A 48,403-nucleotide genomic window follows, 5' to 3' on the forward strand; every position below is an offset into this window, starting at 1 on the left:
CACTTTATTTCGGTTAATAAGCAATTGGAAGAGCGTTCTGCAACGAAAACAGGAAAGGCGAATCCGAACCTGTCATCTGATTTGTTTCATCCGAATCATAGTGGGTATCAAAAAATGGCAGAAGCTTTATACGAACAAATGGTGACATCGATACAAAAAGGAAATATAGAGTAGAGAAGGTGACGGCTGTTGGGGTCAAAAGATAAGCAAACAAACTATTGGAAATGGGCGTTTCTGGCGTTTGTCGGGATATTAGTGCTGAGTGTGGCTTGGCTTTATATGTCGATTTTCTGGTTTTCGCCGCATGTGCCGGAAGATGCTGGACGTAAGGTGAGCACGAAAGATATGGTTGAATTTCCAACATCGACGAATAAGGCTGATTTGAATGCATTGATTGCGCATTATTTACAAGATTTTCAGAAAGATAATGATGCGGATATAAAATATGATGTGTATTTAGCGGACGATGTTGTTTTTACTGCAGAGGCACATTTTTTAGGGCAGCCTGTTGATCTTGGACTTAATTTTACGCCTACTTTGCGCAAGGATGGTGTGATTGTTTTGCAGCAAGTTGATTTGAGAATTGGGGCGCTACCATTACCGGTTTCTGTCGCGATGAAATATGTGCAGAGCCAGGTGGAATTGCCTGATTGGGTGACGGTTTCTCCAAAACGTAAGAAAATTTATCTTGATATGAATAAACTGAAATTAAAAGGTGACATGAAAGTACGTGTGGATGCGCTTGATTTGAAGAAAGACGATATTTCATTCACGCTGTTAGTACCAACAAGTTAAGAAATAGTGAGCAAGCGCCTTATTTGAAAAGCAATGTCAAGTGTATTACAATTTAATGGCAACAGAAAAATACTTGGGGAGGCTATAAGATGAGCGAAAAAGCAATTTTTGCAGGTGGCTGTTTTTGGTGTATGATTAAACCGTTTGATACGCAACCTGGTATCGAAAGTGTGGTTGCTGGTTATACGGGCGGACACACGGTTAATCCTACGTATAAAGAGGTTTGTAGTGAGACGACTGGACATACGGAAGCTGTCGAGATTACATTTGATCCTGAGATTTTTCCATATGAGAAGTTAGTGGAGGTTTATTGGCAACAGACGGACCCTACGGATGCGGGTGGCCAGTTTGTAGACCGTGGTTCATCGTATCGACCTGTTATTTTTTATACGTCAGAGGAGCAGCGCGTGAAAGCGGAGAAATCGAAGGCGGATTTGGAAGCGAGTGGCCGATTTAAGCGACCGATCGTGACCCAAATCGAGAAGGCTGGGCCGTTTTATGTGGCGGAAGACTACCATCAAGATTTTTATAAGAAGGACCCGAATCATTATAAGAATTACCGCAGCCATTCAGGACGCGATCCATTTATCGACGCTAATTGGAAAGGGTGACCGACTATGAATCCAGAGGAAAAAGCGAAACGTTTAAAAGAATTGGATGATTTACAATATAAAGTAACGCAAGAACAAGGAACGGAAAGTCCGTTTAAAAATGAATTTTGGGATAATAACCAGCCTGGGATTTATGTGGATATCGTTTCTGGAAAGCCCTTGTTCTCGTCGCTTGATCAATACGATGCGGGATGTGGTTGGCCGAGTTTTACAAAGCCGATTGACGCGCTGGAAGTGTTGGAAAAACGAGACATTTCTCACGGGATGATTCGGACAGAGGTGCGCTCGGTCGAGGCTGATTCGCATTTAGGTCATATTTTTCCGGATGGGCCACGTGAATCGGGCGGTATGCGTTATTGCATCAACTCGGCGGCGCTACGTTTTGTGCCGAAAGATGCGCTCGAAGAAGAAGGATACGGCGAATATTTACCGTTTTTTGTGAAATAATTTATGTTTTTACTGAAGTTTGGACAAAGCAGGAATTAATCGAAGACTGCCGGACCTATTAATATTGGGTAGGACGTAGACTTGACTTTACACAAATCGAGCGAAAGCGAACGGTTATCGCCGGTTTAACCAGTTGATCCCAACTTCATTATTGAATACCCCTACTAATCTATGATAGAATTGGTAGGGGTATTAGTTTGTATTTTTTCGAGGAGGAATGAGGATGCAAAAAATTGCTGTGCTTGGTTTAGGTGGCATTGCGCAGAAGGCCTATTTACCGGTGTTTGCGCATTTAGATAATGTGGAAGTCCATTTGTTTACGCGAGATTCTCAGAAGTTAAAGGCGATTAGTGAGAAATATCGTTTTCATAATACGCATCATTCGGTGGATTCGATGATTCGTGCGCAGGTGGATGCGGCGTTTGTACATACGTCGACGGCAAGTCATCCAGAGATTGTTCGTGCGTTTTTGGAAGCTGGGATCCCGGTTTATGTGGATAAGCCAGTGGCGGATGATTATGAAACGACGAAGGAACTGATTGAGCTAGCCGAGGCGAAAAATACGTTGTTGATGGTTGGGTTTAATCGTCGTTTTGCGCCTAGATATGCGGCTTTAGCTGAGAAAACGGATACGAACATGATCTTGATGCAAAAGCACCGGAAAGCGCAGGCAAGTGAGCCTCGGGTATTTATCTTTGATGACTTTATTCATGTTGTGGATACGGTCTTGCATTTGTTGGACGCGCCTGTTGAGAAGATGACGGTTTTTCCAACGATGAATGGGGACTTATTATCGGCGATTACAGTGCAGTTTGTGGCAAATGGTCGGACGGCGACAGCGATTATGAATCGGGAAAGTGGTACGAGCGAGGAACGTTTGACGATTTTCACGCCAGATGCAAAATGGGAAGTGGAGCATGTGACGGAATTGCATGTGTATGAAGGAACGGGTCATTCGGTTGTACGATTTGGTGATTGGGAAACGACGCTTTATAAACGTGGATTCGAGTCGATCATTATGGCCTTTTTGGATGCGGTGCGTGAAGGGAAAACGGAACCTGTTTCGAAAAAATCTGCGCTTGAAACGCATCGGATTTGTGAAGAAATTTTGCAACATGTGGAGCGTTAACAAAAGAGAGGAATGGACAGCTTGGGACGATCGTTTTATCACTATTTAATGACTTACCGCGATACGATCAAACGTGATGCGGCGACGAAATTTGCGAATGATGCTTTTAAGGATCATAGTTTTCCGAAGCAGTCTACTGATTATTATGAGTTGTGTGAGTACTTGGAGCTGAACGCTTCCTATATTCCGAGCATGACGTTATTTGATGATTTATGGGGTAATTATATTTTGGATGAAGAAAAAAATGGGAGGCGTTAAGATTGAGTATTCATATTGAGGCGAAACAAGGCGAGATAGCAGAAACGATTCTTTTACCGGGAGATCCGTTGCGTGCGAAATACATTGCGGAGACTTTTTTGGAGGATGTTATTTGCTTTAATGAGGTTCGTAATATGTTTGGATACACGGGGACATATAAAGGTAAGCGGGTATCGGTGATGGGAACTGGTATGGGGATTCCGTCGATTTCGATTTATGTGAATGAGCTGATTCAAAGTTATGATGTGAAGAATTTGATTCGTGTTGGTACGATGGGCGCGATTCAAAAAGATGTGAAGGTTCGCGACGTGGTTATTGCGCAAGCGGCTTCGACGGATTCGCAAATTAATCGCAATACGTTTGCGGGCGTTGATTTTGCACCAGTAGCTGATTTTGATTTGTTGAAAAATGCGTATGATGCAGGTGTTGAAAAAGGCTTAGCGATGCGTGTGGGGAATGTTTTTTCGGCGGATCGTTTTTATAATGAGCAGTTGGATAAGCAACAATTAGCGGATCATGGTGTGCTTGGAATCGAGATGGAAGCGGCAGCGCTTTACACGATTGCTCAAAAATTTGGGCGCAAAGCACTGGCGATTTTGACGGTGAGTGATCATATTTTTACTGGGGAAGAAACGACGGCAGAAGAGCGCCAAACGACTTTTAACGATATGATTGTGGTTGCGTTAGAATCTACGTTGAAGTAGGGAGAATCTAACGAAGGAAGGTTACAAAACAAGATGATGCATTTTATTTCATTCATGATAGCACTGAGTTTAGCTGGTTTTCATACGTCAGCTGATTATTTGGCGGGAGATCTGGATAAACCAGCCACAGAAACGGCGACAACTGACAAAGGATCAGGGGCGAAAACGGGAAGTAAGGATTATCAAAATGATCCGCTTTATCCGTATATTGCCCAACAGAATAAATTAATAGAAAAAGATGGCGTTCAATATATTACGAATCCCGAAAATATATTGGTGCTTGCGAATAAGGAATATTCTTTGCAATCGTCTTACTCGCCGCCTGATTTAGTTCGTCCGAATGTGACGTTCTCGTTTGGCGATGAGCAGGTGGAAAAAGCCAAGATGCGTAAGGAAGCGGGCTCGCAGTTAGAAGCGATGTTTGCTGCGGCAAAGCAAGATAACTTAACGCTTTATGCTGTTTCTGGCTATCGTTCGTATCAACGTCAACAGGAAGTTTTCGGTGCAGAAGTTGCTGCGAAGGGCGAGGCTAAGGCGAAAGAGGCGGTCGCGGTTCCTGGAACGAGTGAACATCAAACGGGCCTTGCGATGGATATTTCGTCGCGTGATCAAGGTTTCAATTTGACGGAGGCTTTTGGTGAAACGCCTGAGGGGCAATGGTTACAGAAGAACGCGCATAATTACGGTTTTATTTTGCGGTATATGAAAGGCAAAGAAGCTGTGACGCAATATCAATATGAATCTTGGCATTATCGCTATGTTGGCAAGGATGCAGCGACGATTATTTATGAAAATGATTGGACGCTCGAGGAATTTTTCCAGCATGTGCAGGCTTTGCAAAAGAAAATTGATGGCGGAACGGCAAAATAAGATTGGGGAATCCTCGCGTGATGTGGGGGTTCTTTTTTTGTGCTTATAAACAAGTAGGTTGACTTATATACCCCCTATAGGTATAATAATGATATAAAGTTGAGTGAGGGAGTGTTGAGGATGACGCATGATAAACCGATTGTACCGCGTTCTGATGAGGATACGAAACAGGTGTTGAATCGTTTGCGACGTGTGGAAGGGCAGGTTCGTGGGATACAGCAGATGGTGGAGGAGAATCGTTACTGTGTGGATATTTTAGTACAGATTTCGGCGGCTAATTCGGCGCTTAAGAAGGTTGGGTTACAGGTATTGGAGCATCACGCGAAGCATTGTGTGGTCGATGCGGCGCAAAATGGTGAGTCGGATGAAGTGATGGACGAGTTGTTAAAAGTGATACGCCAATTTTCGAAAACGTAAATAAGTGAGGGGGTATTTTTAAAATGGAAGCGAAGAGGCAGGATTTGAATGTGTTTGGTATGACGTGTGCGGCTTGTTCGACGCGTGTGGAGAAATCGCTCAATAAGGCGGTTGGAGTGGAACGGGCGAATGTGAATTTGGTGACGGAGAGCGCGGCAGTTTATTATGATCCTGAACAAATAGCGCCGGAGCAGTTGATTGCTATTGTGAAACACGCGGGGTATGATGCGGCGGAGAAAATGTCGAAAGAAGAGAAAGATGCGGTATTGGAAAAGCAGTTTAAGCGTGAGGTCCGTCGGTTTGTATTGTCTGCGATTTTAGCATTGCCGTTGTTGCTTACGATGGTGACGCATATTCCGTATTTGCATCATACGGCGTTTGCGATGGGTGTGGATACGATTATTAGCCCTACGATTCAGCTGATTCTTGCGACGGTGATTCAGTTTTATATTGGTTGGCGGTTTTATGATGGGGCGTATAAGTCACTTCGTGGTAAGAGTGCGAACATGGATGTGCTTGTGGCGTTGGGGACTTCGGCGGCTTACTTTTATAGTTTGGCGGAGTATGTGAGGCAGCTGGTTAACCCGAATATTGAGGCGCATTATTATTTTGAGACGAGTGCGATTTTGATCACGTTGATTTTACTTGGGAAATTGTTGGAGAGTTATGCGACGTCGAAAACAACGCAGTCTATTGCTGGTTTGCTCAAACTTCAATCGAAGGAAGCGGTTGTTTTGCGGGAGAATCAGGAGTGGAAGGTGCCGGTGGACGAGCTCGCAATTGGCGATGTGATTTTAGTGCGACCTGGTGAAAAAGTGCCGATTGATGCGGTCGTGTTGACTGGTGAGACGAGCATTGATGAGTCGATGATTTCTGGGGAACCGGTGCCTATGGAGAAAAAGGCGGGCGACGCGGTAATTGGTTCGACGGTGAATTTCGATGGGGCATTCCAGGCGAGAGTGACGAAACGGATGGACGAGACGGTGCTTTCGACGATTATTCAGTTAGTGGAAGAGGCGCAGGGCGTGAAGGCGCCGATTCAGCGTTTGGCGGATCGGATTTCAGGGATTTTTGTACCGATTGTGTTGGTGATTGCGGTCGTGACATTCGTGATTTGGATGATTGTGACGGGTGGTGTGTTGGATCAGTCGCTGCAGGTGGCGATTGCGGTGCTCGTGATTGCGTGTCCTTGTGCGCTTGGCTTAGCGACACCGACCGCGATTATGTCGGGAACGGGAAAGGGTGCGGAAAGTGGTATTCTTTTTAAAGGTGGCGAGCATTTAGAACGGACGGCAAAAGTGGATACGGTGATTTTTGATAAGACGGGGACGCTTACGGAAGGGAAGTTACGCGTGACGAATATGCTGGAAAATCATGCGGACTTCAAGCAATTTGCTGGCGCGATGGAAGCGCAGTCGGAACATCCGATTGCTAAGGCTGTGTTGATGCATTTGGAAGGTGTGGATACAGATGAGGTGCGTGCAGAGAAAATTCGAGCTAAAGCGGGACATGGCATGGTTGGTGTGTTGAATGGTGCGAAGGTATCCCTCGGGTCGTACCGGTTTATCGCGCAATCTGTTGACATCGAGAAAGAGGCGGACGACACGATGCAACAATGGATGGAGGCTGGGCAAACGATTGTGGCGATGAGTATCGACGGTATTTTTGCAGGGGCGTTTGGCTTGCTGGATACACCGCGGAAAGAGGCGAAGGAAGCTATTTTGCGACTTCGGGAGCTTGGTGTTAAAACTACGATTGCGTCAGGAGATCAGCGCGTCGTTGTGGAAAACATTGCGGCGGAGCTGGGTATTGATGACGTTTATGCGGAACAATTGCCGAATGACAAGAGTGATTTAGTCGCTGAATTGCAAAAACAAGGACATATAGTGGCGTTCGTTGGTGATGGGATTAATGATGCGCCAGCGCTTGCGACGGCGGATACGGGAATTAGTATTGGGACAGGGACGGATATCGCGATTGAAACGGGTGACGTGACGCTTGTCGGCCATCAGTTGACGCTCGTTCCGCAAACGATTCAATTAAGCCGAGCGACGATGCGAAATATCCGACAAAACTTTTTCTGGGCATTGGCTTATAACTGTGCGGGGATTCCGATTGCGGCGATTGGTTTGTTAGCACCTTGGGTAGCAGGGCTTGCGATGGCGGGTAGTTCGGTTTCGGTTGTGGCGAATGCATTACGATTAAAACGTGTGAAGTTAAAATAATAGGAAAAATGCTTAGAAATCTATTTCCAGATCTCTAAGCATTTTTTTTTGAATCAAACGGATGTTGCGTTATTTTGCAATAGTTCCCAATCATACCCATCAACAACACTCCTTACGTTATATGAATGATTATAGCATGCTGTAACTTGTAAAGCGATGTCGGATATTTTGAGAGGTTTTTTGTTTGCTATTGACTTTTATATGATAAATGTTTAATATAATAAACAAATAGAAATTAGGAGCGATGAAAATGCAACGGTATACATATTTAAAACTAGCTTTAAAAGAAAACGGGTTGACATTGCAACAAGCGGCGGATCGGATTGGTGTTACGAAAGGATACCTCAGCCAGTTGATAAACAACAAAATCAAGGAACCCAGCGCCCAAAAACTGCAGGCGTTGCATGAGGTGCTCCATCTAGAATACCCTCCGCGCGAAAAAAACATTGGTGTTGTGTTCGGGAAATTTTATCCGTTGCATACGGGACATATTTATTTAATTCAGCGAGCGGCGAGTCAAGTCGATGAACTGCATGTGATTCTTTGCCATGATGATGTGCGTGATTTTGAGCTTTTTCAAAAGAGTTCGATGACGAAACAGCCTACCGTGGAGGATCGCTGGCGGTGGTTGTTGCAGACGTTTAAATATCAGGACAATATTAAGATTCATGATTTGTCGGAAGATGGGATTCCGCCGTATCCGGATGGTTGGGATGAATGGGCGATTCGGGCGAAGAAATTGCTTGCGGATAATCATATTCAGGCAAATGCGATTTATTCGAGTGAACCAAAGGATGCGATTCGGTATCAGGAGTTACTAGATGTGAATACGGTGGTTATCGATGCACAGCGGTCGTTTATGAATATTAGTGCGACGCAAATTCGGCAGGAGCCGTTTCATTATTGGGACTACATTCCGACTGAGGTAAAGCCGTTTTTCGTGCGGAAAGTGGCGATTTTAGGCGGTGAGTCGAGTGGGAAATCGACGCTGGTTAATAAGCTTGCGAATACGTTTAACACGACGAGCGCTTGGGAATACGGACGGGATTACGTTTTTTCGCATCTTGGTGGGAATGAGAAGGCGCTACAATTTTCCGATTATGATAAAATTTCGTTGGGGCAGGCGCAATATATTGATTTCGCGGTGAAATATGCGAATAAGGTTGCGTTTATTGATACGGATTATGTGACGACGCAAGCGTTTTGCATGACGTATGAAGGGCGGGAGCATCCGTTTGTACAGGCGATGATTGATACGCAGCGCTTTGATTTGGTTATTTTGTTAGAGAATAATACGCCGTGGGTGAATGATGGGTTGCGCCACCTTGGTAGTAAAGCGAAACGCAAGGAATTTCAGGATTTGTTGGAGCATTTATTGACGGAAAATGATATTCCATATGTGGCGATTACGTCGGGAAATTACGAGGAGCGGTACTTGGAGAGTATTCAACTTGTGGAACAATTACTGAACGATAAAAAGGAGAATTCAGATGAAATCAGTCGTTATGAAGATAGGTCGGAATAAACTCTACCCTTATATCAGTGTTTTGCTTGTTACCATTGCTTTTTTAGCGACAAATCCGCTGGTCAACTTTGAATGGCGGTATCTATTATCTTATGTGGGCGCGATTTGTGGATTAATTTGCGTGATTTTATTGGCAAAAGGGAAGAATAGCGGCAATGTATTTGGGATGTTGGCGGCGTTTGGTGAGATGAGTGGGAATTTCTTAGGACGGAATGTCGGAGCGGCATTGCCAAGTCTGTATTATTTTGTAACGCATATTTTTGGACTGGCGACTTGGAAGAAACATATGGATGCCCAGGCGACATTGGAGCCGCGTAAGTTGACGGAACGCCATTTTGGGATTGCGATTTTGTTTATTATTGGTGCTTCTTTTGTGAATATGTATTTGACGGGGATTCTTGGTGTGGTGAATGATCCATACCAATTGATGCTGAATAATTTCATTTTCGCGCTCGGTGTGACGGCTCAATTTTTAATGATTGCGCGTTTTAGTTTTAACTGGTATTTGTGGATTATCATGAATATTTTGGTGATTTCGCTTAATATTTATACGAAAAATCCGATTATCGCGACGCAATATGCGATTTACCTTTTTAATGCGATTTATGGGTTGTTGGAATGGCATGAATCAGAGGCGAAAAAAGAGCAGGCGTCTACGGTGCAATAATTACCTGGGTGGGGTATAATAGAGTAGAGAAGATAACAAAGGAGTGGCGAGAAATGGCTAAATTGGTAGTAGAGGTTGAAGGTATGAGCTGTGAGCATTGCGAGAAACGAGTTCGCGAAGCCATTGAGTCTGTCGAGGGCGTTGAAAAAGCGGTGATTTCACTTGAAGCGGGCACAGCAGAAGTGACGTATGACGATGGGAAGGATATCCAAGATGCCATCGCGGAAGCCGTTGATGAAGCGGGTTACGAAGTCGTTGCATAAAGGACGAGAGGACGAGTTGAACTGGGAAGGCCGCAAAGCTGAATCCGGTGGGCTCGTCTTTTTTTACAGGTATAGCAACAAAAGCTACCCAATCGGAGCAAAAGCTGATAGAATAAAGGAAAGTTGAAAATATCATACTAGGGTGTTTAGTGAGAAAGTGGTGAACGTAGGAATGGAAGAAGGACCGACAAATCCAAATGAGCCGAAAAAAGAAGAGAAGCAAGAGGTTACATCACGAAAAGGCTTTGTAAAAATGAAGATATTCCCATTTGTTATGCTGTTATTCGGTTGTGTTTTTGCAACAGCTTTAGTGACGGCGCTCGTGATGTCTGTGGGCGGGGATAAACATGTGAAAGTGGCGATTCCTGAACGTAAGGAATTCACGAAGCTTTATGATGTGTATGATGAGATTCAGAATAAATATTTTAAAGATGTGAATACAGATAAGATGATGGAAGGCGCAATCAATGGAATGGTGGCATCTCTCGGTGACCCGTATTCCTCCTTTATGACGTCGAAGGAAGCAGAGGAATTTGATAATACGATTTCTTCAAGTTTTTCGGGTATTGGCGTAGAAATTCAGGAGAAAGATGGCTACATAACTGTTGTATCGCCAATTAAGAATTCTCCGGCAGAAGCGGCGGGTTTACGCCCGAATGATAAAATTATCGAGGTGGATGGCAAGTCGATTAAAGGCATTTCTTCCACAGAAGCAACGACAAAAATTCGCGGTAAAAAAGGAACGAGTGTCACGCTGACGATTTCACGTCCTGGTACGGATAAACCGTTTGATGTGAAAATTGTTCGCGACGAGATTCCAATTGAAACGGTCTATGCAGAAATGGGCGCAGATAAGGTTGCTACGATTCAAATTACAACTTTCTCAGAAAATACGTACAGCGAATTAGAAAAAGCTTTGAAAGATATGGAATCAAAAGGAATGAAAGGCTTAGTCATTGATTTGCGCGGAAATCCAGGTGGTTTACTTGACCAAGCGGTTGATATTGCTAGCTTGTTCCTACCAGACGGTAAAGTTATCGTTCAAGAACAAGTGAAAGATGGCTCGAAACAAACGATCAAGGCGGATAGTAGTGCGCACGATGGTTATAAAGTAAAAGTTCCTGTTACGATGCTGATTGATGAAGGTAGCGCGAGTGCTTCTGAAATTTTGGCGGCAGCAGCGCGTGAATCAGGTGATATCAAGCTAGTTGGCGCGAAATCATTCGGTAAAGGAACAGTACAAACGGCGTTACCACTTAGTGATGGCTCGCTATTGAAATTGACGATTGCCAAGTGGTTAACACCAGACGGCGAATGGATTCATGAAAAAGGCATTAAACCAGATGTTGCGGTGGCACTGCCAGCTTATGCGACGATGGCAATTCCAGACGCATCAAAAACATATAAAGAAGGCAGTTTTGGCGATGATGTGAAAACGATTGAAACCATGCTTGCCGCGCTTAAATATAACGTTGGAAAAGTGGACGGTTTATTTGATGCAGATACAACAGATGGCGTGAAGGCGTTCCAAGAAGCGAGCAAGTTAAAAGTGGACGGTATCGTTACTGGGGCAACAACAGACGCTTTAATTACGGCTATCCAGAAAGAATTAAAAGCCAACGATCCACAACAGAAAAAAGCGGTTGACTTAGTAAAAGAACAATGGAAGTAAGGAGGGCTTTACATGGATAATTTTCTTGAAATCGAAACATCTGTGAAGCGAGTTTTTAATAGTTTTCGCCATGAAGTAGATGGCATTTTAGATCGAAAATTGACTGGCGGTGAGTTCCGTGTACTCAGTCTAATCTCAAGCGGGGTAAATCGTACGACGGATTTATCGAAGAAATTAGACGTCTCAGCAAGCCACATTACAGCAATTACAGATTCCCTTGTTGCGAATAACTTCATCACACGACATCGCTCCGAAGTGGATCGCCGCATTGTGGTGCTAGAACTCACAGAAGAAGCGAAAGAATTTGTAGCTTCGATTGAACAGAAGAAAAAAGAAATGATCGTCCGCCGCTTCTCCGTTTTTACAGAAGAAGAACGCGAGCAGTTTCAGGAATTGCTGAAGAAGCTAGCTGAAAACTGAAAAGCTGAACGGGCTCGTCAGCTCCGAAAATTTCGAGGAGCTAGCCCGTGAAGCTATATCTGGAGTTGCAAAGCGTGACGGCGGAGAGCAACGAACAAATACTTCCCTGCCTTCGTACTCATATTGAGGCTCTAATTCAGCAGAAAACGCTCCATAAGAGCCACAACAAAATACATTCCCAAGATGAAAACCTCCCTTTCTAACGAAAGCTTGGTTCTCATCTTTTTTTTACATTCAATTTTCTAAATAAATCGCCAATAAATCTCCTTTACAAAACCAAAAATATAGGCTATACTGATCATAAAGTTGCGCTAAGGAAACATTTTTAGTTCTAACTAAAATAATCTAATAGAAACAAGGTGATACCAATGCTAGTCGAAAATCTATCCATATCATACGGTCAAAAACGTGTCGTGGAGAACATCTCCCTTCAAATATCGCCAGGAAAGATGACAGGAATCATCGGACCAAACGGCGCAGGAAAATCAACATTTCTAAAAGGCTTAATCGGTCTAATCCCCCGCGAATCCGGTCTGGTAACGTGGGAAGGGAACTCCATCGAGGCTATACGTGGCAAAATCGCTTACGTTCCCCAAAGAAATACAGTAGACTTAACGTTCCCAATCACTGTGCAGGATACCGTTCTCCTCGGCACCTATCCAAAGCTTGGCCTCATCAAACTCCCGAGGAAAAAAGAACGCGAAATTGCGCGAACAGCATTGGAACAAGTTGAAATGCTAGATTTTGCAAAACGCCAAATTGGCGAACTTTCAGGCGGTCAATTACAGCGAGTTTTCATTGCGCGGGCGCTCGCACAACAGGCGGATATTTTTTTACTAGATGAACCATTTGTCGGCATTGATATGACAAGTGAAGCATTGATTATCGAAGTATTGAAAAAATTGCGAGATACAGGTAAAACAATCATTGTCGTCCACCACGATTTTCATAAGGTGGCGCGATACTTTGACGATGTTATTCTGTTAAACCAGCAATTAATGGCATATGGTGAGACCGAAGCAACATTTACTGAAGCGAACATTTTAAAAACGTACGGACAAGAATTTGGATGGGGAGGTGCTCAGTGATGTTATTTTTAGAAGGTTTGATGCAGTATGAATTTTTGCAAAAGGCGTTGTTAACTTCGGTCGTTGTTGGCATTGTCTCTGGTGTGATTGGGAGCTTTATCATTTTACGGGGAATGTCGTTAATGGGGGACGCGATTTCTCATGCGGTTTTACCTGGGGTCGCGATTTCATATATGTTGGGGCTCAATTTTTTTCTCGGAGCGACGGCTTTTGGGGTTATTGCAGCGCTTGGCATCGGTTTTGTGAATCAAAATAGTCGGATTAAAAATGATACGGCGATTGGCATTGTGTTTAGTTCGTTTTTTGCACTTGGGATTATTATGATTTCGTTGGCGCAGAGTTCGACGGATTTATACCATATTTTGTTTGGGAATGTGCTGGCGGTTCGGAGTAGTGACATGTGGATAACGTTTGGAATCGGTGCGCTCGTTATTCTGCTGGTCGGGTTGTTTTATAAGGAATTGTTGGTTAGTTCATTTGATCCGACGATGGCAGAAAGTTATGGCTTAAAAGTGCGGATGTTGCATTATTTTCTAATGACGTTGTTGACGCTGGTGACGGTTGCGTCGCTGCAAACCGTGGGGATAATTCTTGTTGTCGCGATGTTGATTACACCTGCAGCGACGGCGTACTTATTGACGAACCGGCTTTCTATCATGCTGTTTCTGGCGGCGGGATTCGGAGCAGTAAGCGCGATTATTGGCCTGTATTTTAGCTATATGTACAACTTGGCATCGGGAGCATCGATTGTGCTCGCAGCAACAGCGTTATTTATTATCGTGTTTTTATTTTCACCGAAACAAGGCATTATTTTTGGAAGAAGGAGCGTGAAACAATGAAGAAAACCATGTTAGCGTGTGTGATTGGTCTGTGTATCTGTTTGCTTGTGGCTTGTGGTGGGAACGATAAGAAGGCGAATTCGGACAAGTTGCAAGTGGTGACGACGTATTCGATTTTGTATGATATTGTGAAACAGGTCGGTGGCGATAAAGTTGATTTATATAGCATCGTGCCAACCGGGACGGACCCGCATGAGTACGATCCATTGCCAAAAGACGTGCAAAAAATGGCGGACGCGGATTTAGTTTTTAATAATGGGCTCAATCTGGAGACTGGAAATGGCTGGTTTGATCGATTGATGATTTCCTCTGGTCAAAAAGAGGCCATAGCGCTGAGTGAAGGCGTGGCACCGAAGTTTTTGACGGCAAAGGGGAAGGAAAGCGAGACGGATCCGCATGCTTGGTTGGATCTGCAAAATGGTATCAAGTATACGGAAAATGCGCGAGATGCGTTGGTAAAAAAAAATCCGGATAATGCGGATTATTATAAGGATCGCGCTGAGAAGTATATCGCGAGGTTGAGTGCACTCGACAAGGAAGCGAAGACAAAATTTGCGGATTTGGATCATAAGACGCTTGTAACGAGTGAAGGCGCATTTAAGTATTTTGGCGCGGCGTATGGACTAGATGCAGCGTATATTTGGGAAATAAATACGGAAAACCAAGGGACACCAGATCAGATGAAACAGATTATTGAGACGATTCGAGCGAAGAAAGTGCCGGTTCTATTCGTTGAGACAAGTGTTGATCCGAGAAGTATGGAAAGCGTTTCAAGCGAGACGGATGTGCCGATTTCGGCCAAACTATTCACAGATTCTACTGCAAAAACTGGCAAGGTGGGAGATTCGTATTTGGAAATGATGCGTTGGAATTTGGATAAGATTTATGATGGGTTAAAAAACTAAGAAAAGCCGTTCTTTTGGAGCGCAACAAAAAAAGGCGTATCAAAACTCTCTAGCAGATTTTTGATACGCCTTTTTCGATTACTATTTTTTCCGTCGTTCTGGGCTAACCCATACACCAGTGCCGAAACCAAGGATAGTTTTTACTGCTGGGATAAAGGTCATCAAAATGGTTATGGCATTCATCATCCAATAGAAAAGCAAGTAGAGTGGCGCGAACAGGAAGTATTTCATTTTCTTGCCCTTATCATCTATTGCTAATGCTGCGAGTAGTTGGAGAGCCCCGGCGAGCATTTCAAAGCAGACGAACACAAAAGCGACAGCAACCATAAATAAAATCTGGTGTTTATCCCCTAAATAAATGTGGTACGAAAGCTTGAGAATAAAGAATAGACTAGAAATCCAGAAAAAGAATGTCCAAAAGATACTTAATGTTTGATCGACACATAGAGATGTCCGGCCGATATTTTTGAAGGGATGTGCGACGACTCGGCGGAAGTTAGTCAGCCATACTTCGGTACCGCCTTTTGCCCAACGTTTTCGCTGTTTATAAAGCATGTTCATCGTTTCGGGCACTTCCAAAAAGAAAATGATATCGGCCGCAAAAATCGAGAGCCAACCTTCAAATTGATGGTCCCAAGCGATACTAATATCCTCGGTCGCGCGATCTTGACGGAACAGACCAACATCCATTAAAGCGTCTTTTCGATACATCGTGTTGGCGCCACTGTATGCATAAATAATACCGAATGCGCTAGCTTGCGTACGTTTAATGATGCCAACAATACTGGAAAATTCGACGGTTTGGGATTTCCCGACAAGTGTGGAACGATTCTGCACGTCCATATTTGATGTGACAGCAGCTATATTTCTCGATTCAGGATTGATAAAATAATTCACATATTTCCACAAGGCATCTGGCTCTGGAACCGTGTCTGCATCATTACTAAGAATCAACTCGCCTTTCGCAAAATGTACGCCGATATTAAATGCATGAGCCTTTCCTTTGTTTTTTTCGATGCGAACAACGCGCAGATTATCGTATTTTTCCATGAGCCTCGCTAGAATTTCAGGTGTGCTATCGGTGGAGCCGTCATCTGTAACAAGGATTTCGTAATTCGTATAGTTCAACTTATTCATTAAATATTCAATGGTGTCCTCAATAACAATCTCTTCGTTATGTGCAGGAATCATTATAGTGATAAATGGCTCTATTTCAGTTGGAATATCCGTCCATCCTTTCTGTCTATATTTGAAAAGAAAAGTATAGCAGAAAGCGCCGACAAACCAAGCAAAGCCGCCTAAAATTGGATAAGTAAGGAGGATGACAAATAAGAATGTGATAATGGTGTTTAAAAAGGGGATGCCCGTATCGATAATTGTCATTTCAAATCAACCCCACTATCTTTATACAAATCTCTGATGCACGTGTCGCTCAGATTTTTTTCTTCGGGTATAGAAACGAATTTTTGAGATTGGCGAAATGCTTTATCTCCAAATCGCTCGGTCATAAAGGCTTCCACAACCTCTTTTCTGACTTCTAAAGTTTTCTCATCATACGTTATTTCTTTTTGTAACACCTTTTTGTAGCGCCGGTTGTTTTTGAATGTTAGGAGAATCAAGTAAATGAGAATAAGTGGCAATGCAATGAATAAGAAGTCGTCCATGATTTTGAAAATCCGAATAGCCAAATTAAAAACATCAAAAATAATGGCCCAATTATGCCAAAATAAAATGGGGAATAGAACGAGTAAGAATGGTAAGAAGAAGCCAAGCCATGCTAATATCGTAATCAGAACTTGTCGTATTTTCAAACCAACATTACCTTTTTCAAAAAATTCATCTTCAATAAACTGTTCACTTACCTCGTCTCGAACTGCTTTTTGTACCATCATGAACCTGCCTTTCCTATGCAAAAAAGCATACTAAGATTAGTATACTTTTTCCCTAAAAAGGTGGGTGTAAACGTTATTTAAGTTGTCTTAGTAAACGTTTTTCTGTTATTCGAACGCGAATGGATAGGATGAAGGCGGCGATGAAGAGGCCAGCGCTAAGTCCAATCCAGAATCCAAATGGTCCGAGTTGGGTGTATGATAATGCGAGTCCAAGCGGTAAACCGATGACCCAGTAAGAGATAAAGGCGACGATGGATGTGACTGTAACGTCCTTGTAGCCACGCAAAGTGCCGAGTACTGGAGATAATAGGGCGTCTGCAAACTGGAATAAAATAGCGTAAATTAAGAAATGTGTAATCAAATCCGCAAGTTTTGGATCGGAGGTATATAACAATGCGATTTGATCGCGGAAAAGGAACAATAATATACCATTCAATATGCCGATGGAAATCGCTGAAATCATACCAATATGGCGATACTTTCTAGCATCTGCCACGCGTTTCGCTCCTGTCTCAAATCCAACTAATATCGTCAATGCCGCCGCGATACTTAACGGAAATGCATAAAGCAAAGTCGGCACGCTAATAGCAGATTGATGCGCGGCGATTGTGTCTGTCCCAAAACGCCCCATAAAAACTGTTACCGCCGAGAAAATACTCACTTCAAAAAGAATCGTCAAACCATTCGGTACGCCAAGCTTGATAATCTCCTTTATTTTTCCCCAATCTACTTTAGCGAATCCAGCAAAGATATGATAGTCGCGCAATCGTTTTTGACTTTGAATGAGAATAATCGTTACAAGGAGCACGATCCAATACGTAATTCCCGTCGCATAGCCACTTCCGGCACCACCCATCTCAGGAAATCCCCAATTTCCGAAAATCAATAAGTAGTTCAAGAAAATATTCACCGGTACTGTAATTAGTGTAATCATCATGGTGACCCGCGTCAGGCCAAGCGAATCAATGAAAGCACGCAAAACGGAATAAAAGAAAAAGGCCGGGATACCAAAACAAATCCCATTTAAAAAATGTTTCGCAATATCTGCAACGGCAGGATCGAGTCCCATTGCGCTCAAAATCGAAGGCACGAATAGAAAGTTAAGCGCCAGCAGTAGAGCGGCCAAACCGACTGCTATATACAACCCGTTACTCACGGTTCTTTTAATATCATGACTTTCTCCGCGTCCAATCAATTGCGAAATAATCGGCGTCACAGCCATCAGTAAGCCAGATAAGCTCGCGTTAAAAGGGCCCCATAAGGAATTCCCGATGGCAGTCCCGGCGAGCGCTTCGTTCGAATAGTGCCCAGACATCATGGTGTCAATTAGAGCCATCGAGAACAGCATCAATTGCGAAATCACAACAGGTGTGAATATAACGAAGAATTGGCGCCATTTCTCACTCGGCGTAAATGTTTGTTCCAAAATGGTGAACCTCCTTTTAATTATGCATACTTCGACACCCGATTATAGCACAGGAAATAGGGCATCGTCACGGAAAATTAGTGTTTTTTTCTAGACTAGAAAGTAAAGCTCTATGCGAATCCGCTTGCGTCTGTTATAATAAGGGTTCGTGGTAGGGGCGAGACTCTACGGGTTGGGAGAGGGATAATTGAATAAAGAGGAATTATGATGCAAAAATTCTTGGACAAAATCTTTCAGTTGAAAGCGCATCGGACATCGGTTCGAACGGAAGCTTTAGCTGGAATGATAGGTTTCTTCACCGTTGTCTACATTATTGTTGTCAATAGTTCGATTTTGGCAGAAGCGGGTGTACCGTATCAAGGCGCCATTCTTGCAACGATTTTTATATCGGTTGTAGGTTGTTTGGTGATGGGTTTTTGGGCAAATGCACCGCTTATTTTGATGCCAGGAATGGGAATCAACGCGTTGTTTGCGTATAATTTCGTGCAAACGCTTGGATTGTCATGGCAACAAGCACTAGCAGTCGTTGTAGTCAGTGGTTTCTTATTCATGATCTTAGCATTTACGCCACTCGCTAGAAAGTTGAACGACACAATTCCGCTGATTTTAAAACAGGGAATCACGGTCGGTTTAGGGCTATTTTTGGTATTGCTAGGCCTTGAAAAAGGACAAATCGTGTCGCGCGGAGAACATTCGATTTTAGCGTTTGGCGATATGCATGATCCATTTGTTTTGGCCACGCTGATTACGCTTTTGCTAACAATGATTTTGCTTGTGCGCAAAGTACCAGGTGCTTTTTTGTGGAGTATACTGATTGGAACGCTTGTTAGTGTTCTGTTCGGCGTACATGGCGAAGTTTCGAAGGATGCGATGAGTTTGGCGCCGTGGAAAGATGTGCTGTTTCAGGCTGATTTCTCAGGTGTAGGACAAGTGGCGTTTTGGACGAGCGTGTTTTCACTAACGATGGTACTCGTGTTCGAGACGGTCGGTTTGACGTTTGGTCAGACGAAGCAACTTGGTCAAACGGAGAAATTACCACGCGTACTACAGGCGAGTAGTTTTACAGCCTTCTTATCAGGTTTATTTGGGACAAGCCCAACGATTTCGGCATTAGAAAGTGGTTCGATGTCAGCGAGTGGTGCAAAAACAGGTCTGGCCTCTGTAACGGTCGCTATCTTTTTCTTAGGTTCGCTCGTATTGATGCCGTATATCTCGTTTATTCCGAACAGCGCGATTGCACCGATTCTAATTGTTATCGGTATTTCGATGTTGCAGGAAATCAAAGAGATGGACTTTGGCAACGCAGCTGACACATTTGCAGCACTCTTAATCGTTATTATTATCCCATTCTCGTACAGTATCGCCGACGGAATTGCAGTCGGATTTATCGCGTACCCGATTTTGAGATTATTTTCAAAAAATCGCACGCGTACACCGATACTCATGTATATCATTGCCGCGCTATTTTTGATACAATTTATCGTGCAGTGATACAGTGTAATCTGGGTCTAGAAAAAATTCTGGGCCCAGATTATCTACATAAAACAAGGAAAAGAGGAATTCATGTGATTTATTATTACTTAATAGCACTTGTAATTATTGTAATTGACCAGTTCACAAAATGGCTAATCGTGCAAAATTTAGACCTAAGGGAAGTTGTGGAAATCATTCCGGGTTTCTTAAATATCACATCGCATCGTAATTCTGGTGCTGCTTGGGGTGTTTTGGAAGGAAGAATGTGGTTTTTCTATCTGATTACGCTCGTTGTTATCGGCGTACTTATTTACTTCATGCAGCGTTACGCGAAAAATAGTAAACTTTTAGGTGTAAGTTTAGCGCTTGTTTTAGGCGGCGCGATTGGGAATTTTATCGATCGTCTGCTCCATCAAGAAGTGGTCGACTTTGTACAAACAATTTGGGGAAATTATTACTTCCCAATTTTTAATGTCGCGGATGCAAGTCTGACGATAGGCGTGATTTTACTCATTGTCTACGTGTTCTTGGATGATCGCAAATCGAAAGGAACGAAAAAATGACGCAAAATACCGTAATTATTCCGGAGAAACTAAATCACGAACGCTTGGACAAAGGTCTCGCAGAATTGCTTGGGATGACCCGTTCTGGCATACAAACCTTGCTAAAAGACGAGGCTATCCTAGTTAACGGCGAGAAAACGAAAGCCAATTACAAATGTAAAACGGGCGATGAAATAACTTATATCGTTCGCGAACCAGAGGAACTAGATATTGTTGCAGAAGATATTCCGCTTGACATCTATTATGAAGATGCAGACGTGCTTGTCGTGAACAAACCACAAGGCATGGTGGTCCATCCATCTGCTGGCCACACATCTGGAACGCTTGTGAACGCCTTGTTATTTCATTGTGACGATCTTTCAGGCATTAACGGCAAAATTCGTCCGGGTATCGTGCATCGTATTGATAAGGATACGTCCGGTTTATTAATGGTTGCTAAAAATGATAAAGCACATGAATCGTTGGCAGAGCAACTCTACGATAAAACGAGTGACAGAGAATACATCGCATTAGTGCATGGCGTGATTAAGCATCAAAAAGGAACCATTGACGCACCGATTGGCCGTTCTAAAGAAGATCGCCAAAAAATGGGTATCGTGAATGATGGGAAAGAGTCACGGACGCATTTTGAAGTATTGGAACGATTTAAAGGATATACGCTGATTAAGTGTCGTTTGGAAACTGGGCGTACGCACCAAATTCGTGTACATTTGAAATATATTGGGCATCCACTTGCGGGAGATCCAAAATATGGTTTGAAGAATACAATTAAAGGTGAGGGGCAATTTTTGCACGCGGCTGAGCTTGGATTTACGCATCCTACTACGCAAGAGAGAATGAAGTTTGAAGCACCTTTGCCTGCTATCTTTCAGGAAGCGTTAGAAAGTTTGAGAGAATGAAGTTGTTGAGGTATTCATTTTTTGAGAAATGCGGTATAGTAAAGAAAATAAAAAGAAGAGGTTGAGACAAAACTCGAGATAAAGCAAAAGCGCCCTCCTATTTCTTAAGGTAGGACGAAAAAATTTGCTTTACACAAATCGAGCGAAAGCGTTTGTATTCAGGGGATTTGGTGGAAGCCGGAAGCGGAGCATACTGGTGTATGTGAGAGCCGGAAGTCCGCCAAATCCCCTGAATGCGAGCGCTTGTCGCCGATTTATCTGAGTTATGTCCCGGACTCTACGGAATCCGCTTTAAGGCGGACAACGTTTCATGATGAGAAATAATCCACTAAGTTCGTAGGCCTAGGGGGATTATTTTTTTTGCCCAAATAAATGCAAGAAAAATGTCTGATTGAAAAGTGGAACACGCCCGTTAGGCTCGAAAGAAATTGTTAGGGGGCGCAGTGAAAACCTTCCTTTGGTTTTTGCGGAGGTCACGAAATTTTCGAGAGTCTGGCGTGTGGAGCTGGATCAATAGTGCGAGTAGAAAAAGTCCACCCGTGAAAAGCAAAGCAAGAAGTGCCAATGTTTCCGATACTGTCATACGACAACGCCTAAGCAGAACAGTCTTGTTCGAGATTAAGAGAAATAGTTTGCTAAGAATGAACGAATGCTCTCTTTGCTCGCACTCATATTGAGGCTCTAAGGAAATACAATACATTTCCTAAGACCCACAACAACGTTTATCCGGCCTAAAGACTTCCGTGCGCCTATTATAGCATAGGAATTAATAGAAAAGGGGCTTATTTCCAAAGTCGTATTTTAATTAATTTTACAGTGTTTCAACCCCTGATATGAACTTTTTACGGTGTTCGATAAAACTAGTTGACAAAGCTCTAATACTACGATAAACTGAACCTAGTTAAATAACAGTCCTTTAACATAGTCCAGAGAGGCTAAGAAGGTAACGTGAGTTGGGTGTTTCTATACCCAATTGGATTCTGTACGTATACCCTTTGCCACTCTCTTGGCAGAGGGTTTTTATTTTGTCTAATTGATGCTTGGAGGGGAAGAGAATGCCGGAAGAAGTGGTTGTGATGGATGAGGCGGCGATAAAACGGGCGCTTACGAGGGTGAGCTATGAGATCATCGAGCGTAATAAGGGAACGAAGGATTTGGCGCTTGTCGGTATCAAAACACGAGGTATTTTCCTAGCAAATCGTTTGCAGGCTCGTATCAAGGAGATTGAAGATGTAACGATTCCGGTCGGTGATATTGATATCACGCTTTATAGAGACGACTTAACTTTTAAAAATGAGTCTTCTGAGCCGTCGCTAAATGGTACGAATGTTCCTTTTGATATCAATGGGAAAAAGGTTGTGTTGGTCGATGATGTGCTGTATACAGGCCGAACGGTGCGTGCCGCAATGGACGCGCTGATGGATGTAGGACGCCCGGCTGGGATTCAGCTAGCGGTTTTGGCGGATCGGGGACACCGGGAACTACCAATTCGAGCGGATTTTGTTGGTAAAAACATTCCGACTTCGAGTGAGGAACGAGTAGAGGTACATTTGGCGGACGTCGATCATGCGGCGGATGCTGTTACAATAATTAAATAGGATAATCCAGAATGTTGAAAAACCAGTTTTCGTAGACTATTCGCCGAACAACGGCGCGCAGACTTTAACGACGGAGCTGAGTGTTTGTCGATACGCTGGAAGAACGCTTTTTTAAAACAGTCCAGAGAGGCTGATAAAGGGTGATGAACGGGAAATAGGTCTAGCCTATAATCCGGTACATAGCTGCTCTTTGTCGCAATTTGGCAAGGGGTATTTTTTATGACTTAGAGTCGGAAAGAGGGAGAATAATGACAGAAGAAACGACACCTGAAAATTACGTAAAACCGGTACTAGACATTCACGAGAAGCCGGCTTGGAATAAATGGATTGTGCTTAGCATTCAGCATCTGTTCACGATGTTTGGCTCGACGATCTTTGTGCCAACTGTGACGCATTTGAATCCAAGTGTGGCGCTGATATCGAGTGGGCTGGGGACGCTTGCTTACTTGATTATTACGCGAGGCAAAATTCCGGCTTACTTAGGTTCATCGTTTGCGTTTATAGCGCCTATAACGATGTTGCTTGCGGCAAAGTCTGGCGGGGGGCCTGGAGCGGTTATGGTCGGGACATTCTCGGTCGGGGTTGTGTACGCGATTGTGGCGCTGATTGTTTATTACGTAGGAATTGAATGGATTCAACGCGTGTTACCGCCGATCGTGGTTGGGCCGGTGATTATGGTTATTGGTTTGTCACTTGCACCGAGCGCTGCGGCGATGGCGATGGGGACAAATAATGGTGGCGAGTATGATTACAAAATTTTGCTGGTAGCGCTGATCACCTTAGTTGTGACGATTATCGCGATGATGTTTTTCAAAGGATTCTTCGGACTTATTCCGATACTATGCGGCTTCGTCATTGGCTATTTAGTGAGTATGGCGTTTGGGCTGGTTGATTATACATTGATTCAAAATGCGAGTTTGTTCCAAGTACCGGATTTCACGATTCCGTTTGTGAACATGGATCCGGTCGTGACGCTGACGGTTGTGCTTTCGATGGCGCCGCTTGCTTTTGTAACGATGGCGGAGCATATGGGGCATCAGTTGCTTTTGAATAGAATTACGAATCGTAACTTTTTTAAAGATCCGGGTTTGCATCGTTCGCTTGCGGCGGATGGGACGGCGTCGATCATTGCTTCGCTCATTGGTGGACCGCCTGTGACGACTTACGGTGAGAACATCGGGGTGCTGGCGATTACGAAAGTGTATAGTGTGTTCGTTATCGGTGGTGCGGCGGTGTTTGCCATCGCGTTCGGCTTCATCGGATACGTGAATGCGGTGATTACATCGGTACCAACAGCAGTGCTTGGCGGGATTTCCTTACTCTTGTTCGGAGTTATCGCAACGAGTGGTTTGCGGATGATGATTGAGAGTCGGGTTGACCTTAGCGTGAATCGCAATATGATTATCGCGTCGGTTGTCCTGGTTGTCGGAATCGGTGGTTTGATGATAAACATCGGTGCGTTCCAACTTTCAGGAATGGCGATGGCGGCGTTAATTGGGATTATTTTAAACCTTGTTATACCTGAAAAACATACTGCAAAATAATAACATCTACGAAAACCTCTAAAAGCGCAATTTTGGAGGTTTTCCTATAAATAGTATCTAATTTTTAGAAAAGGTGGCGGTTCGAATGAAGGATTTAGTGTCGATGGAAGAGCTTTCTGTAGCAGAAATTGGTGAGTTATTAGACCAAGCTGGGCGTTTCAAACAAGGAGAAATTTGGACTCCGAAAAAGCAAATGTATGCGGTGAATATGTTTTTTGAGGCAAGCACGCGAACGCATAATAGTTTTGAAATGGCGGAGAAGAAGCTTGGCATCGATGTTCTTTCGTTTGATCCTTCTAAATCGAGTGTGACAAAAGGGGAAACGTTATACGATACGGCGCTTACCATGCAGGCAATTGGCGTGGATGTGGCGGTTATCCGGCATTCGGATGAGGAGTATTATGAGCCACTTCGCAAATTAGGGATTGCGGTTGTGAATGGTGGAGATGGCTGTGGGCAACATCCGAGTCAGTCACTTTTGGACTTGTTCACAATCAAGGAAGAGTTTGGCGGTTTTAAGGGCTTGAAGGTCGCGATTGTTGGGGATATCGTGCATAGTCGGGTGGCGAATTCGAACATGCAGGCGCTGAAACGTCTTGGTGCGGAGGTGTTTTTCGCAGGGCCGCCGGAGTGGATGCGTGAGAGTTGTTCGGAGCTTGGGACGTATATGCCGATGGATGATTTGGTGGAGCAGATGGACGTGATTATGCTTTTGCGTGTGCAGGAGGAGCGTCATGATGGGTTGCTTAGTTTTACGAAATCGGATTATCACGAGAAGTATGGTTTGACGGAAGAGCGGGCGGCACTGATGAAGGAACGCGCGATTATCATGCATCCGAGTCCTGTGAATCGGGATGTGGAGATTGCGGATAGTTTGGTGGAATGCGAGAAATCGCGAATTGTGGAACAGATGACGAATGGTGTATATATTCGGATGGCTATTTTAGAGGCAGTTTGCCAAGATAAAGAAACGAGGGTGACGACATGTACGTATTGAAAAATGGAAAAGTGTTGACGGAAACTGGGGATTTGGTTATGAAGGACGTGGCGATTGAGGACGGTCGCGTGACGGCGATTGGTGACGGGATTGAAAACGAGAACGCAAAAGTGATTGATGTGGCTGGAAAATTGATAGCACCGGGACTTGTGGATGTGCACGTGCATTTACGGGAACCAGGTGGGGAACATAAGGAGACGATTGCGACTGGGACGGCTGCTGCGGCTCGTGGTGGGTACACGACGGTTTGTGCGATGCCGAATACGAAGCCGGTGCCGGATACGGCGGAAGTGATGACGCAGGTTGTGGATCGGATTAAGGAAACAGCGGCGGTTCGCGTGTTGCCATACGCTTCGATTACGTCGAGTTTGAAGGGTGACGAGTTGGTGGACTTTGCGGCTCTGAAAACGGCTGGCGCGTTCGCGTTCACGGATGATGGTGTGGGTGTGCAGACGGCGGGCATGATGTATGAGGCGATGAAGGAAGCGGCGGCGCTAGACATGGCGATTGTGGCGCATTGTGAGGATAATTCGCTTGTATATGGCGGGGTCGTGCATGATGGGATTTTTGCGGCGGAGCAAGGCTTGGCAGGGATTCCAAATATTGCGGAGTCGGTTCAAATTGCACGCGATGTGTTGCTTGCTGAGGCGGCGAACTGTCATTATCACGTTTGCCACATTTCGACGAAGGAATCGGTTCGTGCGGTTCGTGATGCGAAACTGGCTGGGATTCGTGTGACAGCGGAGGTTTCACCGCATCATTTGATTCTAAATGAGACGGATATTCCGGGTAATGATGGGAACTGGAAAATGAACCCGCCATTGCGTGCGAAAGAGGATCATGCGGCGCTACTAGAAGGTTTGCTTGACGGGACGATTGATTTTATCGCGACGGATCATGCGCCACATTCGGCGGAGGAAAAGAACGTGCCAATGGAAAAAGCGATGTTTGGAATCGTTGGTTTGGAGACGGCCTTCCCGCTACTTTACACGCATTTTGTGAAAACAGGTGAGTGGACGCTGAAACAATTGATCGATTGGATGACGGTGAAACCAGCGGCATGCTTTAATCTTCCGTACGGTGTGCTTGAAATTGGCGGTATCGCGGACGTGACGGTCATTGATTTGGAAAAAGAAGCCGAGATTAATCCAGAAAATTTTGCATCAAAAGGTAGAAATACGCCGTTTACTGGTTGGAACTGTGTTGGTTGGCCTGTGGCGACGTTTGCGGCAGGAACGCTTGTTTTTGAAGAAGGGGTGGAATAACGCATGGCGAAACGGATTTTGATGTTGGAAGATGGAAACTTTTTTATCGGTGAGGCAATTGGCAGTGACCGCGAAACGATTGGGGAAGTTGTTTTTAATACAGGCATGACGGGGTATCAGGAAACAATTACGGATCCGAGTTATTACGGGCAAATCATCACGTTTACATATCCGCTCGTTGGGAATTATGGCGTGAATCGTGACGACTTTGAATCGATTCACCCAGCTGTAAAAGGTGTGGTGGTGCGTGAAGCGGCAGAATTTGCTTCGAACTGGCGCAACCAATTGACGCTGGATCAGTTTTTGAAGGAAAAAGATATTCCTGGGATTGCGGGAATTGATACGCGGAAATTGACGAAGATTATTCGCAAGGAAGGGACGCTAAAAGGAATTTTGGCTCCGGAAAAGGCGAATCGGGAAGATTTATTGCATCATCTGCGTTCGGTGCGCTTACCGGTGGATCAAGTACGCGAAGTTTCTTGTTCGAAAGCATTTACGAATCCGGGGGAAGGCAAGCGAGTTGTGTTGGTAGATTATGGCGTGAAAAGTAGCATTATGCGCGAGTTGAATAGACGTGATTGCGATATTACAGTCGTGCCTTATAATACGACGGCCGAGGAGATTCTAGCGATGCATCCAGATGGCGTGATGCTTTCGAATGGACCTGGGGACCCGAAAGACGTGCCGGAAGCGATCACGATGATTCGCGGTTTGCAAGGGAAGGTGCCGCTGTTCGGGATTTGCCTAGGACATCAGCTTTTCGCTTTAGCAAATGGGGCGGATACGTTTAAACTGAAATTTGGACATCGCGGGGCGAACCATCCTGTGAAGGAGCTGGCGACGGGGCGTGTTGATTTTACGGCGCAAAACCATGGCTATGCGGTGGATGCGGATTCGCTAACTGGGAAAGACATCGTGGTGACGCATGTTGAATTGAACGATGGAACGGTAGAAGGTTTGGCGCACAAGGAGTTTCCGGCGTATACGGTGCAGTACCATCCAGAAGCGAATCCTGGTCCGAGTGACGTGAATTATTTGTTTGACCAATTTATAGCAATGATGGAGAAGGAGGGAGCGGAACAAAATGCCTAAACGTGAGGATATTCAAACTATTTTAGTAATTGGTTCTGGCCCTATTGTCATCGGACAAGCAGCGGAGTTTGACTATGCGGGGACGCAAGCGTGTCTGAGTTTGAAAGAGGAAGGGTACCGGGTTGTGCTTGTGAACTCGAACCCGGCGACGATTATGACGGATGTGGAGATGGCGGATAAGGTTTATATTGAGCCGATTACGCTTGATTTTGTATCGCGGATTATTCGGAAGGAACGCCCGGATGCAATTTTGCCAACGCTTGGTGGTCAGACTGGTCTGAACATGGCGATGGAGCTTGCCGAAGCTGGCATTTTGGAAGAGTGCGGTGTGGAAGTTCTGGGCACGGATTTGGTGGCGATTAAGAAGGCGGAGGATCGCGAGGCGTTTCGTGATTTGATGCATGAGCTGAATGAGCCGGTTCCTGAAAGTGACATTATTCATAGCTTGGATGAGGCGAAGAATTTCGTTGCAAAAATTGGCTACCCGGTGATTGTGCGCCCAGCTTATACGCTCGGTGGTTCTGGCGGCGGGATTTGCTTGAATGACGCGGATTTGGCGGAGATTGTGGCGAGTGGTTTGAAGCTTAGCCCGGTGACGCAATGTTTGCTAGAGCGCAGTATCGCTGGTTTTAAAGAGGTTGAGTATGAAGTAATGCGCGATGCGAATGATAACGCGATGGTCGTTTGTAACATGGAGAATATCGATCCGGTCGGGATTCATACGGGGGATTCGATTGTTGTGGCGCCGAGTCAGACGCTCTCGGATCGCGAATATCAAATGCTTCGTGATGTGTCGCTGAAAATTATCCGCGCGCTTGAAATCGAGGGTGGCTGTAACGTGCAGCTCGCGATTGATCCGGATAGTTACGAGTATTTTGTGATTGAAGTAAATCCGCGTGTGAGTCGTTCGTCGGCGCTAGCATCGAAGGCAACGGGTTATCCGATTGCGAAACTCGCTGCGAAAATTGCGGTGGGCTTGACGCTAGATGAGATGAAGAATCCTGTAACGGGAACAACGTATGCGCATTTTGAACCAGCGCTTGACTATGTTGTATCGAAAATTCCACGCTTTGCTTTTGATAAATTTGAAAAAGCGGATCGTCGTTTAGGTACGCAAATGAAGGCGACTGGCGAGGTCATGGCGATTGGTCGGAATTTGGAGGAGTCACTTTTGAAGGCGGTTCGGTCGCTTGAGATTGGGACGACGCATCTGTATTTGGATGAGGCGGAGAATGCGAGTTTGGAAGAATTGGAACGTAAAATTTGCTTCCCTGAAGATGATCGGTTATTCTTCTTAGCCGCGGCGCTCCGTAAAGGCTGGACGATTGAGGATTTACATGCGAAAACGAAGATCGACTTGTTCTTCTTGTATAAATTGGAGAAAATTATCAAACAAGAGTCAGAAATCGCGGCGAATGTTGGGGATTTGGAAGTATTACGCGCGGCGAAGCGGAACGGTTTCAGTGACGGAGCCATCGCGAAACTTTGGGATATGACGACTTTTGAAGTGTACGATATTCGTAAAGAAGCGGGAATTATTCCGGTTTACAAAATGGTAGATACGTGTGCGGCGGAATTCGAGTCGAGCACGCCATACTTCTACAGCAGTTACGAGGATGAAAATGAATCGATTCGCACGGAGAAGGAAAGTGTGATTGTGCTAGGTTCCGGGCCGATTCGCATTGGACAAGGTGTTGAGTTTGATTATGCGACGGTGCATTCGGTTTGGGCGATTCAGCAAGCGGGATATGAAGCGATTATCATCAATAATAACCCGGAAACAGTATCGACGGATTTCAGTATTTCCGACAAGTTGTACTTTGAGCCGCTGACGCTAGAAGATGTGATGCACGTGATTGAACTCGAAAAACCGCTAGGCGTTGTTGTACAGTTCGGTGGACAAACGGCAATCAATTTGGCGGATGGTTTGGCAGAACGCGGCGTGAAAATTCTTGGGACATCGCTCGAAGACATCGATCGTGCGGAGAACCGTGATAAGTTTGAAAAAGCGCTTGTGGAGCTTGGCATTCCGCAACCTGCTGGAAAAACAGCGACGTCGATTGATGAGGCGATTGCAGTCGCGACGAATATTGGCTACCCAGTCTTGGTGCGCCCATCCTACGTGCTCGGCGGTCGTGCCATGGAAATCGTGGAATCGGAAGAAGCGCTGCGTTATTACATGAACAATGCGGTAAAAGTGAATCCGAAACACCCGGTGCTTGTCGATCGTTACGTCCAAGGACAGGAAGTGGAAGTGGATGCGATTAGTGACGGTGTGAACGTTGTGATTCCAGGTATTATGGAACATATCGAACGTGCGGGCGTCCATTCAGGTGACTCGATTGCGGTTTATCCTGCGCAAAGTTTGTCGCAACATGTCAAGGATTTGATCGTTGACTACACGACGCGACTTGCGAAAGGTCTGAACATCATCGGCATGCTGAACATCCAGTACGTTGTGGCGGATGAAGAGGTTTTCGTGATTGAAGTCAATCCGAGGTCAAGCCGTACTGCACCTTTCTTGAGCAAAATTACCGACATCCCGATGGCGAATGTGGCGACGAAAGTCATTTTAGGAAAAACGTTGTTGGAACTTGGCTATAAAGAAGGTTTGGCGCCAGAGAAACAAGAGATTTTTGTCAAAGTACCGGTGTTCTCGTTTGCGAAATTGCGTAGCGTCGACACCTCGCTTGGCCCTGAAATGAAGTCAACCGGAGAAGTCATGGGGAAAGATCGTACGCTTGAAAAGGCGCTGTATAAAGGTTTTGTGGCAAGTGGTGTGAAAATGCTCGATTATGGAACGGTATTATTGACGGTAGCGGATCGTGATAAGGCAGAAGCGACGGCACTGGCGCAACGCTTCAAAAATATCGGCTTCACGATTATGGCGACATCTGGAACGGCGCTTGTTTTAGAAGAGCAGGGCATTCCAGTTTCCAAAGTGAAGAAAATCGGCGAAAACCAGGAAACGCTCGTGGATTACATTCGCAATGGGCAGGTAACGCTTGTTGTAAATACATTAACGACTGGAAAACAACCAGAGCGTGATGGTTTCCAAATTCGTCGGGAATCAGTCGAAAACGGTGTACCAGTTTGTACATCGCTAGATACAGCAGAAGCAATTTTGCGGGTGCTTGAATCACGGTCGTTTGAAATGGAAGCTATGCAACCTGCTAGAGTGATCGAAACAGTTTAAGAGAACGGGGTGGAGAACGTGAGGCAAACAAAGATGGAAGTAGTCAGTCAAAAGTTAATCGCGGATCGGGTGTTTGAGCTGGTTTTAAAAGGGGATATTGTGCTGGAGATGAATCCGGGGCAGTTTATGCAGCTCAAACCTCGGCGAGCGGATTTGCTTTTGCGACGCCCGATTAGTATTTGTGCGATTGATAAGGAGGCGGCGCAGTGTACGTTATTGTACCGCGTGGACGGGGAAGGGACGGCGGATTTTGCGAAACTGGTGAGCGGTGACGTGATGGATGTCATTGCCCCGCTTGGAAATGGCTTCGCGCCGACGGAAACGAAGCCTGGCGAACATGCCTTATTAATCGGTGGTGGAATTGGGGTTCCGCCGCTTTACCAGCTCGGAAAAGATCTGGTAGCGCAAGGGTCGACCGTGACATTTGTCTTAGGTTTTAGCTCGGCGAAAGATGTTTTTTATGAAAAAGAAATGGGAAAACTGGGAGATTGTTTTGTTGCGACGGTGGACGGAACGCGAGGCACGCAAGGTTTTGTAACGACGGTGACCGATGCGCTTGATTTTGCGCCAGATACGGTTTACAGCTGTGGGCCAACTGCGATGTTGCGCGTTGTTTCCGAACGATTTGCGAATAAGCGGACGTTTTTATCGCTAGAAGAACGGATGGCGTGTGGCGTCGGGGCTTGTTACGCCTGTGTTTGTCAGCGCACCGATGATCCGACGAAAAGCTATAAAGCATGCGATGAAGGCCCGGTTTTCCGAGCTGGGGAGGTAGTCATATGAACCGTTTAGCCGTTGAAATTCCAGGCTTATCTTTGAAAAATCCAATCATGCCCGCGTCCGGTTGTTTCGGATTCGGCAAAGAATACAGCAAGTTTTACGATTTGAACAAACTCGGAGCAATCATGGCAAAAGCGGTGACGCCAGAACCGCGTTACGGTAATGCAACGCCACGTGTGGCCGAAACACCATCCGGCATGCTGAACGCGATTGGCCTTCAAAATCCAGGACTCGATCATGTGATGGCGAACGAAATGCCATGGCTAGAGCGCTTTGACACGCCAATTATCGCAAATGTGGCCGGCGCCTCCGAAGAAGATTACGTCAAAGTTTGCGCGCGAATCGGTGATGCACCAAACGTGAAGGCAATCGAACTCAATATTTCGTGTCCCAACGTGAAGCATGGCGGCATCGCATTCGGTACCGATCCAGAAGTCGCCTACCAACTCACGAAAGCCGTCAAAGCTGTGGCGAGCGTTCCAATCTACGTGAAGCTCTCGCCAAACGTAACCGACATCGTCCCCATTGCGAAGGCGATCGAAGAAGCAGGTGCCGATGGACTCACAATGATTAACACACTTCTAGGCATGCGTCTCGATCTCAAAACACGCAAACCAATTTTGGCAAATGGCACTGGCGGCTTATCAGGACCATCCATCAAGCCCGTTGCGATTCGCCTGATTCACCAAGTCCGCGCCGTTTCCAACATTCCGATCATCGGCATGGGAGGCGTCCAAACCGTAGATGACGTCCTCGAGTTCCTAATCGCAGGCGCAGATGCCGTCGCAGTAGGCACGCTCAATTTTACCGAGCCATATATTTGTCCGAACCTAATCGATGCCCTGCCAGCGCGCATGGATGAACTAGGAATCACGTCTTTAGCCGACTTAAAAAAGGAGAGAACAAACGCATGACAAAACCAATTATCGCGCTCGATTTCGCCTCATACGGTCAAGTTGAAGCATTTTTAAAACGATTTCCAAAAGGAGACACGCTGTCCGTCAAGGTCGGCATGGAACTTTTCTACTTAGAAGGCCCGCACTTAGTCGAGCGCCTCAAACACGAAGGTCACGAAATTTTTCTCGATCTAAAATTGCATGATATTCCGAATACCGTCAAAAGCGCGATGATTGGCCTCGCTCGCATGGGCGTCGATATGGTCAACGTACACGCAGCAGGAGGTCGTGCGATGATGGAAGCCGCGCTTGAAGGTCTCGAAATCGGCTCCAGCTCCTCTCGCCGTCCGCGCCTTATCGCTGTTACGCAATTAACAAGTACCAGTGAAGCCGAAATGCAGTCCGATCAACTCATCCAAGCAAGTCTAATGGATTCCGTCTTGCACTACAGCAACTTGGCGAATGAAGCAGGCCTCGATGGTGTCGTCTGTTCCGCGCTTGAAGCTGGCAAAATTAAAGAAATCACCCGTCCCGAATTCTTACGTGTGACACCAGGAATCCGCTTAGACACTGATACGAAGGATGATCAAAAACGCGTCGTAACCCCACATCAAGCCCGCGAAATTGGCGCAACTGCAATCGTTGTCGGCAGATCCATCACGAAAGCAAGTGACCCATATCAAGCATACGAAACGATTCTAAAGGAGTGGAACAAATGACAACCGAAAAACAAGTAGCCGAACAATTACTGAAAATAAAAGCCGTATTCCTCCAACCAAACGATCCATTCACATGGGCATCCGGCATCAAATCGCCAATCTACTGCGATAATCGCCTAACATTAGGATTCCCGAAAACCCGTCAGTTCATCGCAAAAGCACTCGCAGAAAAAATCAAAACCGCATTTCCTGATGTGGAAGTACTAGCAGGAACCGCAACAGCTGGTATCCCGCATGCGGCGTGGGCAAGCGATATTCTAGACCTGCCAATGGTTTACGTCCGTTCCAAAGCGAAAGAACACGGCAAAGGTAACCAAATCGAAGGTCCAATCGCGAAAGGCCAAAAAGTAGTCGTGATTGAAGACTTGATTTCGACTGGTGGGAGTTCGATTACAGCTGTGGAAGCCTTGCGCGAAGCCGGATGCGAAGTCCTGGGAATCGCCGCTATTTTTACATACGGATTAGAAAAAGGAAAAACATTGCTTGGCGCAGCGAATGTGGAAGTTGCGGCGCTTACGAATTATGAAACACTGCTTGAGGTCGCGCTGGATGAAGGTTACGTATCTGAAGGTGACATGGCAACGTTGAAAGAGTGGAATAAAGATCCCGAGAAGTGGGGGAAATAAAAAATAGAGAAGAAGTCCCTTTTTTGAAAGAGATTTCTTCTCTATTTTCAAATTAATCTCCCAGTCGACTCCCTCAAAACCAACTCCGTCCCAATCGCCACATTCACAATCGGTGCACTCGGATTTCGCAATCGCCATTCCATCGTCTCTGCGGCTTTTCTCCCCATAAACCGCAAGTCTGTGCACATCGTCGTCAGTGGTGGCTGTGCCAAAATCGCGAATTCCGTGTTATCAAAACACACAATCGACACCTGTTCTGGAATCGCAAATCCCTTCGACTGAAAATATGAATTCAAAATAAATCCTAGCCCTGAGTTCACGCAAAACCATGCGCTCGGCCATTCCTCCAAGCCTTCCAACGCCTGAAACAACGCGGCCTGCTCCTCTTTTATACTCGTAATCGTATAGTGCGAATTCACTGGCAACTGATAATGCCGCATCGCCTTGCAATATCCTTCAAAACGCTCTTCATAACTCGGCGAAAAATCAACATCGCCAACAAAGCCAATCCGTTCGTGCCCAAGCGTTATCAAATGTTCCACAGCCACAAAAGCACCATCTTTATTCTGCGACAAAATCGTATCCGTCCCCAAATGTGGATCGTGGTGGTCAATCATCACAGTCGGTACGCCCAATTCCAAAATCTGCTTCACAAAAACATCACTAATATGCGATAATATAAAAATTCCCCGCCAATTTTTCTCTTCTAATTCACGTGGCAAACGGTTCGTAGCGATAGCTTCTGGTCCCACCGCAAGCGTTGTTAAATAAAAGCCTCGCGCTGTCATTTCCTGCTCCAAACTCAAACAAATTTCACCAAAAAAACTTTTTTGTGATAAGGCGAATTCCGTCGCAACAAGCGCGAATTGATTATCGGTAGGCGTGTAAACCACGTCTTTTTTGTATTGGTAGCCCATTTCATCTGCTTTTTGTAAAACGAGCCGCTTTGTTTGCTCGCCAACGCCGTTCTTATTCCCTAAGGCTTGCGATACCGAGTTTTTTGAAATCTGCAAAGCGTCCGCGATATCTTGCATTGTGACTTTTTTCATTCATTTTCCTCCTAGATGGGACTTTCTCTCATTTCATTATAAGAGTATTAGCGACAGAAAGCAATTGAAAAGTAATTCTATTTGTAATGTAATTGTAAATACCGCCATTATTGCTATTTAAGTATTATAATGCACTTAATTCTGAAAAGTAATTGTTGACATTACAAAAATGTAATGCAATAATGTAATTGTAATTCAAGCGCTTACAAAATTACAATATGATCTAACTAGGAGGACATGAAAGATGAAATTAAAAAAAGTGGTGTTTTCTGTTTTATCCGTAGCAATGGTAGGGAGTTTGCTAGCGGGATGTGGTTCGGGAAGTAAGGATGACGCGTCGGCTGATGGCAAGACGAAGGTAACTTTTTGGGCCGCGCCAAATCCAACACAAATGAAGTTTTGGGGAGAAATGGCAACAGCTTTTGAGAAAGAAAATCCAGATATTAAAATCGAAGTATCACAAATGAAAGAAAGTCCATCTTCTGAAGCAACGGTGCAAGCGGCCATCGCGTCGAAAACAGCACCAACTATTTCGGAAAATATAAATCGTAGCTTCGCCGCACAACTCGCGGATAGTAAAGCAATCGTGCCAATCAATGAAATCGACGGCATGAAAGAAGTAGCTGAAAAACGTAAAATGACCGATAGTCTTGACGCTTGGAAATTCTCGGATGGTAACCAATATGTGTTCCCAGTTTACTCTAACCCGATTCTTTTCGCATGGCGTACTGATATTTTGAAAGAAATTGGTGTGAATGAAACGCCAAAAACATATAGTGATGTGCTTGCTGCTGGTAAAAAACTAAAAGCGAAATATCCCGACAAAGTGATTTGGGCAAAAGCAGACTTGGCGGATCCGACAGCTTGGATGCGTTGGTTTGACTTCTTCCCGCTTTATAATGCGGCTTCAAAAGGGAATCCATTTGTAAAAGATGGCAAATTTGTAGCGGATGACAAAGCTGGAAAAGAAATGCTTACATTCATGTCTGAGCTACAAAAAAATGACCTTCTATTAGCAGGACAAGCAACAGATCCATTCGAAACAGGAACGAGCATCATGGCTGATCTTGGACCATGGTCATTCCCGAACTGGGCAGAGAAATTCCCAGAGCTAAAAAATGGCGAAACATACACGGTTACGACACCGCCAGTTCCAGATGCTTTAAAAGATGCTGAAAATGTAAATACGTATTCAGATGCAAAAGGAATCGTGTTCTACGCACAAGCAAAAGATGCGGAGAAAAAAGCTGCGGTTAAATTCCTAGATTTCGTTTACAGCAACGATAAAAATGACTTGAAATTCTTAGAAACAACAAACTTAATTCCAGCGCGTGATGATGCGACGCAAAATGCAACATTCACTGAATTCTTCAAAGCAAATCCAGCGCTAAAAGTATATGCAGAAAACGTACCATACGCGATTCCAGCGATGGATAACGCTGACTACAATGACATTCAACAAATCATCGGTGAACAAGCATGGAATCCAGTCGTTCGTGGTGAGAAGAAACCTGCGAAAGCTTGGAACGACATGAAGAAAGCTGAGGATGAGGTGCTTCAGAAATGAAGAAGCTGAACAATAAATTGGGCTGGTCTTTCACCAGCCCCTATGTTATCTTCACAATTATCTTCTTTCTAATCCCACTCGTTTGGGCGATTTGGCTGTCCGTAACGGATTGGAACATGATGAGTCCTGATATTAATTTTGTCGGGCTGGATAATTTCACAAAGGCAATTGCAAGCCCAGCGGTGAAAGCATCGTTTTGGGTGACATATAAGTTCTTGATTGTATTCGTACCACTCGCGATTATTATGTCGATGGTCGTTGCGGTACTTGTGAACGGGTTACCGAAATTCAAAGGGTTATACTTAGTTGCTTTTTTCCTACCTTATCTGTCATCAGGCGTTGTTACGTCTTTGATCGTGAAAGGTTTGCTATCTTATAACAGTCCGCTAAACATCTTTTTTCGTGACAATTTTGGCTTAAATATTGATTGGTTAGGAACGCCGATGACTTCATTATTCGTTATTTCACTGATGATTGCTTGGAAAATGTCAGGGTATTACGCACTGATTTTGATATCAGGATTATCTAGTATTAACGAAGAAATCTATGAGGCGGCGGCGATGGATGGCTCGGGCCGGTTCCGCACATTCTGGAAAATTACGATTCCGATGATGTATCCTGCGCTTTTCACGGTGATTGTTTTGGCCGTAGGCGTGAGTTTCGGGATATTCACAGAGGTTTACCAGCTAACTGGCGGTGGGCCGAACTTTGCGACAAATACGTGGCAAATGGAGATTTATAACCAAGCCTTTGTAAACTTGAAATCAGGTTATGCTTCAGCAATCTCGCTTGTGGCGGCCGTTGTGACGTTTGCATCGATTGGTGTTATTAAAAAAGGACTAGAGAAATGGGGCGAGAGAAATGGTTGGTCGTAAAAGTAAGTGGGGCATGACGGTTCGCTATACGTTAACCACATTGATTCTATTAGTCATGATTTATCCGTTTATTTATCTCGTACTCAACTCGTTTGCGGCATGGGATCAAGTCGATCGGAAATTGATTCCAACTGAATTCACGACGCGTTCTTGGAGTTGGTTGTTCGGAGATGCTGCGATATCGGCTCCGGCACCTTGGATTCAAGCGTTTGTTAATACGATTATTGTGGCGACGATTGCGACGGGACTCATGTTATTATTCGCGATTATGGTTGGTTACGCACTTGCAAAAGTGAAATTTAAAGGGAAAATGTTCGTGAATAACGTGATTTTGTTCCAAATGTTTTTCCCAGCGATTATTTTATTGATTCCGCAATTTTTAATGATTACGAATGTTGGTTTGCTCGATACGTACGCTGGGATGATTATTCCAACGATGATGAGTATGTGGGCGATCTTTATGTACACGAACTTTTTCAAGGCGATTCCGGATACGTTGATTGAGGCGGCGAAATTGGACGGGGCGAGCGATTTGAAAATTTTGTTCCGCGTTGTTTTACCAATGTCAAAATCGATTAGTACGGTTATCTTCTTGTTCCTGTTCACGGACCGCTGGACGAACCTGTTATGGGATTTAATCGTGACGAAAAGTGATAGTACGGTAACGCTGAACGTATTGATATCGCAAATGTTTGGACCGTATGCAACGTATCCAGGTCCGATGTACGCGGCGTCGGTTGTGCTGACTTTACCGCTGATTATTCTGTTCCTCTTCTTCTCGAAAAAATTCCAAGAGGGCATGCAGTTTACACTGAAATAAGGAGTTTTGAACGATGTTGAAATGGTGGCAGGAAACGGTTTTTTATGAGATTTATATGCCGTCATTTAAGGATGGTAACGGGGACGGGATTGGCGATTTTAAGGGATTACTTGAAAAAGTGCCTTATTTGGCTGAGCTTGGTGTTGGTGGCATTTGGTTGACGCCATTTTACCCGTCTCCGAAAGTGGATAATGGCTATGATGTGAGTGATTATTACGCGGTGGATCCGGATTATGGTACGATGGCGGACTTGGAGGAGTTTGTCGCTTGTGCGCATCGGCACGGGATTCGGGTGATTGCGGATATGGTTGTGAATCATGTGTCGACGGAGCATGCGTGGTTTGTGGAATCGCGAAGTTCGAGAACGAATGCGAAGCGTGATTGGTTCGTATGGCGTGATGCTCCGAATAATTGGGAATCGTTTTTCGGAGGTTCGGCTTGGGAATGGGATGACGTGACGAAACAATATTATTACCACAGTTTCGCGAAAGAACAGGTCGATTTGAATTGGGCTAATCCGGACGTGCAGCAGGAGATTTGGAAGGTGTTCGATTTCTGGTTGGATAAGGGATTGGACGGCTTTCGGCTCGATGTGATTAATAATTTGACGTTGACTCGGGACTTTACGAATAATCCGGTGGAGGATGGCTGTCAGCAGCATATTTTTGATAAGGATCAGCCGGGCATGATGGCTAAAATGGGCGAAATTGGGACGCGGATTCGTGCGCGTGGCGATTATTTTACGGTTGGCGAGATTAGTTCGGATAACTTGGCGGAGATTGAAAAGTACGCGGGGCTTGACGGCCTGGATGTGACGTTTAACTTTAATTTTGGCAGTGTGGCGAGTCGTGACGGGATTGTTGCGGAGCTTGCGCGAATGCAGCAGGTATACGCGGATGGCCGGATGCCGACGTTGTTTTTCGGGAGTCATGATATGAGTCGGTCGTGGAATCGGTTGGCGGACGGGCGCGAGGATGTGGCGCAGTTGCTTGCGATGCTTATGTTGACGGCACACGGTGTTCCTTTTGTGTATTTTGGCGAGGAGATTGGGATGACGGATTTTGTGCCGGAGTCGATGCGCGAGATGCGAGATGTGCAGGGCGTGTACGCGTATGAGCTGGCTTTGCAGGACGGGAAGTCGGAGCAGGAGGCGCTACTTGCGGCGCAGGAGAAGACGCGGGATAAGGCGAGGGCGCCGATGACTTGGCCGGAAGGGTTCTCAGATAAAGCGGAGGCCTGGATTGGTGAAGTGACGCCTGACTTTGCGCGCGGGAAGCGGATGTTTGCTTTTTATCAAGCGCTGATTGCTTTGCGAAAAACGGCGGATTTTTGTGAGCCGGGATATCGTGATTTTGAGGTGGCTGATGAGCTCTTGACGTATGTTCGCGGTGAGCATCTGGTGTGCCTCAATTTCGGGGAAGCACGTGAGATAGAGAACAAGTGGGGCAATTTGACGCTTGTTTTGGCGAATATGGATGTGGTTGTGGACGCGGAAATAATTAGTTTGCCAGCGTTTGCAGCGGTAATTTTTAAGAGATAAAGGAGTTTATTATGAACGAGATTGCGGTTTTATTGAAGGAATATCGAGTGGGGAATGAGCCTACGAAAGTGGAACGTTTGGCGTTTGTTGGCGCTGGTGACAAGGATGTGTACAACATTACGGCGCCGTTTGTTGTGGATGGCAAAGAAGTGATTGCTGGGCGAATCGAAGCGCGTGACAGCGAAATGGCGGAAATCGGCTTTTTCGAAAAACAGGATTTGGCGTGGGTACTACTTGCGAATATGCCAAAATTGGCGCTGCAAGACCCATTTATGACACGGATTGATGGGGATTTGATAATCGGTGGTGTGGAAGTTTTCCCGAGTGAGGCTGACCCTGAAAAATTGGCGTGGCGGACTTGTTTGTATCGTGGGAAGGGAATTGCTGATTTGGCGTTGTTTTTTGAAGGCCCAGTTGGGATGAAGGACTTGCGATTGAAGCAGTTGCCAAGTGGCGAGATTGCAGTTTTGACGCGTCCGCAAGGTGAAAAAGGTGGGCGTGGCAAAATTGGTTTTTGTCTGATTCAGAAATTAGCAGATTTGACGGTGGCTTTGGTTGAAAATGCACCGCTTTTACCACCACATTTTGCGGAGGATGAATGGGGCGGCGCGAATGAGATGCATCTTTTGAAAAATGGCAAATTAGGCGTGCTCAGTCATATTGCTAATTTTGATGCGGCCGGTGATCGGCATTATTACGCGGCTATTTGTGTGATTGATCCGATGAGCGCGACGTTTGTGGCACCGATGGAAATTATCGCGGAACGGGCGGATTTTCTGATGGGACCGAGCAAGCGACCTGATTTGGAAGATGTTGTTTTCAGTGGTGGATTGATTCGAAATGCTTCTGGAACAGCTGATTTATATGTAGGAATAAGCGACGCGGATGCGCAGAAACGAACGATTCGTGATCCGTTTGTGAAATTTGAAGGATAGGGAGACTGGGAATTATGAATATTTATCGTTATGAGGAAAATCCATTAATTACACCGGCTGATGTGGCACCGCATCGTCCAGATTTTGAAGTATTAGGCGCGTTTAATGCGGGTGTTGCGCAATATAAAGACGAGACGTTGTTGCTTTTACGTGTGGCAGAGAAGCCAATCAGTGAAGATCCAAATATTGTGAAGGCACCTGTTTTCAATGTGGAAACGAAGCAATTGGATATTTTGGAGTTTCGTTTGGATGATCCGACGTATGATTTTGAAGATCCGCGGATGATTCGGACGAAAGACAAGATGGAAGGTTTCGCCTATTTGACGTCACTTTCCTACATTCGCATTGCGAGAAGTAAGGATGGACATAACTTTACGGTCGATGAAAAACCGTTTTTATACCCATTTAACGAATACCAAACGTTCGGTATTGAAGATGCTCGTGTGACGCAAATCGGCGACGTTTATTATGTGAATTTCAGCGCGGTTTCCGAGATGGGCGTTGCTGACGCGATGATTTCGACGAAGGACTTTGTGAGCTATGAGTACGAAGGAAACATTTTTGCACCAGAAAATAAAGATGTGCTGATTTTTCCTGAAAAAGTGAATGGGAAATACTACGCGTTACACCGTCCGAGTTTGAAGAGTATTGGAAATTTGGATATTTGGATTGCGTCTTCACCTGATTTACATAGTTGGGGCGATCACCGTCATTTGCTCGGCATTCGTGATGGTTATTGGGATAGCGGTCGAATCGGTGGAGGTGCCGTGCCGATTAAGACGGAAAAAGGTTGGCTGGAGCTATATCATGGCGCGACGAAAGAACATCGCTATTGTATGGGAGCGGTCCTACTCGATTTGAATGATCCGATGAAAGTTCTGGCGCGGACGGAAACGCCGATTTTAGAACCAGAAGCGGACTATGAGAAAAATGGCTTTTTCGGCGATGTCGTTTTTGGTTGCGGTACAATCGTAGAAGGCGATGTTGTTAAAATGTACTACGGTGTTGCGGATACGTCGATGGCTTGTTGCGAGATGAGTTTGGCGGAAATTCTGCAACAGCTGGAGGATGAGAGCCGATGAATTGGCAAAAATGGAGCGCGGCGTCGAAGGACGATGCGGCGCTTCAACAGGAAATGACGGAATTATCTGACGAAAAAACGAGACGCGAGCATTTTTATCGTTATTTGGAATTCGGCACAGGCGGTATGCGCGGGGAGCTTGGTTGTGGCACAAATCGAATCAATAAATACATGATTCGCTGGGTTACGAGCGGTGTCGCGGCACATATCGCAGAGCAAGGGCTTCAAACGGAGGGTGTGGCAATTGCCTATGATTCGCGGCATTTTTCGGCAGAATTCGCACTAGAAGCGGCGCGGGTGCTCGGTGCAGCGGGAATCAAAGTCTATTTATCCGACGCATTACGCCCAACTCCGGAGCTGTCGTTTATGGTTCGAAAATGGGGCGCAGCGGCAGGAATTGTGATTACAGCAAGCCACAATCCAGCAGAATACAACGGCTTTAAAGTTTACGGAGCAGATGGATGCCAGATTACGCTGGACGTTGCGGATAAAATAACGGCGTATTTGACGGGAATTTCCGACTTGTTCGCGATTCCTGTAGCCGACGAATCGGCGTTAACCGAAGACGGTTTACTCGTTCGAATTGGTGAAGAAGCGGACGCGGCATATTTAGAGCAAGTCCGTGCGGTGACGCAGAATCCGGCGTTAGCCAAAGAACACGGCGCCAAGCTTGCCATCGTATACACGCCACTTCACGGGACAGGTGGACCGCTCGTCACGCAAGGTTTGGCACAGGCAGGATTCACGAATGTCCGCGTTGTGGCAGAGCAAGCGATTCCAGACGGTGCGTTTCCAACAGTCGCATCACCGAATCCAGAAGACCATGCCGCATTCACGATGGCAATCGAAGCGAGTCATGATGCTGACATTTTGATGGCGACAGACCCCGATGCTGACCGAATTGGCGTTGCGGTGAAGAACGAACAGGGAACGTATCAAATTTTGACAGGAAATCAGTTGGGCGCGCTATTGCTACATTATTTAGTCACCCAGCCGAATCTTCCGGCAAACAGCGCGCTCATAAAGACTATCGTGACAAGCGACTTAGGCGAAAAAATCGCGCAGAAATATGGCGTGAAAACCTATAATACGCTAACCGGATTCAAGTTCATCGGTGAAAAAATCGCAGAATGGGAAGTCGCAAACGAAGCAACATTCCTATTTGGCTACGAAGAAAGCTACGGCTACCTCGTCAAACCATTCGTCCGCGATAAAGACGCCATCCAAGCAGCTCTTTTAACAGCAGAGGTCGCGCTATCCTTCCAATTACAAGGAAAAACACTATACGAAGGCTTGCAGACCATCTATGACGAATTCGGCTACTACGAAGAATCCTTGCACACCATCACCGCAAAAGGCGAGGAAGGCATCGCGCGAATTCAAACTATCATGCAAACGATGCGCGAGAAAATAGTCGATGGTGTCATCAGCAAAAAAGACTACAAAGCCAGTATAGAGAACAATTACCAAACACATACAGAACAAAAAATAACCCTACCAAAATCAGACGTTTTGAAATTCCATCTGACAGACGGCTCATGGTTCTGCATTCGACCATCAGGAACCGAACCAAAATGCAAAATCTATTTTAGCTGTATTGGAGAAACCGGAGAAGAGGCAAGAGTGCGTTTGCAAAACCTTGAAAAACAGGTTTTAGCGGAAATTGGAAATATATAAACAAACAGTGATGAGCAATCTGAAAGTAGATTATTCATCACTGTTTTACTATAATGAAAGAGATAAAGTACACGCGCATGAATGGAGAGGACAAACGTGAAAATATCTGATATGAAAAATCTCGGAGCAATAAACGAAGAAAAACTGAATTCTGTTGGTATAAAATCAGCGGAAGAATTACAATCGATAGGCACAGAAAAAGCCTATTTGCTCGTCAAGGACTTAGTGGACGACGAGGCTTGCCTTCATTTCTTATATGCTCTGGAAGGCGCGATTCAAGATATCCCGAAAAAAGATTTAACTGATCAACAAAGAACAGAACTAAGAAAACTATATCAACGCGCGAAATAGCTACAAAATATAAAAGGAGAAGAATGCGGGGTTCAAGGCATGAGAAAAAAGATAAAAGTCATAAATATTTCGCTATTTAGTATAGTTATATTATTTTTGAGTGCTTGCAGTAGTACATCATCAATGAAAACTGATAATGAGAACGCTATCTATAGTGCGATTATTTATGAATCCAATTTGAGAGTCGACAATTTACATCGAATTAGTGGTGAAAAATCAAACTTACAAGGTGGAAAATACGAGCTAGAGAGTTCTGATAATATTTTTAATGAGGACGGTGATAAAATAAAATTAGAAGATTTGATGGTGGGGGACGAGGTGGAAATCTACTTTAATCCTCAAGTAGTAGTGAAAGAAACCAGTCCTGGACAAATTTCTGCAGAATATATTAGGAAAATAGTTAAATCTGAATAAATATATCGCTCAAAAAAATGGTTGGCATGAACTCGAAACTCATGCCAACCATTTTTTAAGTCTAATTCCGCAAACCCTTCACCGTTTCCTCATCAGGCGTCACGAAATAAGTCGTCTGATTATCATACGTCACATAACCAGGTTTCGCACCGCTTGGCTTCTTCACATGCTTAATCAGCGTCGCGTCCACTGGAACGGACCCAGACAACCGAGCTTTAGAGAAGAACGCCGCGATCATCGCAGCCTCGGTAATCGATGTATCATCCGGATTCGCGTCTTGAATCACCACGTGCGATCCCGGTAAATCCTTCACGTGAAACCATAAATCGGAATTTCGCGCTACTTTATTCGTCAAATAATCATTTTGCTTATTATTTTTCCCGACTAGAATTGGTAATCCAGTACTCGACGTATATTTCTCAAGCGTTGGATTCTGATTCGGCTTCCGGCTTCCTTTTTTCTGCTTATACTTGATGTAGCCTTGTTCTGCGAGTTCCATCCGGATTTCCTGAACGTCCTCAGGCGAAGCGTCCTCCAACTGTTGCTGTACCGTCTCCAAATAAGCAATTTCCTGCTCCGTCAAGCGCATCTGCTCCTCGACGAATTTCACAGCTTTCTTCAACTTCTGGTATTTATTAAACAAAAACTGGGCATTTTGCGGCGGCGATTTCCGAATATCAAGCGGGATTTTCACCGTTCCCATGTTTTCATCATAGAAATTCTGCACCTCGATCTCCGTCATACCACGCGATACTAAATGCAAGTTCGCCGTCAACAACTCACCGAAAACGCGAAATTCATCCGCGCGTTCCGTATCGACAAGCGTCTGCTCCAATTTCTCCATTTTCAAACGATCGCGGTCAATCTCATTCGCAAGCAACCGCTCCAAATCATGCGCAATTTGATGCACCCGGTCCCGCGTCGCTTTTCCACCATAAAACCGGTCCAATAAAGCACCAAGCGAATCCGATTCTGCCGTCACGGCAACATCCGTAAGCCGCATGAAATAGAAATCTTCCTTCTCGTTCTTCGTAAATAAAACCGGCTCTGCTGGTTTCGCACAATCCGCTATCACACTAAAAAAGGCTTGCGGTAATGTCTCCCGATTCACTAACCCAGCCCGCGCAATCACTTCATTCGCAAGCAGTGGACTAAATCCAGCGACACTGGAAACAATCTGCTTCGACATTTTGCCAGCATTGAAATCCAATTTTGCCAATAAATCTTCCTCGCTGACAGTCCACGGGTCAAGCTTATCCGAACTCGGCGGTAAAATATAAGCAGCCCCTGGCAAAAGCGTCCGATAGCTATTGAAAGCCGGTGAAACATGCTTAATACAGTCCACAATCGTCTCTTTCTCACGATCCACGAGCACAACATTACTGTGGCGTCCCATAATCTCGACATATAAATCACAAAAACGCGTTTCGCCAATCTCGTCTTTTCCACGAATCCCAAAAATCAAAATCCGATCATTCGCAACTTGGCGAATCGACTCAATAATCGCGCCCTCCATGTATTTCCGTAACAACATACAAAACATTGGCGGCTGCGCAGGGTTTTCCATCGTTTCCTTCGTAATTTGGATGCGCGCGTAACTCGGATGCGCCGAAATCAAAATGCGCTGGTTTTCTCGATTTTTCCGAACATGCAACACTAATTCATGCGCAAACGGTTGATGTATCTTCATAATCCGCCCAGTTTCGCACTGTTCGGTCAGTTCTTCAGTCATTGCTTTTAAAAACATTGTATCAAATGCCATTCGTTTGTTTCATTCCCTTAAAAAAATTATTTAGTTCGATTGACTAGAGATTTCATCCCCATTTGGCGAAGAGTAGCTGTAGTCGATGATCATTGTGCCATCATCTTTTACCTCTGTCACGTTGAGGTACAACTTATGATTCATTGTCGTTTCGCCAGGTGTGATATCAATTTGCATATCATTATGAGTTTTGCCATTTTTATCGACATAGCTAACAACTATTCCACCAGGCTTCAAGTCAATGGGTTCCATTGTTATCTCTTTTGTTGTTTCGTTTTTTAGTGCTGGAATCTTAGTAATGACTTTTCCGCCGTTGCTAACGGTTATTTCAGATGACGCCTGCCCACTATAGTTCTCACCACTGACAATAAAATCCTCTTTCGGTGTAGAAATAGCAAAACGTAGCACCAAGGCCAGTGCAATAATCGCGACTAACGCAATACTAAAAATCAAGATATTTTTCTTCATATGTCTTATTCTCCTCTTTTTTCTTTTATTGTACCACAAGAACGTCAAAACTTGCTTCCTATTCCCGCTTTTAGGTGTTTTATTTCCTTATTTTTGTTATAATAAAGAGGTGAAATTAGAATGCGAGAGGCTGATCGAAATGGTAAAAAGTATGACTGGGTTCGGGCGAGCAGGGAAGCAATCAGAGAATTTCAAGGTAACCGTTGAATTAAAAGCTGTGAACCACCGCTATTTGGAAACTGTGTTCCGGATGCCACGGGTGTTCGCCTATTTAGAAGCGAAGTTAAAAAAGAGCATCGCGGAACAGGTGCAACGTGGCCGGGTGGAATGCGCGATTACAATAGAAGGAAACAAGGCAACAAAAGAAAAATTGGTCATCAATTGGGATTTGGCAGATGAGTATATTCGCTTTATGCGCCAGGCAACGCAGCGCTATCAGATGGAAGATGCGCTAAATATTCAAGAATTGCTGCTAGATCCGCGCTTTTTAGAAATTGTAGAGAGCAATGAACCCGATTCGGAGCTGGAAGAATTACTCATCGGCGCAACAGCATCCGCAGCAAAACGACTAGACGATATGCGGGCGACAGAAGGCAACGAACTCGCGCTACACTTCAAGCATCACCTAGAAATGACGACGAAATTATTAGCTGAGATTCAAGGCTTCATCCCTGAAATGGAAGCAACGTACCGCGAACGTCTCGAAAACCGCTTGCTTGGCTATGTTGGCGAGGATTTCGATAAAGCACTCGTCCTCTCTGAAATTGCCATCTTACTCGAAAAATCAGACATCAATGAGGAGCTGGAACGCATGGGCAGCCATGTGAAGCAATTTTCGCACATTCTTTTACTGGAAGAACCGATTGGCCGAAAGCTCGATTTTCTCATTCAAGAGATGAATCGCGAAATAAATACGATTGGATCGAAAGCTAGTCATTTAGAAATTACGAATCGTGTGGTAGAATTAAAGACGACACTTGAAAAAATGCGCGAGCAAATCCAGAACGTGGAATAATTTTTCAAGCAGTATGATATTTTAGAAAAGAGGAACGCAAACATGACAGATCGAGGACTTCTCATCGTTTTATCTGGTCCTTCTGGAGTTGGGAAAGGGACGGTTAGAAAAGCAGTTTTTGACGACCCGACAACTTCATTTGAATATTCCATTTCGATGACAACCCGCAAAGCTCGGGAAGGCGAAGTGGATGGTGTGGATTATTATTTCCGCACGAAGGAACAATTTGAGCAGGCGATTGCGGACGGCAAAATGTTAGAATACGCGCAATATGTCGGTAATTATTACGGAACGCCGCTTGATTATGTGGAGGAAATTTTGGTGGCGGGAAAAGATGTTTTTCTTGAAATCGAGGTTCAAGGAGCGTTACAAGTACGCAAGGCGATGCCAGAAGGAATATTTATTTTTCTAACACCACCAGATTTGAGTGAGCTGAAAAACCGCATTATAGGGCGGGGTACAGAGTCTATGGACGTTGTCGAAGAGCGTATGAGCGAGGCTCGCCGCGAAATTGAGATGATGAACGCCTATGATTATGCCGTCGTTAATGATATAGTAGATAATGCCGTTCAAAAAATTAAGGGGATCGTTCAGACCGAACACTTAAAAACAGAGCGCGTCATTCATAAGTATGAAAAAATGTTAGAGGAGTTGGAATAGATGTTATATCCATCAATTGATAATTTGTTGTTAGTTATTGACTCAAAATACTCGCTAGTAACGGTAGCTGCGCGTCGTGCCCGTCAAATGCAAAAAGACCACGATCCAGGTACAATGGATGATTTCAAATCGCATAAAGCGGTTGGAAAAGCGTTAGAAGAAATTTATGCAGGAAACTTAGTTATGGGGAAAGATACTAAATAAGTACTGTTAAAAATAGAGGAGTAAGAATCCAGATTGCGATTCTTACTCCTCTATTTTTGGCTCTATGTCAATTGTTGGGGTGAAATATCAAGGTGCGAGCTAGGGAGTCAATAGCTCGTGCCTTTTCTTAACCTACAGAGATGTCAAAATCTTTGATAAAGTGTTGGGCTAGTATTTTGGCTCG

General features: G+C 44.9%; 49 protein-coding genes (1 of these 49 only partly in view). 43 read left to right on the top strand and 6 right to left on the bottom strand.

Features of this window, described 5'->3' with window-relative positions:
• From HPK16_RS01675 to HPK16_RS01760, 18 genes are all read left to right on the top strand, one after another.
• Positions 1-174 carry the 3' portion of an SGNH/GDSL hydrolase family protein gene (locus HPK16_RS01675; protein ID WP_181675269.1) on the top strand. 618 nt of this gene lie to the left of the window's left edge, so the window shows 174 of its 792 coding nt (coding positions 619-792); the start codon falls outside the window, past its left edge; the stop codon is at positions 172-174.
• Between the two features lie 15 nt (positions 175-189).
• Positions 190-795, top strand: a complete 606-nt coding sequence (locus HPK16_RS01680) for a YpmS family protein (RefSeq protein WP_246369194.1) — start codon at positions 190-192, stop codon at positions 793-795.
• A gap of 89 nt (positions 796-884) precedes the next feature.
• A complete protein-coding gene (gene msrA / locus HPK16_RS01685; RefSeq protein WP_181675270.1) occupies positions 885-1,406 on the top strand; it encodes a peptide-methionine (S)-S-oxide reductase MsrA in 522 nt (173 codons plus the stop codon).
• Between the two features lie 6 nt (positions 1,407-1,412).
• Positions 1,413-1,853, top strand: coding sequence for a peptide-methionine (R)-S-oxide reductase MsrB (msrB, locus tag HPK16_RS01690; protein ID WP_181675271.1), 441 nt, complete (start codon positions 1,413-1,415; stop codon positions 1,851-1,853).
• 223 nt (positions 1,854-2,076) lie between these two features.
• On the top strand, positions 2,077-2,982 hold the full coding sequence (locus HPK16_RS01695) for a Gfo/Idh/MocA family protein (RefSeq protein ID WP_181675272.1): 906 nt from the start codon (positions 2,077-2,079) through the stop codon (positions 2,980-2,982).
• Positions 2,983-3,003: 21 nt separating this feature from the next.
• Positions 3,004-3,240, top strand: a complete 237-nt coding sequence (locus tag HPK16_RS01700; protein ID WP_036093474.1) for a YozE family protein — start codon at positions 3,004-3,006, stop codon at positions 3,238-3,240.
• Between the two features lie 2 nt (positions 3,241-3,242).
• Entirely contained in the window at positions 3,243-3,944 is a 702-nt protein-coding gene (gene deoD / locus HPK16_RS01705; protein ID WP_181675273.1) for a purine-nucleoside phosphorylase, read from the top strand.
• Between the two features lie 33 nt (positions 3,945-3,977).
• The gene (locus HPK16_RS01710; protein WP_181675274.1) at positions 3,978-4,814 is read left to right on the top strand and encodes a M15 family metallopeptidase; all 837 of its coding nucleotides are present in this window, start codon (positions 3,978-3,980) and stop codon (positions 4,812-4,814) included.
• 120 nt (positions 4,815-4,934) lie between these two features.
• A complete protein-coding gene (locus HPK16_RS01715; RefSeq protein ID WP_181675275.1) occupies positions 4,935-5,231 on the top strand; it encodes a metal-sensing transcriptional repressor in 297 nt (98 codons plus the stop codon).
• Between the two features lie 23 nt (positions 5,232-5,254).
• Entirely contained in the window at positions 5,255-7,456 is a 2,202-nt protein-coding gene (locus tag HPK16_RS01720; protein WP_181675276.1) for a heavy metal translocating P-type ATPase, read from the top strand.
• A 250-nt stretch (positions 7,457-7,706) separates the two neighbouring features.
• Positions 7,707-8,981 (top strand): multifunctional transcriptional regulator/nicotinamide-nucleotide adenylyltransferase/ribosylnicotinamide kinase NadR, encoded by a 1,275-nt coding sequence (gene nadR / locus HPK16_RS01725; protein ID WP_181675277.1) that lies wholly within the window; start codon positions 7,707-7,709, stop codon positions 8,979-8,981.
• Complete coding sequence (gene pnuC / locus HPK16_RS01730; RefSeq protein WP_181675278.1) at positions 8,947-9,648, top strand: nicotinamide riboside transporter PnuC; 702 nt, start codon at positions 8,947-8,949, stop codon at positions 9,646-9,648. The genes nadR and pnuC overlap by 35 nt, the downstream gene beginning before the upstream one ends.
• Before the next feature lie 53 nt (positions 9,649-9,701).
• Positions 9,702-9,911 carry a heavy-metal-associated domain-containing protein gene (locus HPK16_RS01735; protein WP_181675279.1) on the top strand — a complete coding sequence of 70 codons (210 nt, stop codon included), beginning with the start codon at positions 9,702-9,704 and terminating at the stop codon, positions 9,909-9,911.
• A gap of 172 nt (positions 9,912-10,083) precedes the next feature.
• On the top strand, positions 10,084-11,583 hold the full coding sequence (locus tag HPK16_RS01740; protein WP_181675280.1) for a lmo1851 family serine protease: 1,500 nt from the start codon (positions 10,084-10,086) through the stop codon (positions 11,581-11,583).
• A gap of 12 nt (positions 11,584-11,595) precedes the next feature.
• On the top strand, positions 11,596-12,003 hold the full coding sequence (locus HPK16_RS01745; protein ID WP_181675281.1) for a MarR family winged helix-turn-helix transcriptional regulator: 408 nt from the start codon (positions 11,596-11,598) through the stop codon (positions 12,001-12,003).
• Positions 12,004-12,371: 368 nt separating this feature from the next.
• Positions 12,372-13,091: a metal ABC transporter ATP-binding protein gene (locus HPK16_RS01750; RefSeq protein WP_181675282.1), complete on the top strand. Its 720-nt coding sequence runs from the start codon at positions 12,372-12,374 to the stop codon at positions 13,089-13,091.
• Complete coding sequence (locus HPK16_RS01755; protein WP_181675283.1) at positions 13,091-13,930, top strand: metal ABC transporter permease; 840 nt, start codon at positions 13,091-13,093, stop codon at positions 13,928-13,930. The genes HPK16_RS01750 and HPK16_RS01755 overlap by 1 nt, the downstream gene beginning before the upstream one ends.
• On the top strand, positions 13,927-14,835 hold the full coding sequence (locus HPK16_RS01760) for a metal ABC transporter substrate-binding protein (protein ID WP_181675284.1): 909 nt from the start codon (positions 13,927-13,929) through the stop codon (positions 14,833-14,835). Before HPK16_RS01755 ends, HPK16_RS01760 begins: the two co-directional genes overlap by 4 nt.
• An 81-nt stretch (positions 14,836-14,916) precedes the next feature.
• On the opposite strand, the gene HPK16_RS01765 is transcribed toward HPK16_RS01760, so the two are convergent.
• The 3 genes from HPK16_RS01765 to HPK16_RS01775 form a co-directional block, all read right to left on the bottom strand.
• Positions 14,917-16,218, bottom strand: coding sequence for a glycosyltransferase family 2 protein (locus tag HPK16_RS01765; protein WP_181675285.1), 1,302 nt, complete (start codon positions 16,216-16,218; stop codon positions 14,917-14,919).
• Positions 16,215-16,727, bottom strand: coding sequence for a hypothetical protein (locus tag HPK16_RS01770; RefSeq protein ID WP_181675286.1), 513 nt, complete (start codon positions 16,725-16,727; stop codon positions 16,215-16,217). The genes HPK16_RS01765 and HPK16_RS01770 overlap by 4 nt, the downstream gene beginning before the upstream one ends.
• A gap of 73 nt (positions 16,728-16,800) precedes the next feature.
• Positions 16,801-18,153 carry an MATE family efflux transporter gene (locus HPK16_RS01775; RefSeq protein ID WP_181675287.1) on the bottom strand — a complete coding sequence of 451 codons (1,353 nt, stop codon included), beginning with the start codon at positions 18,151-18,153 and terminating at the stop codon, positions 16,801-16,803.
• A 207-nt stretch (positions 18,154-18,360) separates the two neighbouring features.
• Between HPK16_RS01775 and HPK16_RS01780 the strand changes: the two genes are divergently transcribed.
• The 13 genes from HPK16_RS01780 to pyrE all read left to right on the top strand — a co-directional run bounded on the left by HPK16_RS01780 (position 18,361) and on the right by pyrE (position 33,801).
• Positions 18,361-19,644 carry an NCS2 family permease gene (locus tag HPK16_RS01780; RefSeq protein WP_181675288.1) on the top strand — a complete coding sequence of 428 codons (1,284 nt, stop codon included), beginning with the start codon at positions 18,361-18,363 and terminating at the stop codon, positions 19,642-19,644.
• 77 nt (positions 19,645-19,721) lie between these two features.
• Complete coding sequence (gene lspA / locus HPK16_RS01785; protein WP_036062947.1) at positions 19,722-20,189, top strand: signal peptidase II; 468 nt, start codon at positions 19,722-19,724, stop codon at positions 20,187-20,189.
• Entirely contained in the window at positions 20,186-21,088 is a 903-nt protein-coding gene (locus tag HPK16_RS01790; protein WP_181675289.1) for an RluA family pseudouridine synthase, read from the top strand. Before lspA ends, HPK16_RS01790 begins: the two co-directional genes overlap by 4 nt.
• A 1,055-nt stretch (positions 21,089-22,143) precedes the next feature.
• On the top strand, positions 22,144-22,686 hold the full coding sequence (gene pyrR, locus HPK16_RS01795) for a bifunctional pyr operon transcriptional regulator/uracil phosphoribosyltransferase PyrR (protein WP_181675290.1): 543 nt from the start codon (positions 22,144-22,146) through the stop codon (positions 22,684-22,686).
• Between the two features lie 248 nt (positions 22,687-22,934).
• A complete protein-coding gene (locus HPK16_RS01800; protein WP_181675291.1) occupies positions 22,935-24,230 on the top strand; it encodes a solute carrier family 23 protein in 1,296 nt (431 codons plus the stop codon).
• A gap of 85 nt (positions 24,231-24,315) precedes the next feature.
• On the top strand, positions 24,316-25,227 hold the full coding sequence (locus HPK16_RS01805; RefSeq protein ID WP_181675292.1) for an aspartate carbamoyltransferase catalytic subunit: 912 nt from the start codon (positions 24,316-24,318) through the stop codon (positions 25,225-25,227).
• Positions 25,215-26,492, top strand: coding sequence for a dihydroorotase (locus HPK16_RS01810; protein WP_181675293.1), 1,278 nt, complete (start codon positions 25,215-25,217; stop codon positions 26,490-26,492). The genes HPK16_RS01805 and HPK16_RS01810 overlap by 13 nt, the downstream gene beginning before the upstream one ends.
• A gap of 3 nt (positions 26,493-26,495) precedes the next feature.
• A complete protein-coding gene (locus tag HPK16_RS01815; RefSeq protein WP_036060051.1) occupies positions 26,496-27,584 on the top strand; it encodes a carbamoyl phosphate synthase small subunit in 1,089 nt (362 codons plus the stop codon).
• Entirely contained in the window at positions 27,577-30,780 is a 3,204-nt protein-coding gene (gene carB / locus HPK16_RS01820; protein ID WP_181675294.1) for a carbamoyl-phosphate synthase large subunit, read from the top strand. Before HPK16_RS01815 ends, carB begins: the two co-directional genes overlap by 8 nt.
• Positions 30,781-30,798: 18 nt before the next feature.
• On the top strand, positions 30,799-31,563 hold the full coding sequence (locus tag HPK16_RS01825; protein WP_181675295.1) for a dihydroorotate dehydrogenase electron transfer subunit: 765 nt from the start codon (positions 30,799-30,801) through the stop codon (positions 31,561-31,563).
• Entirely contained in the window at positions 31,560-32,474 is a 915-nt protein-coding gene (locus HPK16_RS01830) for a dihydroorotate dehydrogenase (RefSeq protein WP_181675296.1), read from the top strand. The genes HPK16_RS01825 and HPK16_RS01830 overlap by 4 nt, the downstream gene beginning before the upstream one ends.
• Positions 32,471-33,175 (top strand): orotidine-5'-phosphate decarboxylase, encoded by a 705-nt coding sequence (pyrF, locus tag HPK16_RS01835; RefSeq protein WP_036060054.1) that lies wholly within the window; start codon positions 32,471-32,473, stop codon positions 33,173-33,175. The genes HPK16_RS01830 and pyrF overlap by 4 nt, the downstream gene beginning before the upstream one ends.
• Positions 33,172-33,801, top strand: coding sequence for an orotate phosphoribosyltransferase (pyrE, locus tag HPK16_RS01840; protein ID WP_181675297.1), 630 nt, complete (start codon positions 33,172-33,174; stop codon positions 33,799-33,801). The genes pyrF and pyrE overlap by 4 nt, the downstream gene beginning before the upstream one ends.
• A 47-nt stretch (positions 33,802-33,848) precedes the next feature.
• Here the strand turns inward: pyrE and HPK16_RS01845 are convergent, their stop codons facing one another.
• A complete protein-coding gene (locus tag HPK16_RS01845; RefSeq protein WP_181675298.1) occupies positions 33,849-34,850 on the bottom strand; it encodes a LacI family DNA-binding transcriptional regulator in 1,002 nt (333 codons plus the stop codon).
• A 244-nt stretch (positions 34,851-35,094) separates the two neighbouring features.
• Here HPK16_RS01845 and HPK16_RS01850 point away from each other — a divergent pair, with 244 nt between their 5' ends.
• The 9 genes from HPK16_RS01850 to HPK16_RS01890 all read left to right on the top strand — a co-directional run bounded on the left by HPK16_RS01850 (position 35,095) and on the right by HPK16_RS01890 (position 44,110).
• Entirely contained in the window at positions 35,095-36,417 is a 1,323-nt protein-coding gene (locus HPK16_RS01850; RefSeq protein WP_181675299.1) for an ABC transporter substrate-binding protein, read from the top strand.
• A complete protein-coding gene (locus tag HPK16_RS01855; RefSeq protein ID WP_181675300.1) occupies positions 36,414-37,292 on the top strand; it encodes a carbohydrate ABC transporter permease in 879 nt (292 codons plus the stop codon). The genes HPK16_RS01850 and HPK16_RS01855 overlap by 4 nt, the downstream gene beginning before the upstream one ends.
• Positions 37,279-38,112, top strand: coding sequence for a carbohydrate ABC transporter permease (locus HPK16_RS01860; RefSeq protein WP_181675301.1), 834 nt, complete (start codon positions 37,279-37,281; stop codon positions 38,110-38,112). The genes HPK16_RS01855 and HPK16_RS01860 overlap by 14 nt, the downstream gene beginning before the upstream one ends.
• A gap of 16 nt (positions 38,113-38,128) precedes the next feature.
• Positions 38,129-39,652, top strand: a complete 1,524-nt coding sequence (locus HPK16_RS01865) for an alpha-amylase family glycosyl hydrolase (protein ID WP_181675342.1) — start codon at positions 38,129-38,131, stop codon at positions 39,650-39,652.
• An 11-nt stretch (positions 39,653-39,663) separates the two neighbouring features.
• Positions 39,664-40,587: a DUF1861 family protein gene (locus HPK16_RS01870; protein WP_181675302.1), complete on the top strand. Its 924-nt coding sequence runs from the start codon at positions 39,664-39,666 to the stop codon at positions 40,585-40,587.
• Positions 40,588-40,601: 14 nt separating this feature from the next.
• Entirely contained in the window at positions 40,602-41,669 is a 1,068-nt protein-coding gene (locus HPK16_RS01875) for a BtaManbiosPhlase (RefSeq protein ID WP_181675303.1), read from the top strand.
• Complete coding sequence (locus HPK16_RS01880) at positions 41,666-43,345, top strand: phospho-sugar mutase (protein ID WP_181675304.1); 1,680 nt, start codon at positions 41,666-41,668, stop codon at positions 43,343-43,345. The genes HPK16_RS01875 and HPK16_RS01880 overlap by 4 nt, the downstream gene beginning before the upstream one ends.
• A gap of 96 nt (positions 43,346-43,441) precedes the next feature.
• Entirely contained in the window at positions 43,442-43,696 is a 255-nt protein-coding gene (locus HPK16_RS01885; RefSeq protein ID WP_181675305.1) for a TfoX/Sxy family DNA transformation protein, read from the top strand.
• A 39-nt stretch (positions 43,697-43,735) separates the two neighbouring features.
• Positions 43,736-44,110 carry a hypothetical protein gene (locus tag HPK16_RS01890; RefSeq protein WP_181675306.1) on the top strand — a complete coding sequence of 125 codons (375 nt, stop codon included), beginning with the start codon at positions 43,736-43,738 and terminating at the stop codon, positions 44,108-44,110.
• Between the two features lie 61 nt (positions 44,111-44,171).
• Here HPK16_RS01890 and HPK16_RS01895 read toward each other — a convergent pair whose 3' ends face one another.
• Together HPK16_RS01895 and HPK16_RS01900 are read right to left on the bottom strand one after the other, a co-directional pair.
• The gene (locus HPK16_RS01895) at positions 44,172-45,872 is read right to left on the bottom strand and encodes an Rqc2 family fibronectin-binding protein (RefSeq protein ID WP_181675307.1); all 1,701 of its coding nucleotides are present in this window, start codon (positions 45,870-45,872) and stop codon (positions 44,172-44,174) included.
• Positions 45,873-45,902: 30 nt separating this feature from the next.
• Positions 45,903-46,340: a hypothetical protein gene (locus HPK16_RS01900; protein ID WP_181675308.1), complete on the bottom strand. Its 438-nt coding sequence runs from the start codon at positions 46,338-46,340 to the stop codon at positions 45,903-45,905.
• A 139-nt stretch (positions 46,341-46,479) separates the two neighbouring features.
• On the opposite strand from HPK16_RS01900, the gene HPK16_RS01905 reads away from it, so the two are divergent.
• Genes HPK16_RS01905 through rpoZ form a run of 3 tightly spaced genes read left to right on the top strand, consistent with a single transcriptional unit; the run spans position 46,480 to position 48,219 of the window.
• Positions 46,480-47,355: a YicC/YloC family endoribonuclease gene (locus HPK16_RS01905; protein ID WP_181675309.1), complete on the top strand. Its 876-nt coding sequence runs from the start codon at positions 46,480-46,482 to the stop codon at positions 47,353-47,355.
• 42 nt (positions 47,356-47,397) lie between these two features.
• Entirely contained in the window at positions 47,398-48,015 is a 618-nt protein-coding gene (gene gmk, locus HPK16_RS01910; protein ID WP_181675310.1) for a guanylate kinase, read from the top strand.
• The gene (gene rpoZ / locus HPK16_RS01915) at positions 48,016-48,219 is read left to right on the top strand and encodes a DNA-directed RNA polymerase subunit omega (protein WP_181675311.1); all 204 of its coding nucleotides are present in this window, start codon (positions 48,016-48,018) and stop codon (positions 48,217-48,219) included.
• Positions 48,220-48,403: the final 184 nt, after the last annotated feature.

The sequence above is a fragment of the Paenilisteria rustica genome (genome assembly GCF_013820765.1).
GTDB lineage: Bacteria > Bacillota > Bacilli > Lactobacillales > Listeriaceae > Listeria_A > Listeria_A rustica.

Bases quoted from the DNA above. Each gene is read 5' to 3' on its own strand.
- msrA (WP_181675270.1), top strand. From the start codon at position 885: ATGAGCGAAAAAGCAATTTTTGCAGGTGGCTGTTTTTGGTGTATGATT.
- msrB (WP_181675271.1), top strand. From the start codon at position 1,413: ATGAATCCAGAGGAAAAAGCGAAACGTTTAAAAGAATTGGATGATTTA.
- HPK16_RS01695 (WP_181675272.1), top strand. From the start codon at position 2,077: ATGCAAAAAATTGCTGTGCTTGGTTTAGGTGGCATTGCGCAGAAGGCC.
- HPK16_RS01710 (WP_181675274.1), top strand. From the start codon at position 3,978: ATGATGCATTTTATTTCATTCATGATAGCACTGAGTTTAGCTGGTTTT.
- HPK16_RS01715 (WP_181675275.1), top strand. From the start codon at position 4,935: ATGACGCATGATAAACCGATTGTACCGCGTTCTGATGAGGATACGAAA.
- HPK16_RS01720 (WP_181675276.1), top strand. From the start codon at position 5,255: ATGGAAGCGAAGAGGCAGGATTTGAATGTGTTTGGTATGACGTGTGCG.
- nadR (WP_181675277.1), top strand. From the start codon at position 7,707: ATGCAACGGTATACATATTTAAAACTAGCTTTAAAAGAAAACGGGTTG.
- pnuC (WP_181675278.1), top strand. From the start codon at position 8,947: ATGAAATCAGTCGTTATGAAGATAGGTCGGAATAAACTCTACCCTTAT.
- HPK16_RS01735 (WP_181675279.1), top strand. From the start codon at position 9,702: ATGGCTAAATTGGTAGTAGAGGTTGAAGGTATGAGCTGTGAGCATTGC.
- HPK16_RS01740 (WP_181675280.1), top strand. From the start codon at position 10,084: ATGGAAGAAGGACCGACAAATCCAAATGAGCCGAAAAAAGAAGAGAAG.
- HPK16_RS01745 (WP_181675281.1), top strand. From the start codon at position 11,596: ATGGATAATTTTCTTGAAATCGAAACATCTGTGAAGCGAGTTTTTAAT.
- HPK16_RS01750 (WP_181675282.1), top strand. From the start codon at position 12,372: ATGCTAGTCGAAAATCTATCCATATCATACGGTCAAAAACGTGTCGTG.
- HPK16_RS01755 (WP_181675283.1), top strand. From the start codon at position 13,091: ATGTTATTTTTAGAAGGTTTGATGCAGTATGAATTTTTGCAAAAGGCG.
- HPK16_RS01760 (WP_181675284.1), top strand. From the start codon at position 13,927: ATGAAGAAAACCATGTTAGCGTGTGTGATTGGTCTGTGTATCTGTTTG.
- HPK16_RS01765 (WP_181675285.1), bottom strand. From the start codon at position 16,218: ATGACAATTATCGATACGGGCATCCCCTTTTTAAACACCATTATCACA.
- HPK16_RS01770 (WP_181675286.1), bottom strand. From the start codon at position 16,727: ATGATGGTACAAAAAGCAGTTCGAGACGAGGTAAGTGAACAGTTTATT.
- HPK16_RS01780 (WP_181675288.1), top strand. From the start codon at position 18,361: ATGCAAAAATTCTTGGACAAAATCTTTCAGTTGAAAGCGCATCGGACA.
- HPK16_RS01790 (WP_181675289.1), top strand. From the start codon at position 20,186: ATGACGCAAAATACCGTAATTATTCCGGAGAAACTAAATCACGAACGC.
- pyrR (WP_181675290.1), top strand. From the start codon at position 22,144: ATGCCGGAAGAAGTGGTTGTGATGGATGAGGCGGCGATAAAACGGGCG.
- HPK16_RS01800 (WP_181675291.1), top strand. From the start codon at position 22,935: ATGACAGAAGAAACGACACCTGAAAATTACGTAAAACCGGTACTAGAC.
- HPK16_RS01805 (WP_181675292.1), top strand. From the start codon at position 24,316: ATGAAGGATTTAGTGTCGATGGAAGAGCTTTCTGTAGCAGAAATTGGT.
- HPK16_RS01810 (WP_181675293.1), top strand. From the start codon at position 25,215: ATGTACGTATTGAAAAATGGAAAAGTGTTGACGGAAACTGGGGATTTG.
- HPK16_RS01815 (WP_036060051.1), top strand. From the start codon at position 26,496: ATGGCGAAACGGATTTTGATGTTGGAAGATGGAAACTTTTTTATCGGT.
- carB (WP_181675294.1), top strand. From the start codon at position 27,577: ATGCCTAAACGTGAGGATATTCAAACTATTTTAGTAATTGGTTCTGGC.
- HPK16_RS01830 (WP_181675296.1), top strand. From the start codon at position 31,560: ATGAACCGTTTAGCCGTTGAAATTCCAGGCTTATCTTTGAAAAATCCA.
- pyrF (WP_036060054.1), top strand. From the start codon at position 32,471: ATGACAAAACCAATTATCGCGCTCGATTTCGCCTCATACGGTCAAGTT.
- pyrE (WP_181675297.1), top strand. From the start codon at position 33,172: ATGACAACCGAAAAACAAGTAGCCGAACAATTACTGAAAATAAAAGCC.
- HPK16_RS01845 (WP_181675298.1), bottom strand. From the start codon at position 34,850: ATGAAAAAAGTCACAATGCAAGATATCGCGGACGCTTTGCAGATTTCA.
- HPK16_RS01850 (WP_181675299.1), top strand. From the start codon at position 35,095: ATGAAATTAAAAAAAGTGGTGTTTTCTGTTTTATCCGTAGCAATGGTA.
- HPK16_RS01855 (WP_181675300.1), top strand. From the start codon at position 36,414: ATGAAGAAGCTGAACAATAAATTGGGCTGGTCTTTCACCAGCCCCTAT.
- HPK16_RS01860 (WP_181675301.1), top strand. From the start codon at position 37,279: ATGGTTGGTCGTAAAAGTAAGTGGGGCATGACGGTTCGCTATACGTTA.
- HPK16_RS01870 (WP_181675302.1), top strand. From the start codon at position 39,664: ATGAACGAGATTGCGGTTTTATTGAAGGAATATCGAGTGGGGAATGAG.
- HPK16_RS01875 (WP_181675303.1), top strand. From the start codon at position 40,602: ATGAATATTTATCGTTATGAGGAAAATCCATTAATTACACCGGCTGAT.
- HPK16_RS01880 (WP_181675304.1), top strand. From the start codon at position 41,666: ATGAATTGGCAAAAATGGAGCGCGGCGTCGAAGGACGATGCGGCGCTT.
- HPK16_RS01890 (WP_181675306.1), top strand. From the start codon at position 43,736: ATGAGAAAAAAGATAAAAGTCATAAATATTTCGCTATTTAGTATAGTT.
- HPK16_RS01895 (WP_181675307.1), bottom strand. From the start codon at position 45,872: ATGGCATTTGATACAATGTTTTTAAAAGCAATGACTGAAGAACTGACC.
- HPK16_RS01900 (WP_181675308.1), bottom strand. From the start codon at position 46,340: ATGAAGAAAAATATCTTGATTTTTAGTATTGCGTTAGTCGCGATTATT.
- HPK16_RS01905 (WP_181675309.1), top strand. From the start codon at position 46,480: ATGGTAAAAAGTATGACTGGGTTCGGGCGAGCAGGGAAGCAATCAGAG.
- gmk (WP_181675310.1), top strand. From the start codon at position 47,398: ATGACAGATCGAGGACTTCTCATCGTTTTATCTGGTCCTTCTGGAGTT.
- rpoZ (WP_181675311.1), top strand. From the start codon at position 48,016: ATGTTATATCCATCAATTGATAATTTGTTGTTAGTTATTGACTCAAAA.